This window comes from Microbispora sp. NPDC088329, from assembly GCF_040685655.1.
Taxonomy (GTDB): Bacteria; Actinomycetota; Actinomycetes; order Streptosporangiales; family Streptosporangiaceae; genus Microbispora.
In genome coordinates, this window is sequence record NZ_JBFBIP010000001.1 from 618571 (window position 1) to 673424 (window position 54854).

At 68.0% G+C, this 54854-nt stretch carries 62 protein-coding genes, 1 tRNA gene and 2 pseudogenes (2 of these 65 only partly in view); 41 read left to right on the plus strand and 24 right to left on the minus strand.

Annotated features, from left to right (window positions below; translation table 11 throughout):
- A protein-coding gene (locus AB0O28_RS03075; RefSeq protein ID WP_363635649.1) for a MerR family transcriptional regulator crosses the window boundary here: on the plus strand, window positions 1–389 show its final stretch. 538 nt of this gene lie to the left of the window's left edge; the window shows 389 of its 927 coding nt (coding positions 539–927); the start codon falls outside the window, past its left edge; it ends in the stop codon at window positions 387–389.
- 189 nt (window positions 390–578) lie between these two features.
- Here the strand turns inward: AB0O28_RS03075 and AB0O28_RS03080 are convergent, their stop codons facing one another.
- The 5 genes from AB0O28_RS03080 to AB0O28_RS03100 form a co-directional block, all read right to left on the minus strand.
- Complete coding sequence (locus AB0O28_RS03080) at window positions 579–833, minus strand: hypothetical protein (protein ID WP_363635651.1); 255 nt, start codon at window positions 831–833, stop codon at window positions 579–581.
- Between the two features lie 196 nt (window positions 834–1029).
- Complete coding sequence (locus tag AB0O28_RS03085) at window positions 1030–1590, minus strand: hypothetical protein (RefSeq protein ID WP_363635653.1); 561 nt, start codon at window positions 1588–1590, stop codon at window positions 1030–1032.
- 2 nt (window positions 1591–1592) lie between these two features.
- Window positions 1593–3467, minus strand: a complete 1875-nt coding sequence (locus AB0O28_RS03090) for a DEAD/DEAH box helicase (protein WP_363635655.1) — start codon at window positions 3465–3467, stop codon at window positions 1593–1595.
- A gap of 688 nt (window positions 3468–4155) precedes the next feature.
- Window positions 4156–4497, minus strand: coding sequence for a transcriptional regulator (locus tag AB0O28_RS03095; RefSeq protein ID WP_363635657.1), 342 nt, complete (start codon window positions 4495–4497; stop codon window positions 4156–4158).
- A complete protein-coding gene (locus tag AB0O28_RS03100) occupies window positions 4494–4916 on the minus strand; it encodes a hypothetical protein (protein WP_363635659.1) in 423 nt (140 codons plus the stop codon). Before AB0O28_RS03100 ends, AB0O28_RS03095 begins: the two co-directional genes overlap by 4 nt.
- Before the next feature lie 480 nt (window positions 4917–5396).
- On the opposite strand from AB0O28_RS03100, the gene AB0O28_RS03105 reads away from it, so the two are divergent.
- The 3 genes from AB0O28_RS03105 to AB0O28_RS03115 all read left to right on the plus strand — a co-directional run bounded on the left by AB0O28_RS03105 (window position 5397) and on the right by AB0O28_RS03115 (window position 7172).
- On the plus strand, window positions 5397–6140 hold the full coding sequence (locus AB0O28_RS03105; protein WP_363635661.1) for an N-acetyltransferase: 744 nt from the start codon (window positions 5397–5399) through the stop codon (window positions 6138–6140).
- A gap of 113 nt (window positions 6141–6253) precedes the next feature.
- Complete coding sequence (locus AB0O28_RS03110) at window positions 6254–6592, plus strand: HEAT repeat domain-containing protein (RefSeq protein ID WP_363635663.1); 339 nt, start codon at window positions 6254–6256, stop codon at window positions 6590–6592.
- Window positions 6593–6821: 229 nt separating this feature from the next.
- Window positions 6822–7172 (plus strand): hypothetical protein, encoded by a 351-nt coding sequence (locus AB0O28_RS03115; RefSeq protein ID WP_363635665.1) that lies wholly within the window; start codon window positions 6822–6824, stop codon window positions 7170–7172.
- Between the two features lie 113 nt (window positions 7173–7285).
- Here the strand turns inward: AB0O28_RS03115 and AB0O28_RS03120 are convergent, their stop codons facing one another.
- Window positions 7286–7687: a hypothetical protein gene (locus tag AB0O28_RS03120; RefSeq protein WP_363635667.1), complete on the minus strand. Its 402-nt coding sequence runs from the start codon at window positions 7685–7687 to the stop codon at window positions 7286–7288.
- Window positions 7688–7860: 173 nt separating this feature from the next.
- Here AB0O28_RS03120 and AB0O28_RS03125 point away from each other — a divergent pair, with 173 nt between their 5' ends.
- On the plus strand, window positions 7861–8301 hold the full coding sequence (locus AB0O28_RS03125; RefSeq protein WP_363635669.1) for a hypothetical protein: 441 nt from the start codon (window positions 7861–7863) through the stop codon (window positions 8299–8301).
- A 414-nt stretch (window positions 8302–8715) separates the two neighbouring features.
- Here the strand turns inward: AB0O28_RS03125 and AB0O28_RS03130 are convergent, their stop codons facing one another.
- Both AB0O28_RS03130 and AB0O28_RS03135 read right to left on the minus strand, forming a co-directional pair.
- Entirely contained in the window at window positions 8716–9639 is a 924-nt protein-coding gene (locus AB0O28_RS03130) for an NADP-dependent oxidoreductase (RefSeq protein ID WP_363635671.1), read from the minus strand.
- A 106-nt stretch (window positions 9640–9745) separates the two neighbouring features.
- Window positions 9746–9937 (minus strand): hypothetical protein, encoded by a 192-nt coding sequence (locus tag AB0O28_RS03135; protein ID WP_363635673.1) that lies wholly within the window; start codon window positions 9935–9937, stop codon window positions 9746–9748.
- Window positions 9938–10044: 107 nt separating this feature from the next.
- Here AB0O28_RS03135 and AB0O28_RS03140 point away from each other — a divergent pair, with 107 nt between their 5' ends.
- From AB0O28_RS03140 to AB0O28_RS03175, 8 genes and pseudogenes are all read left to right on the plus strand, one after another.
- On the plus strand, window positions 10045–10308 hold the full coding sequence (locus tag AB0O28_RS03140) for a tyrosine-type recombinase/integrase (RefSeq protein WP_363635675.1): 264 nt from the start codon (window positions 10045–10047) through the stop codon (window positions 10306–10308).
- Window positions 10309–10667: 359 nt separating this feature from the next.
- Window positions 10668–11273: a superoxide dismutase gene (locus AB0O28_RS03145; protein ID WP_363635677.1), complete on the plus strand. Its 606-nt coding sequence runs from the start codon at window positions 10668–10670 to the stop codon at window positions 11271–11273.
- 1054 nt (window positions 11274–12327) lie between these two features.
- Window positions 12328–12573, plus strand: a complete 246-nt coding sequence (locus AB0O28_RS03150; protein ID WP_363635679.1) for a hypothetical protein — start codon at window positions 12328–12330, stop codon at window positions 12571–12573.
- The gene (locus AB0O28_RS03155) at window positions 12570–12929 is read left to right on the plus strand and encodes an Arc family DNA-binding protein (protein WP_363635681.1); all 360 of its coding nucleotides are present in this window, start codon (window positions 12570–12572) and stop codon (window positions 12927–12929) included. The genes AB0O28_RS03150 and AB0O28_RS03155 overlap by 4 nt, the downstream gene beginning before the upstream one ends.
- Window positions 12930–13760: 831 nt before the next feature.
- Window positions 13761–14525: an ABC-three component system protein gene (locus AB0O28_RS03160; RefSeq protein WP_363635683.1), complete on the plus strand. Its 765-nt coding sequence runs from the start codon at window positions 13761–13763 to the stop codon at window positions 14523–14525.
- On the plus strand, window positions 14522–14743 hold the full coding sequence (locus tag AB0O28_RS03165) for an ABC-three component system middle component 6 (RefSeq protein WP_363635685.1): 222 nt from the start codon (window positions 14522–14524) through the stop codon (window positions 14741–14743). Before AB0O28_RS03160 ends, AB0O28_RS03165 begins: the two co-directional genes overlap by 4 nt.
- Entirely contained in the window at window positions 14731–16485 is a 1755-nt protein-coding gene (locus AB0O28_RS03170; RefSeq protein WP_363635687.1) for a DUF2326 domain-containing protein, read from the plus strand. The genes AB0O28_RS03165 and AB0O28_RS03170 overlap by 13 nt, the downstream gene beginning before the upstream one ends.
- A gap of 343 nt (window positions 16486–16828) precedes the next feature.
- Window positions 16829–17725 (plus strand): annotated as a pseudogene (locus AB0O28_RS03175) (IS481 family transposase); the annotation flags it as partial.
- 1017 nt (window positions 17726–18742) lie between these two features.
- On the opposite strand, the gene AB0O28_RS03180 reads toward AB0O28_RS03175, so the two are convergent.
- Entirely contained in the window at window positions 18743–19696 is a 954-nt protein-coding gene (locus AB0O28_RS03180) for a Shedu immune nuclease family protein (RefSeq protein WP_363635689.1), read from the minus strand.
- Between the two features lie 102 nt (window positions 19697–19798).
- Here AB0O28_RS03180 and AB0O28_RS03185 point away from each other — a divergent pair, with 102 nt between their 5' ends.
- The 5 genes from AB0O28_RS03185 (at window position 19799) to AB0O28_RS03205 (ending at window position 23257) form a co-directional block, all read left to right on the plus strand.
- Window positions 19799–20641 (plus strand): helix-turn-helix transcriptional regulator, encoded by an 843-nt coding sequence (locus tag AB0O28_RS03185; protein WP_363635691.1) that lies wholly within the window; start codon window positions 19799–19801, stop codon window positions 20639–20641.
- 96 nt (window positions 20642–20737) lie between these two features.
- Entirely contained in the window at window positions 20738–21157 is a 420-nt protein-coding gene (locus AB0O28_RS03190; RefSeq protein WP_363635693.1) for an ATP-binding protein, read from the plus strand.
- An 83-nt stretch (window positions 21158–21240) separates the two neighbouring features.
- On the plus strand, window positions 21241–21429 hold the full coding sequence (locus AB0O28_RS03195; RefSeq protein WP_363635695.1) for a hypothetical protein: 189 nt from the start codon (window positions 21241–21243) through the stop codon (window positions 21427–21429).
- A gap of 143 nt (window positions 21430–21572) precedes the next feature.
- Window positions 21573–22415: a sigma factor-like helix-turn-helix DNA-binding protein gene (locus tag AB0O28_RS03200; protein ID WP_363635697.1), complete on the plus strand. Its 843-nt coding sequence runs from the start codon at window positions 21573–21575 to the stop codon at window positions 22413–22415.
- Window positions 22415–23257, plus strand: a complete 843-nt coding sequence (locus AB0O28_RS03205; protein ID WP_363635699.1) for an integrase — start codon at window positions 22415–22417, stop codon at window positions 23255–23257. The genes AB0O28_RS03200 and AB0O28_RS03205 overlap by 1 nt, the downstream gene beginning before the upstream one ends.
- Window positions 23258–23260: 3 nt before the next feature.
- Here the strand turns inward: AB0O28_RS03205 and AB0O28_RS03210 are convergent, their stop codons facing one another.
- Window positions 23261–23887 (minus strand): hypothetical protein, encoded by a 627-nt coding sequence (locus tag AB0O28_RS03210; RefSeq protein ID WP_363635701.1) that lies wholly within the window; start codon window positions 23885–23887, stop codon window positions 23261–23263.
- A 430-nt stretch (window positions 23888–24317) separates the two neighbouring features.
- Here AB0O28_RS03210 and AB0O28_RS03215 point away from each other — a divergent pair, with 430 nt between their 5' ends.
- The 8 genes and pseudogenes from AB0O28_RS03215 (at window position 24318) to AB0O28_RS03250 (ending at window position 30004) form a co-directional block, all read left to right on the plus strand.
- Window positions 24318–24731: a plasmid replication, integration and excision activator gene (locus AB0O28_RS03215; protein ID WP_363635703.1), complete on the plus strand. Its 414-nt coding sequence runs from the start codon at window positions 24318–24320 to the stop codon at window positions 24729–24731.
- Window positions 24731–25000 (plus strand): hypothetical protein, encoded by a 270-nt coding sequence (locus AB0O28_RS03220; protein ID WP_363635705.1) that lies wholly within the window; start codon window positions 24731–24733, stop codon window positions 24998–25000. Before AB0O28_RS03215 ends, AB0O28_RS03220 begins: the two co-directional genes overlap by 1 nt.
- On the plus strand, window positions 25000–25305 hold the full coding sequence (locus tag AB0O28_RS03225) for a hypothetical protein (protein ID WP_363635707.1): 306 nt from the start codon (window positions 25000–25002) through the stop codon (window positions 25303–25305). The genes AB0O28_RS03220 and AB0O28_RS03225 overlap by 1 nt, the downstream gene beginning before the upstream one ends.
- Window positions 25306–25393: 88 nt before the next feature.
- Window positions 25394–26821, plus strand: a complete 1428-nt coding sequence (locus tag AB0O28_RS03230) for an FtsK/SpoIIIE domain-containing protein (RefSeq protein WP_363635709.1) — start codon at window positions 25394–25396, stop codon at window positions 26819–26821.
- Window positions 26818–26973 (plus strand): hypothetical protein, encoded by a 156-nt coding sequence (locus AB0O28_RS03235; RefSeq protein WP_363635711.1) that lies wholly within the window; start codon window positions 26818–26820, stop codon window positions 26971–26973. Before AB0O28_RS03230 ends, AB0O28_RS03235 begins: the two co-directional genes overlap by 4 nt.
- An 80-nt stretch (window positions 26974–27053) precedes the next feature.
- Window positions 27054–28626 (plus strand): annotated as a pseudogene (locus AB0O28_RS03240) (replication initiator).
- A complete protein-coding gene (locus AB0O28_RS03245) occupies window positions 28623–28868 on the plus strand; it encodes a helix-turn-helix domain-containing protein (RefSeq protein ID WP_363635713.1) in 246 nt (81 codons plus the stop codon). The pseudogene AB0O28_RS03240 and the gene AB0O28_RS03245 overlap by 4 nt, the downstream one beginning before the upstream one ends.
- A complete protein-coding gene (locus AB0O28_RS03250) occupies window positions 28868–30004 on the plus strand; it encodes a tyrosine-type recombinase/integrase (RefSeq protein ID WP_363636163.1) in 1137 nt (378 codons plus the stop codon). The genes AB0O28_RS03245 and AB0O28_RS03250 overlap by 1 nt, the downstream gene beginning before the upstream one ends.
- Before the next feature lie 56 nt (window positions 30005–30060).
- On the opposite strand, the gene AB0O28_RS03255 is transcribed toward AB0O28_RS03250, so the two are convergent.
- From AB0O28_RS03255 to AB0O28_RS03280, 6 genes are all read right to left on the minus strand, one after another.
- Window positions 30061–30136 (minus strand) — tRNA-Ala (locus AB0O28_RS03255).
- A 143-nt stretch (window positions 30137–30279) separates the two neighbouring features.
- Window positions 30280–30996 carry an HAD-IA family hydrolase gene (locus AB0O28_RS03260; protein WP_363635715.1) on the minus strand — a complete coding sequence of 239 codons (717 nt, stop codon included), beginning with the start codon at window positions 30994–30996 and terminating at the stop codon, window positions 30280–30282.
- A gap of 39 nt (window positions 30997–31035) precedes the next feature.
- Window positions 31036–31155, minus strand: a complete 120-nt coding sequence (locus AB0O28_RS03265; RefSeq protein WP_208802288.1) for a DLW-39 family protein — start codon at window positions 31153–31155, stop codon at window positions 31036–31038.
- A 304-nt stretch (window positions 31156–31459) separates the two neighbouring features.
- Window positions 31460–31855, minus strand: a complete 396-nt coding sequence (locus AB0O28_RS03270) for an ATP-binding protein (protein WP_363635717.1) — start codon at window positions 31853–31855, stop codon at window positions 31460–31462.
- A 142-nt stretch (window positions 31856–31997) separates the two neighbouring features.
- Window positions 31998–32888: a helix-turn-helix transcriptional regulator gene (locus tag AB0O28_RS03275; protein WP_363636166.1), complete on the minus strand. Its 891-nt coding sequence runs from the start codon at window positions 32886–32888 to the stop codon at window positions 31998–32000.
- Between the two features lie 92 nt (window positions 32889–32980).
- Window positions 32981–33220, minus strand: a complete 240-nt coding sequence (locus AB0O28_RS03280) for a DUF397 domain-containing protein (protein WP_363635719.1) — start codon at window positions 33218–33220, stop codon at window positions 32981–32983.
- Between the two features lie 300 nt (window positions 33221–33520).
- Here AB0O28_RS03280 and AB0O28_RS03285 point away from each other — a divergent pair, with 300 nt between their 5' ends.
- From AB0O28_RS03285 to AB0O28_RS03295, 3 genes are all read left to right on the plus strand, one after another.
- On the plus strand, window positions 33521–33919 hold the full coding sequence (locus AB0O28_RS03285) for an ATP-binding protein (RefSeq protein WP_363635721.1): 399 nt from the start codon (window positions 33521–33523) through the stop codon (window positions 33917–33919).
- Between the two features lie 137 nt (window positions 33920–34056).
- On the plus strand, window positions 34057–34878 hold the full coding sequence (locus AB0O28_RS03290) for an SAM-dependent methyltransferase (RefSeq protein WP_363635723.1): 822 nt from the start codon (window positions 34057–34059) through the stop codon (window positions 34876–34878).
- Between the two features lie 174 nt (window positions 34879–35052).
- Complete coding sequence (locus tag AB0O28_RS03295) at window positions 35053–35415, plus strand: STAS domain-containing protein (protein ID WP_363635725.1); 363 nt, start codon at window positions 35053–35055, stop codon at window positions 35413–35415.
- A gap of 168 nt (window positions 35416–35583) precedes the next feature.
- Here AB0O28_RS03295 and AB0O28_RS03300 read toward each other — a convergent pair whose 3' ends face one another.
- Window positions 35584–36519 carry an aldo/keto reductase gene (locus AB0O28_RS03300; protein ID WP_363635727.1) on the minus strand — a complete coding sequence of 312 codons (936 nt, stop codon included), beginning with the start codon at window positions 36517–36519 and terminating at the stop codon, window positions 35584–35586.
- A 107-nt stretch (window positions 36520–36626) separates the two neighbouring features.
- Between AB0O28_RS03300 and AB0O28_RS03305 the strand changes: the two genes are divergently transcribed.
- The 6 genes from AB0O28_RS03305 (at window position 36627) to AB0O28_RS03330 (ending at window position 43241) form a co-directional block, all read left to right on the plus strand.
- The gene (locus AB0O28_RS03305; protein ID WP_363635729.1) at window positions 36627–37919 is read left to right on the plus strand and encodes an NUDIX domain-containing protein; all 1293 of its coding nucleotides are present in this window, start codon (window positions 36627–36629) and stop codon (window positions 37917–37919) included.
- A gap of 119 nt (window positions 37920–38038) precedes the next feature.
- Complete coding sequence (locus tag AB0O28_RS03310) at window positions 38039–38476, plus strand: CBS domain-containing protein (RefSeq protein WP_363635731.1); 438 nt, start codon at window positions 38039–38041, stop codon at window positions 38474–38476.
- On the plus strand, window positions 38473–39759 hold the full coding sequence (locus AB0O28_RS03315; RefSeq protein WP_363635733.1) for an ArsB/NhaD family transporter: 1287 nt from the start codon (window positions 38473–38475) through the stop codon (window positions 39757–39759). The genes AB0O28_RS03310 and AB0O28_RS03315 overlap by 4 nt, the downstream gene beginning before the upstream one ends.
- A gap of 103 nt (window positions 39760–39862) precedes the next feature.
- Window positions 39863–40072 (plus strand): heavy-metal-associated domain-containing protein, encoded by a 210-nt coding sequence (locus tag AB0O28_RS03320; RefSeq protein ID WP_363635736.1) that lies wholly within the window; start codon window positions 39863–39865, stop codon window positions 40070–40072.
- A complete protein-coding gene (locus AB0O28_RS03325) occupies window positions 40069–40977 on the plus strand; it encodes a hypothetical protein (RefSeq protein ID WP_363635738.1) in 909 nt (302 codons plus the stop codon). The genes AB0O28_RS03320 and AB0O28_RS03325 overlap by 4 nt, the downstream gene beginning before the upstream one ends.
- Before the next feature lie 26 nt (window positions 40978–41003).
- A complete protein-coding gene (locus tag AB0O28_RS03330; protein WP_363635739.1) occupies window positions 41004–43241 on the plus strand; it encodes a heavy metal translocating P-type ATPase in 2238 nt (745 codons plus the stop codon).
- An 87-nt stretch (window positions 43242–43328) separates the two neighbouring features.
- Here AB0O28_RS03330 and AB0O28_RS03335 read toward each other — a convergent pair whose 3' ends face one another.
- Complete coding sequence (locus tag AB0O28_RS03335; RefSeq protein ID WP_363635741.1) at window positions 43329–43649, minus strand: hypothetical protein; 321 nt, start codon at window positions 43647–43649, stop codon at window positions 43329–43331.
- 171 nt (window positions 43650–43820) lie between these two features.
- Here AB0O28_RS03335 and AB0O28_RS03340 point away from each other — a divergent pair, with 171 nt between their 5' ends.
- The 4 genes from AB0O28_RS03340 to AB0O28_RS03355 all read left to right on the plus strand — a co-directional run bounded on the left by AB0O28_RS03340 (window position 43821) and on the right by AB0O28_RS03355 (window position 47260).
- Window positions 43821–44168, plus strand: a complete 348-nt coding sequence (locus AB0O28_RS03340; protein WP_363635743.1) for a hypothetical protein — start codon at window positions 43821–43823, stop codon at window positions 44166–44168.
- A 25-nt stretch (window positions 44169–44193) separates the two neighbouring features.
- A complete protein-coding gene (locus tag AB0O28_RS03345) occupies window positions 44194–44667 on the plus strand; it encodes a MarR family transcriptional regulator (protein ID WP_363635745.1) in 474 nt (157 codons plus the stop codon).
- A 195-nt stretch (window positions 44668–44862) separates the two neighbouring features.
- Window positions 44863–45696 carry an alpha/beta hydrolase gene (locus AB0O28_RS03350; RefSeq protein WP_363635747.1) on the plus strand — a complete coding sequence of 278 codons (834 nt, stop codon included), beginning with the start codon at window positions 44863–44865 and terminating at the stop codon, window positions 45694–45696.
- A gap of 130 nt (window positions 45697–45826) precedes the next feature.
- On the plus strand, window positions 45827–47260 hold the full coding sequence (locus AB0O28_RS03355; RefSeq protein ID WP_363635749.1) for an alkaline phosphatase PhoX: 1434 nt from the start codon (window positions 45827–45829) through the stop codon (window positions 47258–47260).
- A gap of 44 nt (window positions 47261–47304) precedes the next feature.
- Here the strand turns inward: AB0O28_RS03355 and crcB (AB0O28_RS03360) are convergent, their stop codons facing one another.
- Genes crcB (AB0O28_RS03360) through crcB (AB0O28_RS03370) form a run of 3 tightly spaced genes read right to left on the minus strand, consistent with a single transcriptional unit; the run spans window position 47305 to window position 48541 of the window.
- Window positions 47305–47676 (minus strand): fluoride efflux transporter CrcB, encoded by a 372-nt coding sequence (gene crcB / locus AB0O28_RS03360; protein WP_363635751.1) that lies wholly within the window; start codon window positions 47674–47676, stop codon window positions 47305–47307.
- Entirely contained in the window at window positions 47673–48014 is a 342-nt protein-coding gene (locus tag AB0O28_RS03365; protein ID WP_363635753.1) for a DUF190 domain-containing protein, read from the minus strand. The genes crcB (AB0O28_RS03360) and AB0O28_RS03365 overlap by 4 nt, the downstream gene beginning before the upstream one ends.
- On the minus strand, window positions 48011–48541 hold the full coding sequence (gene crcB, locus AB0O28_RS03370) for a fluoride efflux transporter CrcB (protein WP_363635755.1): 531 nt from the start codon (window positions 48539–48541) through the stop codon (window positions 48011–48013). The genes AB0O28_RS03365 and crcB (AB0O28_RS03370) overlap by 4 nt, the downstream gene beginning before the upstream one ends.
- A gap of 476 nt (window positions 48542–49017) precedes the next feature.
- On the opposite strand from crcB (AB0O28_RS03370), the gene AB0O28_RS03375 reads away from it, so the two are divergent.
- Complete coding sequence (locus tag AB0O28_RS03375; protein WP_363635757.1) at window positions 49018–50247, plus strand: hypothetical protein; 1230 nt, start codon at window positions 49018–49020, stop codon at window positions 50245–50247.
- 38 nt (window positions 50248–50285) lie between these two features.
- Window positions 50286–52091 carry a BTAD domain-containing putative transcriptional regulator gene (locus tag AB0O28_RS03380; protein ID WP_363635759.1) on the plus strand — a complete coding sequence of 602 codons (1806 nt, stop codon included), beginning with the start codon at window positions 50286–50288 and terminating at the stop codon, window positions 52089–52091.
- On the opposite strand, the gene AB0O28_RS03385 is transcribed toward AB0O28_RS03380, so the two are convergent.
- The 3 genes from AB0O28_RS03385 to AB0O28_RS03395 form a co-directional block, all read right to left on the minus strand.
- Window positions 52038–53405 (minus strand): MFS transporter, encoded by a 1368-nt coding sequence (locus tag AB0O28_RS03385; RefSeq protein WP_363635761.1) that lies wholly within the window; start codon window positions 53403–53405, stop codon window positions 52038–52040. The two genes, AB0O28_RS03380 and AB0O28_RS03385, sit on opposite strands and share 54 nt — an antisense overlap.
- 142 nt (window positions 53406–53547) lie before the next feature.
- On the minus strand, window positions 53548–54756 hold the full coding sequence (locus tag AB0O28_RS03390; RefSeq protein WP_363635763.1) for a cytochrome P450: 1209 nt from the start codon (window positions 54754–54756) through the stop codon (window positions 53548–53550).
- A protein-coding gene (locus AB0O28_RS03395) for a hypothetical protein (protein ID WP_363635765.1) crosses the window boundary here: on the minus strand, window positions 54753–54854 show its final stretch. The gene runs 1200 nt beyond the window's last position; 102 of the gene's 1302 nt are visible here — the last part of the coding sequence; its start codon lies off the right edge, out of view; its stop codon occupies window positions 54753–54755. Before AB0O28_RS03395 ends, AB0O28_RS03390 begins: the two co-directional genes overlap by 4 nt.

The window sequence follows — 54854 nt, forward strand, 5'->3', positions numbered from 1 at the left end:
TCGAGCTGGCCGACCTGGTCGCCGGCGAGGACTTCCGGCAACGGCTCCGCGCGATCGCGTCGACCGGCGTCTCGTCCGCGGCATCGCGCTACGGCTACGAGCTCCGGTCACTGACCCTGGAGCACGCTGATCGGGCGATAGCCGAATCAATCACACCGGAATCGACCGAAGGCCGGTCGGTTCTGAATCACATCATCAAGCCCGGCATACCGGCCGACGAGCGCAGCGAGCTACAGCGGTGGCTCGAAACCGTCGCCGACGCCCGCGTGGAGCGCTACTGGCATCTCATAGCCGTGCTCAACGGCCGTGAGCCCGCTCCGACGGCCATGCCCGCTTTCACCTGGCTGATCGCCGCTCTACGCGCCCACGGCTCGACAGCCCTCGCGTGAGCGAAGCTCACGAGTGGACCGGTCGCGAAAAATCGGGAAGGCCGATCGACGCTCAACGCCCAGGCTCAGGAACACGGTCCCTGATCTGGGCTTTCGATCGGGGCTCGGCGGGCGGGAACGCAACGGCAAGCGGTTCGGGCACGACGTCGAGATCCGATCAGGCACTGGTCGCAGGCCTCCACGTCCTGATCACGAGAGTTCGTGCGCTTTTCGCGTCTGCCACCACCGTGCAGTGGCGCCGACGAGCCGGCGCGACCCTCGAAACAGGAGCCGGGCAAGGCCGAAAAGGAACGCGACCTGGAATAACAGGGCGCACATGAGCATGGTCTCGTTGAGTAACTTTCCGCCGGCCCAATCACGTGCCCAATCTCCGACGACGGATGTTATGACCATGCCCAGCACGTACCCGGCCATCACCAACGCTTCGTTATACGCCGCCCGCATGAACTGATCGTAGGGCTGCGGCTAAGCCCCGGGCTTTCCCTGTCCTGATGGTTCGTCTGGTCATTCTCCCAAGCGGCAGCAGACGACCAGGCCGGGCTCCTCCTCGTACAGGCCGTCGACCGCGATCTCGGCGCCGAACGCCGAGGCTGGTTGCCCGGTGAGCATCACTCCAGGAGCCCCCCTCAAGCCGGCCGTGTCACTCGGCCATAGTGAAGTAGGCGGCCGGATCAAGAGCGTTGAGCGCGATCCAGCGCTGCGCCGTCGCTTCGGCGGGCGCCTGACCGCCGCCCGCCGAAGCGCGGAAGAAGCCCTGCACGTCGAGAGCGATGCGGGGATCGTCGTCGATGCGCCGCGCCATGTCGTAGTAGACGGCCAGTTCATGGGCGCACCGCGGGGTGCCGGCCGGGCAGGAGCAGTCGACGCTGTCGAGGACCGGCGCGGGCGCATGCCCCGCGTCGGCGACCGCGCGGTACAGATCGTCGGTGAGCAGGGGCTGAATGCCGCTCAGCTGACGGGAGATCTCGGCCGTCGCCCCCGCGGACATCGGCGCGACCTCGATCGTGACCACCGAGCTGCCGCGACCTCGCTGCACGACGGCGCGCACGGTCCGGCCGTCGAACGTGATCTGCACCTTGCCGTCGCGTGCCATGCGCCGCGCGCTCGGCAGCTGGGGATCGGGACGGGTCTGACGCAACGACTCGGCGAACCGGACCCAGTCCTTGCCCCACGTCGTGTAACCGTAGTCGTGGTCGGCCATGGTCAGTTGACTCGCTTCCGGCGCAGGACCTCGATGAGACGGTCGTCGTCCAGGCGGGTCAGCTCGGCGACGCTGGACATGTCGGCGATGTCCGACAGTGCGGACTTGCGGTCGTGCATGGCCGCGATGTGCTCCTCGACAGTGGTCCCGGTGGTCAGGGTGGTGACGGTGACCGTGCGGGTCTGACCGATCCGGTGGACCCGGTCGGACGCCTGGGCCTCCACGGCCGGGTTCCACCACCGGTCGAAGTGGATGACGTCGGCCGCGCGCGTGAGCGTGAGCCCGGTGCCCCCGGCCTTCAGGCTGAGGACGAGCACCTTCGGACCGTCACCGGACTGGAACCGGCGGACGATGCCGGCCCGTTGCTCCGGGTTCAGCCCGCCGTGGAAAAACGGCGTACTCACCCCGAACTGTTCGGCGAAGTGCCGGACCAGCAGCTCACCGGTCTGCCGGTACTGGGTGAAGACGAGGGTCGGAGAATCGTTCTCCAGGTTGTTGGCCACGATGTCGGTGCACAGGTCGAGCTTTCCCGACCGGCCCGACAGCTCACCGAGGTCGTCCGTGATCAGGCCCGGATGGTTGCAGACCTGCTTGAGCGAGGTCAGGACGGCGAGCACCTTGGTCTGCCGCTGGGCGCCACTGCCGAAGCCGTCGTCGATGACCTGCTCCAGCAGCCGGTCGTACAGCCTCTCCTGCTCCTCGGTGAGGTCGCAGATGAGATCGGCGTGGATCTTGGGTGGGAGCGACCCCGCGACCTGCGATTTCTTCCGCATCAGCACGATCGGCTCGATGGCCCCCCGCAGCCGGGCGGAAGCGGCCTGGGAGCCGTCCGCGATCGGCCGCACGAAACGACGGCGGAACTGCGTCCGGTTCCCGAACAGGTGCGGTGCGACCAGATTGAGCAGGGCCCACAGCTCGTCGAGGTGATTCTCGACGGGCGTCCCGGTCAGGGCGATCCGCGCGTCGGCCGTGATGGTGCGCGCGGCCTTCGACACCTGCGTACGGGGGTTCTTCAGGCTCTGTGCCTCGTCGAAGACCGCGGTGCTCCACCGGATCCCCGCCAGGGCCGGGCCGTGCGTGCGCAGCGTGGGGTAGCCGGTGAGCACCACCGTGCCGTTGTCCACCTCGGGCAGCGGCCCGCCGCGCCAGATCGTCGCCCCCAGGCCAGGTGCGAACCGCGCGATCTCGTGTGCCCAGTTCCCCACCAACGACGTGGGACAGACCACCAGTTGCGGCCCCTTCTCGGCCCGGCCGGCGACACAGCCGATGGTCTGCAGGGTCTTGCCGAGTCCCATCTCGTCGGCCAGCACCGCGCCGCCGTGCGTCTCGATGGTGTCGCGCAGCCAGCTCACCCCGCGCACCTGATACGGGCGCAGCTTGGCGGTGAGCGCCGTCCGCATCTCGGTCCCCACCGAGGTGGTGCGGCGGAAGACGCCGCTCGCGTGTTCCGCCGTCGTGACGGCGACACCCGTGGCGTCGGGAACCGCGTGCGCGGCGATAGGCAGAGCCGACTCTCCGCCCGCGATCCACGACCGCCAGACGTCCACCGACCGGCCGGGCGAGTCGAGGGGCGCGGCCACGAGCCGGTCCGGCTCGATCAGCACGCAGTCGACGTCGGACACCTTGAGCCTGCCGAGGTCCGGCGTCGGCACGACCAGGGGAACGGTCTGGACGTCACCGACCGGCGGGGGCGCCCCCACGGCGCCGTCGGCCCAGGTCCACAGGGCGAACATGTGCCGGTCGGGTAGGTAGGTGGCCTGACTGACCGACCGCGCCTCGGGGAGTTTCTGCCCGGTTCCCACGGTGTCAACAGGTGCCCACGTCGGAACGGCAAGAATCGACTGCTGCGTGGACTTCGGCAACGTGGATGTAGTCATGAATCCTTCGAATGCGATCCGGAAAAGCCGACGAGCGGACCGTAGGCGACCATCGGGCGTATGTCAATTCCCGGGCGACCGGTAATGGCCGGCGATTTTCCGGCGCCTCCGAAGGCACACCGCCAAGTGTTCTGTCAATTCTTGAAGATGTGAGCGGCCGGCGGTTCAGTGCGCGCCCGTGGGCATGCCGCCAAGCGTTTGTCAATCTCTGATCCTGCTGTTTGACTTCGTGCGAATTCCGTGCCCACCCCGTGTTCTGCCTCTGCGCCCCACCCCATCCCGTCTACCGCGTCGTGCGCCGCACCGGAAGTAGGAGGGGGGTGGGCACCGGCGCCGGTGGGCTGCTCCCGGGGCCCGTTTTGGGGCCGCCGGGAACGGCCGGGCGCCCAGACGGCTACCGCGTGCGGGCGGTCCTTTCGGCCTGCCGGTTCAGCAGGCCGAATATTCCTTCCCGCGCATTTCTGGCATAGGAGGATTGAAATTCACCCGGGTCAGTGGAACGCAAGTCGTCGAACCCCTGACTTCCTGCGTCCAAATCGGCCCGATCCTCAATAAATGAGGCTTCCACTGGGCGACATACAGTCCGCCAGTGATTGTGACTGACCTGGTTGACCGCGCCTGATGGCATGCTATTGGCACGGTCGTGGATGTGCCGATCGCGCCGTAGGACGATCTGGTTGGTCCGGCGTCAGCCGGCGAGATCGGCGATGGCTCGCAGCGCCGCGATGTGCTTCGCGTACGCCGCCTTCCCTTCGTCGGAGAGTGACAGCCACGTACGCGATCGCCGGCCGACGCGCCCCTTTTCGACGTGGACGTAACCCGCCTTCTCCAGCAGCGCCACCTGTTTGGAGAGCATCGCGTCGCTGATCTCCACACCGTCCCGCACTGCGGCGAACTCAGCGTTCGCGAGGCCGGCGAGCGCGGCGACGATCGAGAACCGGACCGCGTGGGTCAGCAGGTCGTCCAGATCATGGCGCGGGTGGCTGAGGCTCCCCGCGTGCCCGCGTTCGCTGTCTTGCCCCTGGCTCATGCGCGCCGCTCCCGGTACGCCCCGATGAGCATGGGCAGTGAGACGATCACGCTGGCGGGCAGCCAGTATGCCAGGTCTCCGATTGTCTGGCCGGCGCCTACAGCCAGCGCCACGCCGTAGAGCGCGAAGGTGCCACCCCAATAAGGGCTGATGCGCCGACGCGTTCCGGCAAGGTGGACCAGGCGACCCCGCTCCCACACCGTCATGACCACGACCATCGCCCCCCACGCGGCGAAGACGGCGGCTTTCAACAGCTTCGACTCGATCAGTCCGACGCCGGCCGTGACCAAGCCGATGCTGACACCGAATACGACAAGTTTGGTGCTAGCCCAGCGCGCCCGTGCGCGCAGCCGCTGAGACGCGTTGGCGGCGGAGCGTAGCGCGTCACGAGCCGCCTCAGGCGTAATCCCGTCATCCATGGATGCCACTCTGGCATCTACTTACCAAAATGGCAAGTAGATGTCGCTCCGGTTACTCGCCTGGTCACCACGCCCACGGCCTACCTCTGGGACGTTCACCCTGATCTGTCGTCTGCCGTCGACCCCTCGTGAAGCGACAGCGGGCCGGGGTCCGGTGGCGGGTACGAGCAGGCGCTTCCTGGCGGGACGTATTGGAGTGCTACGGCTGCCGGCAAGCGGCGTACGCCCTGTTCCGTCGCCGGCAGCGCGCCGGCGACGGGCAGAAGATCCTCACTACCCTTTCCTCTGGTTCACCCCGCCCTCTTATCGGCTGCCGACTCTGGCGAGGTCGCCGAGGTGATCGCAGGGGCGATCCGTCAAAACCGAGCGCACCGCTGTCACGCCCCGCGAAAGACCAGCATGAACGCCGACGTCGTGATCGCCACAGCAAGTGGGACAAACCCTTTGCTGGAGGCATGTCCGATTTGCGAAGATCTAGCCATGGACCTGCAGATCACCACGCTAGCGGAGCGTCCCGAACTCGAGCCGCAGCTGTGGAGCACGCCCGACAGCTGGCCGGCCTTCATGAAACAGGACCCGGCCGCCAACCTGTTCTATCCGATCGTAGGCACCCAGTATGCGGAGTTCGCGCTGGTCGCCACAGACCGAACCGAACCTGGCGCCGTCGTGGCACGCGCCTTCTCCGTCCCCTTCGTCCTCGGAGGCGACGAGCTGCCCGACGACGGCTGGGACGGCGTGCTCTGGCGCGCCACCGCGGCACGGCGACGCGGCAACTCCCCCGACGCGGTCTCGGCACTCGAGATCACGATCAGGCCCGACCTGCAGGGTAAGGGCCTTTCCGCCGTCATGCTCGACGCCCTGCGCACCCAGGCCGCCCGGCTCGGCTTCAGCGAACTACTCGCCCCCGTGCGTCCCAACAGGAAGCACCTCGAGCCTCGCACCGCGATGGCCGACTATGCCGCGCTTCGCCGGGAGGACGGCCTGCCGGTCGATCCCTGGTTGCGCGTGCACGCACGCGCCGGAGGGGTGATCGACAAGATCGCCCCGCGATCCATGGTGGTGGCGGGCACCCTCGAGGAGTGGCGAGACTGGACCGGCCTTCCGTTCCAGCAGACGGGCGACGTAGAGGTTCCGGGGGCGCTGGTGCCCGTCCACTGCAACGCCGATCACGGCTACGCGGTGTATGTCGAGCCCAACGTCTGGGTGCGCCACTCGCTCCGTTAGCCCCGCCGAGACCCGAAACTCGCCTCTGCCGTACGCGCGATCCCTCGCCTGTGAGCGATGGATATTCCCCTGGGCAGGCCCTCGTGGGGGCTTGCAGCAATACCCTTAGCCATGTGACCAACCGGTTTCGGGACGCCATGCAATTGATGCGCTCAAGCGATCCGCAGAATCAGGAAGACGGCTTTCACAGTCTTCGGCCCTACGTAGCGGATCATATTGTGGAGCCGATCGGCGAGTTCCGCGGGGAGCACGAAGACCATGGCTTACGGTGCTGGTTGCTCGAACTGATCGCCGAGGCTCGATCTCCGGAAGCGCTTTCGTTGTTGACTGAGGTGGCGCAGTACGAGGATGAGTCATTACGAGACCGCGCGCTGGAAGCCTTGAATCTTTTGGGTAGCAAGGAAGCCCGCCAAGTTTTATGGCGCATACGGGCGAATCAGCCGATCAGGTGAGCTAGAACCTCCCATCAGATGTGCTGGAACCTCTCCCTTATCAGGCAACGACGACAGGTGTTCGAGCTGGCCCTACATAATCCTCGCCTGGGGCGATCGTCTATTGCTGCGCGCCAGTGTCCGAGGTCGTCCGTCGGCGTTGTCACGCAGTTGGTCACGCATCCGGCCTTGAACAATTGCCGCCTCTGGCATGCACGCACTCTGCGGGTCGGGCTCGTGCTGGAGTGGGGTGTGGATGTTGCATCGGTCAGATCCGATTCATACGGGATGGATCTGGGAGGAAAACACGAGAGTTTTCTGTGAAGTTCTCGGGTGGCTGGTCGGCCACACGTTTGATGATCTTGACTGGACGGCGGTCGGTACCGCCCTGCCGGATACGGATGATGAGGATGGGGGACGCTGGTACAGCTACCCCCTGGTGGGCGCCAAGGCCACACTGGAACTGAGGCTGGCACAGGCGGTGGGCGGTTGTCAGTTGTCCTTCGAGGTGTTCGGATCTGCCGATGAGGTTCTCGCCGCACAGATCAAGCTTGCGGGGGACATGGCGGCTCAGTACGTGATCCAAAACCGTCTGGTCTAATGCTCTGACCGCTTTCGTCGGTTGCCGTCGTTTTCCAGTGCATTTCGGGGCTGTGTGCCCCCCAAAGTGCCCCCAGTCGCCACGCAAGCCAACACACAGGTGTGGCACAGGTGCTAAGGCCGTTCGGTGCCGTCCAGCCCCAACAAGACGATCTCTGCCGTGGGCACGGCGTCGATCTCGTAGCCGTCGTCCCGGAATGTAATCAAGGGAACATACCCGAAGGACTCCGCAAAGAGGTTGACCCGTGCGACTGCCCCCGACACGTCGTCGATGGTTGCACTCAGCTCTTGGGCTAGGACGGCGTGGTGGACAGTCTGGCAGGGTACCGAGGCAAGACGCCTGAGGATCTGCCGTGAGAGCTGTGGAAGGTTCTTTAGAAGAAGAGTGACCTCTACTTGCGCGTCAGGATGGCTATCCCATCGCCATTCGGGATTGGACGCGGGGTTGTAGCCAACCGACTCGCTTGGCGCAGGTGTCGACAACGGCTCTGACGGCGGTTCGAACGATGGCGACACACAACGGAGGATATCTTCTCTGGCCGTCTGCGGCTCGCCCATCGTCGTCCAAGGTCGTTGTCACGCAGTGATGCGCTCGCTGCCTGCGGGTTTCGCCGATCGTCGTGTGGCGCCGCACCCTCGGCTCCCGCCTCGGACCTGCCTTTGGGCGCCACCCCCACTATGATCAGCGCGTGTTCGACCTGGGACCGTTACAGCTGATCCTGTTTCTCCTATTTCTAGTGGTCCTCGGGTGGGGAATCCGTGAATGGAGATTCAGGCGTGAGGTGGTGCAGGCTCATGTCGACCTGGGGCTCATCACGCCTATTGGAGTACAGGTCCGGGCACACGACCTCCTGGAGGCGGGCAGGTATGCGGATGCCGTCAAGCTGATCCGCAAGGAAAGCCAGGTGTCCCGAAAGGAAGCGGAGGACGTAGCGAAGGCCCTGCAAGCCGGTCAAGTGCTACCCGACTTCCCGATGCCCTGGGAAGGCGACCTGAGCACACGAGTTCGCATGTTCGTCTCTTCTGGCCGTCGAAAGGAAGCTGTGTTCCTCGTGCGGAGTCAGGAGGACATGAGCCAGTCGGAAGCCGAAGCCTTCGTTGATTCTCAACTGCGGGAGCCGGGGACGTAGCTCGACAAGGGCGGGCCGGTTCAGTTGGCCGCCAGGCCCGAGGAACGGAAGCCCCGCGGCAGCAGAACACCCGCATTAGGAGAGAGGCTGGGTGATTGGGCGGCTGAGCTGCGACTTCGCCGACCGAGGACGCAGACGGGTACTCGACCGCATGGCACTGGTGTTGACCGTGACTGACCCTTGCATCTGGCACAGCTGTGGCACGAACCTCAGCCGACGAGAGTCAGCCACGACGGCAGGTGCGCCGACCAGTCAGGCGCGTGTGCGCCTCGCTGCACATTTGACTGGTGTCGGCGTACGCCTGAACGTGCTCAACCCCGTACGGGTGAACGTGCTCAATGGATGATGCACTGACCATGGGTCTCTCGTCAGTCCGCAGTGGACGGTCGACAGCGTCAGATGGCCGGGCACTTTTCATGCCACCTTGATGACAACCTTGCCCGCGGTGTGACCGTTCTCGACGGTGGCGAGGGCGGCCGGGGCGTCGGAGAGCGGATGGACCGCGGTGATTACGGGTGCGAGAAGTCCGTCGAGGGCCAGCCGGGCCGACCGCTCCAGGTTCTCGCGGTCGATGCGACGCTCGACGAAACGCCCACCGAGATCGAGCACAGACATATCACCCACAGCGATGACGTTGCGGGGATCCTGGGCCAGCGGAGCGACCGTCCGCAGCGAGGTGCCTCCGGCCAGGTCGACGATCCCGTCGAAGCCGTCCGGAACCAGCTCGCGTGCCGCGGCGGCGACGTCCTCGGCGGTGTAGTCGATGAACCGCACCCCGATGGCCTCGGCGTGCTCGCGTTTGGCGGCACTCCCGGTGCCGACCACACGCAGCTCGCACCCGATAGCCAGCCGGGCGACGGCGAGGCCGACCCCGCCCCCGACTCCGTTGACCAGGACCGTGGCACCGGCCGGGAGACTGAGTTGGTCGAGCACGTCCACCGCGGTCGTCCCGGCTACTGGCAGCGTTGCCGCCACGGTCGCTGGCAGACCCTCGGGGATGCGCGCGGTGTTCGGCGCGGACAGCACCGTCGTCTCGGCGTAGGTGCCGCCACCGGTGAGTGCGAAGCCGAAGACCGCGTCACCCACCTCGAGCCCGTTGACGTCCTCGCCCCGAGCGAGAACGGTTCCGGCTGCCTCCATGCCCAGCACGTGGGGAAACGGACGCCCACCGTCGAGCCCGTCGACCAGACCCGAGCGCAGAAGGTGGTCGAGGGGATTCACGCCGGCGACGTCGACCTGGATCAGCACCTCGCCGCGACCGGGGACAGGGTCGGGACGATCGAAGAACTCCTGCACCTCGGGCCCGCCATACCTGCCGAAACCCCATGCCTGCCCCATCTTCCGCCGCCTCTCGTCTGACCGACCCGGTGATTCCGGGCGTTGTCGCCATCCTCACCCCTGACATTGATGTGAGGGGCAACTGGCTGAGATGCAGCTCACAGCATCAGGCCGACTGCGCCACCGGTTTCGGGGCCGTGGACAGCTCCGCCCGGTGTCGGCTGTCGGCCCTGATCAGCACGTCGAGCGCATCCCGGGTCTCTATCAGGTGCGCGATGTCGGCGTCGGTCCGGTCGCGCTCGCGCATCATCGCCGTGAACGTATCCTCGGCGATGCCCAGGTCACCTGGGACGTCCACACACGGCAGCACAATCGCGATCACCCTGCTGGACATACCCGCGTCGAACAGCTGTCGGATGAGTGACACGCGTCTTTTCGGGGTGGCAACTTGCGGCGGGAGGCCAAGTGGGCGGAGCGCTCAAGGAAATGGGCGTCAAGGGCCTGCACTTCCACGACCTACGGCACACCGGCAACACGCTCGCCGCGCAGTCGGGTGCGAGCCTCGCCGACCTCAAGGCCCGGGTGGGTCACGACAGCGACCGGGCCGCGCTCATCTACCAGCACGCGACGCGCGACGCCGACCAGAGGATCGCCGACGCACTGAGCGCTCGCGTGGCGGCCGACCGGAAGGCGGCCAGCGGCAAGAAGGAGAGCAGTGCTGAGAGCTAATGGCCCGGACACCGCTTCCCAAGATCAGGAAGGCGGTGTTTTTCGAGGTGGAGCCTAGGGGATTCGAACCCCTGACTTCCTGCTTGCAAACACGTAAGCCGATCATGATTGGCCTGCGTCTCTGCTGCTGGGGCGACTGATCACGCTCTCCGTGACTCCCCGTTACTCCCCCCTGATCACCGACCCATCGGGCACGCAACGGGCACGCCGCCCGAGGGCGCTCCTCCTTTGAAAAGCTGTCCAGCGTCAGCACCTTAAGCGGGTGTGCTGCCGTCTGATCTTGCTTCTGTCCTCCCTTGTGCACCTCCATGCTCTTGCAGCAGACTCGTAGTTGCGAACAACTTGCAATAAGGGGACTGATGACTCGGTACACGCTGCCCGACATGCCCTACGACTACGCGGCACTGGAGCCGGCGATCACGGGCGAGATCCTGGAGCTGCACCACGCAAAGCACCACGCGGCCTACGTGAAGGGCGCCAACGACACCCTCGACCGGCTCGCCGAAGCCAGAGACAAGGGAGAGTTCGGCGGCCTCGTCGGGCTGGAGAAGACGTACGCCTTCAACCTGTCCGGCCACGTCCTGCACTCGATCTTCTGGCAGAACCTGTCACCGGACGGCGGGGACCGGCCCGACGGCGCGCTGGGCGACGCGATCGACGAACACTTCGGCTCCTTCGAGGCCTTCCAGAAGCAACTCACCACGGCGACGAGCACCGTGCAGGGCTCCGGCTGGGGTGTACTGGCATGGGAGCCACTCGGCCGGCGACTCGTGGTCGAGCAGGTGTACGACCACCACGGAAACGTCGGGATGAACACCACACCACTCCTGGTGTTCGACGCCTGGGAGCACGCCTACTACCTGCAATACCGCAACGTCCGGCCGGACTACGTCGAGAAGTTGTGGAGCCTGATCAACTGGAACGACGTCATCGCCCGGTTCGAGGCCGCACGCGGCGCGGCCTGACGACCGGCCCCGAGCGGGGCCATCCATGACCGCGACGGCCTGTGGGTACCCGGAAATCCTTCCGAGCACTGTTCCGACACAGGCCGTCGCTCATGAACCTTACGCCTCACCCCGAGCACCTGTAGCGCTATGGGTCGCCCTGATGGTCTTCTCTGAAGACCTCGCGCCAGCTCACCCGGCCAGGCTCGGCGAGAGCACCCCCCTCCGCCTGATCGTCCCGTCGCCGTCGTCCCACCCGCCAGGGGAGCGGGCCAGGGCCACGGGGTCAAGGTGGAGCGCCCTACTGGACGAACGACCTTGACCCCGTGGCCCTGGTCTGCTCGGCTTGTCCTGGGGCGACGGCGGCGGGACGATCAGCACCGCAACCGCCTACGGCCCTGACCTGTGCACGGGTGATCACCCCCGAGCCGGAGGCCCCCGCCGGAGGCATAATGCGGCGAGTGCTGTGTCTGAGTCCGGAACGGGGCCATCTAGCGCCTGCTGGCGGCGGTGCGGCGCTCATCAGGGGGATGCTTGGGTACGGCGGGCTGGTGTGCGGCGGGCGGCGCGAGCCGCTGCCGGCCGGGACCGGCCCCCAGGCCGCACGCCCGGACGGCGGGCGGGCGATGCGCCGCCGCCTTGACAGCCTCGCGCGAGGACAACTCAAGAGTGGATCGGGCACGCAACGGGCACGGAAGAGCGCGAAGGCCGATTAACGATCAAAGCCCAGGCGGGGAAAACGGTCCCTGGCCTGGGCTTTCGAGTGGGTGGAGCCTAGGGGATTCGAACCCCTGACTTCCTGCTTGCAAATCGGCCTGATCACCAGGGGACACGGCCCCGACCTGGGCGAGAAGCCGTCCACGAGTAACCGTGAGTGCCCCCTGTTGACCGCCCTTAATGGCCCGCTAATGGCCCGCCGCTCAGCCCGTGACCTGCCGGCGGACACGCGCCCCTGGGCCCCACCCCGTCCTCTTCGTAACCGCGAACGCCCAGGACGCAACCGCCGTCTCGATGATCAGCTCGCTGTAGACCGGAACCCCCTACCTACAGAGGTTGTGTCCGACATAATATGGGCATGAAGAAGTTGCGCTTCTACCAGTCGGCGAGGAGGCACCGCATCGGGCAGGCGCATGCCTTGCATGTTGTCCGATCTGGGCCCCCAGTGATCGTGCCGGCCAGAGACCCGACCCTGGAGGATCGATGGGTTTGGATCGGCCCCGACGATCGGGGCATAGAGCTGGAGGTGATCGGCATCCTCACCGACAAAGCTCTAGTGATTATCCACGTGATGCCGACCGCGCTACGGAGAAGGACGCCATGACTGAGCACCAGGCAGCCTGGCCACCCGAAGACATCGAACTGGCCCTGGACCACGACTCCGATATCGACAGCGACTCCGAAGAGATCCACGACACCAAAGGCAACCTGATCACGGACGAGTACGTGCGGGACGCAATCGGTGACGTTCATCGCGCGATCGATGAGGGCCGCGTACCCGTGCCGACCAGTCGTCCCGGACGTCCATCGCTCACAGGCGAGGGCACCCATTCCCCAAGGGTCTCCTTCAGACTCCCGGAGGAGTTGCGTGAACGCGCGAAGGCCCGCGCCGAGCAAGAGGGCAAGAGTGTGTCCGCGCTGGCACGGGAAGCCTTTGAACAGTTCCTCAGAGCAGGATGAACACGTGGCGGACGAGCGGCGGCACCAGGGGGCTAAGCAGCTCGACAGCCTCGCGCGAGGACAACTCAAGAGTGGATCGGGCACGCAACGGGCACGGAAGAGCGCGAAGGCCGACTAACGATCAAAGCCCAGGCGGGAAAAACGGCCCCTGGCCTGGGCTTTTGAATGGGTGGAGCCTAGGGGATTCGAACCCCTGACTTCCTGCTTGCAAATCGGCCTGATCACCAGGGGATACGGCCCCGACCTGGGCGAGAGGCAGTCCGCGAGCGACCGTGAGTGCCCCCAGTTGACCGCCCTTAATGGCACGCTAATGGCACGGCGATCACGCGACCCGACCTGCCCAGACAGGGGCCCGCGCGGCTCGTTTCCTGGTCCGCCCCCGTTCTCCTCGTAGCTGCCTGCCCCAGGCCGGGGCCGCCGTGTCAAGGGTCAGCGAAGCTGATCGCGTAGCGACGCCGTAGGCGCCCTTGACTCGGCGGTCCCGGCCGGGACACTCGGACAGCGAGGAGGACGAAGGGCCATCGGATCATGCACGGAGTAGGACATGACTGACTTGATGCCGACCCAATCCGGGACATGGCTTGTGGCGCACAAAGCGCACACCTCCCGCCCAGCAGATAACACCCGGGTCATTGCCAGTGCTGCCCTCACCGTCCAAGAAGAGCATTATATCTGGATGTCTAAAACGGACTATCAATGCACGCTTAATCCCATAAGTACCTATATGTCCGGTTTCTAGGTATCAAGAAGGGCAAGATCCAAGTCCTTCCCCTACTCGGGGATCGGTTACGCGAGTATCCTAAATAATGCAAAGGTGATGGAGGGGGGATAATGAAAAGCAGAAGTTATTCAGAGCAAACTATCAAGCAGCTCTTTGGATTAACCGCCGCAAGATGCTGTTTTCCGACTTGCCGGAAACGCGTTGTTTATCCCGCCACCGAACTTAGCGGCCCAACCGTTACGGGCGATATCGCACACATTCGAGCATTTTCTGATGGCGGCCCGAGGGCGGATTCTTCCCTAGATGGAAAAAGCCGTAACAAGTTTGAGAACCTGCTACTACTATGTGCAGCATGTCATCGTCTAGTCGACGGCCAGCCAGAGGAGTATCCCGACGAGATCCTGGCCGCGATGAAGGAAAGACATTTAGACTGGGTGAATAGCAGGCTTGAGCGCGAGATGAGCGACATCAAATTTGACGAGTTAGAGGTAGTCTGCAAAAAGATTATATCTACCTCGTTAGCCGATTCCTCGCAGATGATCGCGGTTCCTCCTGAGGAGAAGCTGACTATCAACGGCCTGAGCCCTAGGAGCGCAAAAAAGATCCAGATGGGTCTGATGCAGGCACCTCAAGTCGCGAGCTACTTAGCAAATATGGCGACTTATGTGGACGCCGATTTCCCGCGGAGACTGATCGCAGGATTTCGCGCGGAGTACGATAAGCATTGGTCCAATGGCCTGCGCGGGGATGCCTTATTTCTCCTCATAGAGCTTTTCGCGGCCGGCGGAGTACAGGATTTCGAAAGACATGCGGCTGGCCTAGCGGTGGTCTCACATCTGTTTCAGATCTGCGACCTCTTCGAGACGGTACCATGATCGCACCCAACAAGTACGTTCAGACGTCGCACTCAATCCTAGGGCAGGCGGCGGAGATTCTAACGCTTAGGCGAAGCGGAATGAGTATCTCCTCCCTCTGGGATGAAGTGAAGGCTAAAAAGCACATCTCTTATGAGCGCTTCATTTTATCCTTAGATTTTTTATACGCGGTCGGACTTGTCGACCTGCATGAGGGAACGCTACTATGGCGGCATTAAAAATACGCAAGGTTTATGCCAATCAGCCGTCCTTCCAAGAAATCACCCTCAATGACGGGCTCAACTTAATCCTCGCAGAAAGAAGCGAGGGTTCGAGCGAGCATGATTCGCGGAACGGCGTTGGAAAAAGCACCTTTATAGAAGTGCTTCATTTCTGCCTTGGCTCCTCCCTGACCGCAAAAAGCGTTATCAGCCAGCTCCGAAATAGCGACTGGCAATTCGGTCTGGAACTTGAGATAGATGGCGCCAGGATTCACGTTCGGAGATCTTTCAGCGCGCCCAATCAGGTTATTGTATCTGGCAACCTCCGACAGCTCGGACTTGAAGACGAGAACCGGATGTTCCCAGACGAAGGACAGACATTATCCGTTAAGGCATGGAAAGATTTCTTGGGGTCCGTAACCTTCGGCCTCGGGAAGGATATAGTCACACAGAAGTTTTCACCTACATTCCGGGCTCTGATTACCTATTTTGCCCGCTCAGACCGAGACGGATATATCGACCCATTCACCACCTCTCGGCAAGTTAGAACCTGGCAGAAGCAGGTTTTCAATGCGTATCTGGTAGGCCTGAACTGGAACTATGCATCACAGTGGGAGGAGCTACGAGAGGAAGAGAAAGCTATCCGTACGATCAACAAAGGCTCGGCTACCCGTAATCGCGAGCTCATGTATGAGCTTGAGAACGAGCGAGTTCGACTGATCGCAGAACAACGGCGACTCGAAGAGCAGGTTTCAAACTTCGTGGTCGTGCCGGAGTACAAGGTCATAGAGACTGAGGCCCGCGCGCTAACGCGCCAGATGCGCGATTTGGCCAACGAGTCTGCGATCCTGTCTCAAATGCTCGAGAAGTACGAAGAGCAAATGGAGTCCGAGTCGTCTGGAGACTTGGACAAGGTGCAGCAGATCTTCGAAGAGGCAGGTCTCCTGTTCCCTGAGCAGCTCAGCCGAAACTTAGACCAGGTCGTCGCTTTTCATTCACAGGTAACTCAGTATCGTCGGGACTATTTAAGTAACGAGATAATCCGGCTTCGTAAGCAGGTGCATGACAATCAGCAACGTCTTGCCGAACTGGACCAACAACGGTCCACTCGTCTACGTATGCTTAATACTGGAGGCGCAGTAGAAGAGCTTGGGGCGCTCCAAGTTAAGTTAGGGCGTACTTTAGAGCGCCTGCAGGTGGTGGATAATCGGCTGTCTAGCCTAGAGACGGTTACCGCGGATGAAGCTAACGTGGCTTCGGGTCGTCAAGCCCTGCTTAGCCGTGCCCTCCTAGATAGAGCTGAGCGAAGAGCCCGTTGGAGCGCTGTCATAGCCAATTTCGTGGCTGCCACAGAATACCTGTACGACAATCCGGGCACTTTGAATTTCGGCGTGAACGAGAACGGCTATACGTTCCAAACTAAGATGCCTCGGTCGGGCTCTGATGGCGTAGAGAACATGGCAATCTATGCTTACGACATCGCTCTAACACAAGTTTGGTCAGCGCAGCTGAACCGTCCCGGCTTCCTGGTCCACGACAGCATCCTGTACGAGGGTGTGGATGAGCGCCAAGTCGCCTTGGCTCTGAACTATGCCAAGGAGCAGGCAGAGCGGTACGACTTTCAGTACGTTGCGTTGCTCAATACTGATGACTTACCAACCGACGACCTTGCACAGCTGGGGCTCGACTGGCGCCGCTATGTCAGGAGAGAACTGGACGACTCAAACGCCAGCTCTACCTTGCTTGGCTTCCGTTTCTGATTGGTAGGTGCCTTCCGACCACAGGTACGTCTTGAAAGCCAGACGTTCCTCAGGTGAGCGTGAAATGGCATGCTCCAGAGGAGCGGCTTCGCGCTGCTGGCGGCCGGGACCGGCCCCCAGGCCGCATGCCCGGCCGCCGAGCGGGCGCAGGGCCGCGAGGCGGCGCGGAGCGCCGCCCTTGATACCTACAAGAACAATTCGGCACTACACCCGGCCCCCGTTGTGTCCTGTCCCGCGACATGCTTGACACATCAGTCCCAGGACATGTTTGACAGGTGCCGTTTTCGGTCGATCTTTCGTGCGTCGTTTGCGGATGGCGCGCGTCAGGAGGCCGGGATTGGCCCTGGTCGATTTGTCGGTTGTCGAGCAGCGTTATCGGGCGGTTTTGGCGGTCCTCGCCGGGGCGAGTGTGAGCGAGACCGCCGCCCAGGTCGGGGTGTCGCGGCAGACGATGCATTCCTGGCTGCGCCGCTATCGGGAATCCGGTTTGTCGGGGTTGGTCGACCGTTCCCGTCGTCCGAAGTCGTCGCCGTCGCAGTTATCGGCGGAGGTGGAGGCGATGGTGTGTGAGCTGCGGCGTGAGCATCCGCGGTGGGGTCCGGTCCGGCTGGTGCACGAGGCCAAGCGCCTGGGCGTGGATCCGGTGCCGTCGCGGATGGCGGTGTATCGGGCGCTGGTGCGCCATGGCCTGGTGAATCCGCGGCAGCGGCGCAAACGCCGGGAGGACTACCTGCGGTGGGAGCGGCCTGCGCCGATGCAGTTGTGGCAGATGGACATCGTCGGCGGGGTGTTCCTGGCCGACGGGAGTGAGGCAAAAGTCGTCAGCGGCGTCGACGACCATTCCCGCTACTGCGTGATAGCGCAGGTAGTGGCTCGTCCGACCGGGCGGGCGGTGTGCCTGGCCTTCGCGGCGGCGCTGCAGGCCTTCGGGGTGCCGGAAGAGGTGCTGACGGACAATGGCAAGCAGTTCACCGACCGGTTCGGCAAGGGCGGGGAGGTGCTGTTCGACCGGATCTGCCGCGACAACGGCATCACGCATCGCCTGACTCAGCCGCGTTCGCCGACCACGACAGGGAAGGTCGAGCGCTTTCACCAGACGCTGCGCCGCGAGCTGCTCGATGACGCGGTGCCGTTTGAGGACCTGGCGGCGGCGCAGGCCGCAGTCGACGCCTGGGCGGTCGAGTACAACACCCGGCGGCCGCATCAGGCGATCGGCATGGCATGCCCGGCCGAGCGATTCGCGCCCACGACCGACAGTGGGGAGGAGCTGCTGCCGCTGCGGCTGCCCGGCGCGCTCAAGGCAATCGACGGCCAGGCCGTCGATCAGCGCGCCCCGCAGCAGCCGTCCCCGTCGCCGGATCCCACTTCGCCGGCCGCTCTCGCCGAGCCCGCGGACCTGGTCGACGGCGAGGAGCCGGTCAGGGCGTGGTCGGGCGGGCCGGTGGAGTTCGACCGCGTCGTCCCGGCCAGCGGCAACATGTTCGTGGCGGGCCGGCAGTTCTGGCTCGGCCCGGACCGGGCCGGGGTGATGGTGACGTTCTGGGCCGACACCGACGTCATCCACCTGCTGGTTGCCGGAGTGCGGATCAAGAGTTTCCGCTCCCACCTGTCGAACGCCGACCTGGCCAAACTTGCCGCAGGCGGGGGACGCGCGGCCGGGCCGGCGCCGCTGCCGCCCGCCGAGCCGGGCACGGCGGTGGAGGTGGATCGGACCGTCAGCCACTCGGGCACGGTCAGCCTGGCCGGGCGCGTCGTGCTGGCCGCCGAGATTCTCAACGGCCGGCGGGTGACCGTCCGGATCGAGGAACACACGTTGATGTTCTTCGACCCCGAGACCCGCGAGCTGCTGCGCACCCGGCCCAACCCGATCGACTGGGACCGGGTACGGCACCTGCGCGACGCCCGCCCTGCTGGGCCGCCACCGAGGCCCTCGGCCGAGCCGGTCACGGTGCAGCGGGTGGCCAGCAACAGCGGCGTCATCATGGTCGTCGGGCAGAAGGTCGCCCTCGGCCGCATCCACGCCCGTGCCATCGTCACAGTGCACGTCAGCGACACCACGTTGACGATTGAGCTGCCCGACGACACCCGCGTGGTCCGCCGCGCCACCACCCAGCCCGTCCGCAGCGTCAAAGCGGCCCGGCCCCGCAAGGCCGGTCATGTTTCCTAGGGTGCCCGTCAAGCATGTGGTGGGACAGAACTGTCAATCATGTCGTGGGACTAGACAACCCGGCCCCCGTTGGCAGAGTCGCCAGTTTCTCTACGCGAGAACGTTGACCAGCATCCTCACATTCTCAAATAGCTCGTCGTACGTAATTATCTTGACATCGGGAAACCCACTTCTAAATAGTTCGAACGATCTCAACTGGGCCCCAGAGAGCCTTTCTTTTTCGGTGTTGCCAATTATCAGTACAGCTCGTGGGGCCGGTGCTCGCAAGTCACTTGCAGCTAGCGTCAGGGTTGGCAAATTGACCATCAGGCTCGACTTGTATTCGAGTAACTGCACGCAGGAGCCGACCAGGTCCCGAGACGGAGAGAACGCATTGTCGCGATACTGCGTACCCATCAGCCTCGTCGCCGGCGTTTTGATCTCTAGAACAGCGACATTATCCCGATACTGAGCTATGAAGTCCGCTATATTTCCACCAGTGTTTGCGATAGACTTACCACCCACATAGCATTTTGATTTCAGCGAATAAGCCCTACCTTCGAGCGGTACCGCAAGGACCTCTGGGTAGTTGCAAAAAAGTTGTTGCCAGAACTCCTCATCTCCGTTGCCATGCTCTTTCTCCCATATCTCCAGAGCACCTCTTAGCCTATCGGCACCTCGCGAAGTGGGCGGCAATGGTGGAGTTTCCACACGAGGAATTCCTGGAGCGCGATTAAGGCGTGAAGAAATCTCTTCCTGTATGCGGGCGACGTGATCGTCACGCATACTCGCTAGTCTTTCGGCCGTATATCTCTCTGCGTCACGATCAACCAGGACATGATGACTTGGACACAGAAGGATTAGATTGTCATACGAACGGAGTTCGACCATCGGCTTATTACTGTCATACCGAAGCCCACCCGGAATGGGAGATGATATATAGGCGACCTCCACCAATGGCGTCCCGTCATCGAGGGATCTCGGCGCCTTACAATCAGGGAAAGCACACAGCCCGCCCGATAGAGAATAAACCTTCTTCAGCTCTGCGGACGAGATCGCCCTCATGAGAAGCCTCCTCGCTATACCCCTGTCGCAGGGTAGCTTTCATGGCCCCTCGACGAATCCCTCTTCGGGAAACAGTGGCCGCTCTCGTGGTAGAACGCTTGGGTGGAGGCTCGACAGGACCGACTACGAGAGCTCGGTGAGCTGCTGCGGCGGCTGCGCAAGGATGCGGGACTGACTGGTAAGGAGCTGGCTCAGCTCGCCGGGGTGGCGCAGCCGACGATTTCGCGGATGGAGACGGGGCGGCTGTTGCCGACTCCGGAGACGGTTGAGCGGGTGGCCGGGGCTCTCCAGCTCGACCAGGACGCGCGGCGGGAGTTGGAGACGTTGCTCGTGCGGCTGCGTGATGAGGTGTCCCGGATGAAAGGTGGGTTGGCTGGCCGGGAAGCGGCGAACTCTGCGCGGGTACGCTCATCGAAGTGGATGGCGGTCTTCTCCTCGGCCATGGTCCCGGCGCTGTTACAGACGGCGGAGTATGCGCGGCTGGCGGTGGCGATCGGCCGGGATATCGATGAGGACGATGCGGCCAAGGCTGCCGCCGTACGGGTCGATGCTCAAGCCGTGCTGTTCGAGGAGAGCCGGCGGTTCGCTTTCGTGCTGACCGAGAGCGCCGTGCGTACCTGGCCGGGGACGCCGTCGTTGATGCTGGCGCAGCTCGACCGTTTGGCCCAGGTGTCGACGTTGCCGCATGTCCGGCTCGGTGTCGTGCCCTGGAGAGTGGAGGCTCCGGCCTTCCCGCTGCACGGCTTCACCATCTTCGATGGGTCCGTGAGTGTGGTGGAGAGCCTGACCGGTGACTTCACCCTGACCGAGGCGGCCGAGATCGGCGCTCATGAAGAGACCTTCGAGGCGTTCGCGGGCTCGGCCTTGTACGGGGAAGAGTTGCGGGCGCTGCTGGGCGAGATCGCGGCGGACTTCCGGGAGTTGGCGAAGCAGCTCGAGGATTGACGCATTTATGCGTCGTATTCCTTGAGATACTTCTAGTGTTGGTCATACGCTCACGTCGAAGGCATGTCTAGCCCCCTATACGACGGAGCGTGTTCCATGCCCCCATGGCGCCTGTCCCGGCACTTCCTCGGCCGTCCCACCTCGGTCACCGAAGCCCGGCGCTTCATCACCGCAACCCTCGGCGCCTGGCCGGTCGTCGAGTCGGCCGAGCTCATCGTGAGCGAACTGGCGACCAACGCCGTCCGGCACACCGCCTCGGCCCGGTTCGGTGGCAAGTTCATCGTCAGCATCCAGGCCGAACCTGATCAGGTCTGGCTCGGCGTCACCGACGAAGGCGGCCCCGAAGTTCCCCGGCTCGTCCGGCCCAGCAACGACGAGGGCGGCCGGGGCCTGCTGCTGGTCTCCAACCTGGCCGACAACTGGGGCGTGTACGGCAACCAGGCCGGCCGTACCGTCTGGGCGCTGCTCAAGGTCGACCCCATCGCAGCCGCCGCAGCAGCGGCGTGCCGGCCATGAGCTGCGTGAGCCCGCACGTCCCCGATCGGCGGCAGTCAGGATGCACGAAGCTGGCATGGTTTGAGCCCTCGGGCGGAGCGCGGGTGCGAGTGCTCGCCTGGACCTGCGACTGCCTGGCCATGGTGTATGAGCTGTGCCAGGCGGGCGGGCAGGGGTTCATCCGGCGCACCCTTCAGAAGGAGGACGCCCCCGAGATCCACGAGACCCACCGCTGGCCGCTCGCCCAGGCGCATGAGATCTGGGCGGGCTTGCTGACGGGAATGACGCGGTGAGCCCGCGAGGTGTCCCTAACCGGCGCTCAGCGATCCGGGCCGTGGACCCAACCGGCAAACCCGCCAAAAGCGTACTGTCAAGAGGGATAGACGGCATTTCGTCTAGGGCCCTAGACTCGGCTGAGCACCACCGAGGAGGAACTGTGCCACCGAGTGACCTGGATAAAATCGCCGCGATCGACGATCCCTATCTGTTGCTCCGGGTCGCCACCGAACGACTCAATGCCGCCCAGCAAGAAGTCACCGAACTGGCTCGCCTGCGCCGCCGCGTCATCCAAGAACTCCACGCCCAGGGCATGTCGTATGCGCAGATCGCCGAGAAGGCCGGCCTGTCCCGTGGGCGTATCCACCAGATCCGTCATACCGGCCCTGCACCTGAGGGCGCGTTCCTCGGCATCGGGGCGGTAACCGTGGTGACCCCGCTCCGGCACGATGCCGCGACCGGCCGCTCCATGGTCGCCCTTGACGACATGCGCGCCGGCAAGCGCCTGGAAGACCTCGCCCGGACCTTCGGCCTGACCGTCGCAACCGACAACGTCACCGTCGACGGGCAGATCGACCTCAACCGCCCAGGGCTGCTCGTCATCTGCGGCCCCCGCATGTCCGATGCCATGCGCCAGGCGTACGACGCCGACCCGGTCATTCACTGGGAGCGCGACGAGACCGGCTGGAAGCTTGTGGACACGCGTACGGGCCGCGAGTATCGATCCGGCTCCCAGCTCGACCCCGCGCAGCCGACCGACTCGGCCTTCCTCGGCCGGTTGCCGCGGCCGGACGGCAACGGTTCGTTCCTGGCCATCGCCGGTATCCACCCCAACGGCTCCCTCGGCGTCATCCACCTGCTCGCCAGCGAGATCGCCACGTTGTGGGGGCAGGTCGGCGACCGCCGCTTCTCCTGCGTGGTCGGCGTCGAATACGACCCGCAAACCGGGGAACCAGTGCGGGCGGAACTGGCCAGCCCGCTCTACCGGCACGAGGACACCTGATGCGCGTCGCTTTCGCCAGTGAACCCGCCTACCCCGGCCGGCCCAATGAAGACTTCATCGGCGCCACTGCCGACGCCGTCGTCCTGCTCGACGGCGCTAGCATCCCCCCAGGTGTCACCTCGGCCTGCTCGCACAGCGTGCGGTGGTACTCCCATACTCTCGGCTCCACCCTGCTCGCCGAGATGACCCAAAGCGCCGGCCCCCTGCCCGAACTCCTCGCCCAGGGCATCAAGCACGTCACCTCACTGCACGACTTCACCTGCGACCTGGCCCACGGCGGCTCCCCCTCCGCCACCGTCATCATGCTCCGCCAGGCCGCCGACCACCTCGACTGGCTCGTCCTCGGCGACAGCACCCTCATCCTCGACACCGGCACGCCCGAGCCGATCGTGATCTGCGACGACCGGCTAGAACAGATCGCCTCACCACACCGCACCCGGCTCGACAGCCTGCGCGGCGGCACACCCGAACACGCCGAAGCCCGCCGCGAGTACGTCGAAACCCTCGGCACCTACCGCAACCGCGACGGCGGCTTCTGGGTCGCCTCCACCGACCCCCTCGCCGCCGACCACGCCCTCATCGGCACCATCCCCGCCGACCAGGTACGCGCTGCGGCCCTGCTCACCGACGGGACTGCCGACACCGTCAGCCGCTATGGCCTAATGACCTGGCGACAGCTCCTCGACGTCCTGGCCCAAGACGGCCCGGCCGAACTTGTCCGCCGAGTCCGTGAGGCGGAGCACTCGGATCCCCACGGCGAACGTTGGCCACGCAGCAAAACGCATGATGATGCAACAGCGGCCTATCTCCAGCATCGAGCTGGGGACTTTCGATCCGTGTGACACTCAGATTTGCTGCTGGGCGAGCCGATTCACCAGACCAGCCGTAGTGGCGAGCAGTGCGAGGGCTTCGGCACGCGTGAACTGAAAATCCTTTGTGATCTCATCGTCATGTGCGGCCCCGCTGAGCAGAGAGAAAACGTCCTCAACAAGGACCGCGAAGCGCTCATTGAGGGTTCGCTCACGAGCTCGTTTCTCAGACGCTCCCTTGGCGAGACCCTGCGCTCGTACCGCTTCTAGGACTGGCTCCAGGGCCTTGCGGGCTTCGCCAAGCGCTGCATCGAGCTGGTTGTCGCGCAGCAACCGTCGTGCCTCCTGCAGACGCCGAACGGCGGCCGCATGGTCCGCGGCCTCCGGCATTGGGACCAGCACTTCAAAGAAAGAGCCTGCATCGACACGCTCGAGTTGTGAACTCCACTCCCCCGCTTCGACAGGGAAGGTGAGGTGTCCTGAGTATGAGACAAGGGTGGGTAGCTCACCATCCACCGTCCTGACGCGGAGTGCGAGAGTGAACCACAGCTCTGCACCTCTGCGTAGTTCCTCGGCGGCTCTCAACTGATCGTCACTTACGAACCCCACGAGATGGAATTCGGTCTGCCGCACTGTCGGTGCGATGAGCTGCTCGGCCTCCAATTGGCACAGCATCCTCTGGCCTTGCTGAGACCGGCTGATGTTCAGGGCCGCCGATACTGCGAACCGGCTAGCGGAGCGCGGCTCACCTGCTCGACTTGCCCTAAGTCGCAGTTCTATCTGCGCCCCTCCTATGGCGGGCATTAGACGTAGGACATTTCGGGCAGGCTCGAACTCCAGCCGTTCGTTCCCGCCCAGATCAATCGATGCCATCACTCCAAGTCACCCTCTCAAGAGGCTATGTGTGATCACTCTCCCGCGCCAACATAGGAAGCGCTACCGCATTTCGGAGTGCACTCCTTCGACTTCGGACGTCAACCCCCCTAGACAGTCGTGGAGGAGCGCTGCTATCTTCATCCGCATAGCCCCCTAGACAGTTCTCGCGCGAACCGGCCGCCACTGTCTAGGGGGGTTGACAAGGAGGTGGTGAACGATGGCGCTGCAAGGACCCATTCCGATCAGTTTCGAGCTGCTGTTCCCGCACGGTTGCTACGTCGTGGGCGAGGTGAGCGCGGCGAAGGACTTCGACGCCAAGCGGGACACCCAGGCCAAGGACAAGCTGACCGGGCTTCCGGTGTGGCAGGTCCCGGTGATGGACGCCGACCCCTCGCTCAAGGCCGCGCAGAAGACGGTGACCGTGAAGATCCTCGCCGAGGTTCAACCGGTCGTCCCGCCGTCGCTGCCCGGGGTGCCGCTGGCCCCGGCCGAGTTCGACGGGCTGGAGGTCAAGCCGTACGTGCACCAGGCGACGGGGCGGCTGGCCTACTCGATCTCGGCTCGGACGATGCGGGCTCCCCGCTCGGCATCAGCCGGCAAGACCGGCAGCGCTGCGAAGGACGCGGCGTGATGGGGCGGCGGACGGTGCGGCCTTCGGCCGTGATCAGCCTCAACACTGGGTGCGGGGCCTCGGCCAAGACCCTGCCGTACCCGGCCCGGACGCCGGTGCTGGCGCTGGACTTCGGCGCGACCTCGGTCCTCGTGACCACCTCCGACAGTGACCAGGTCAGCCCGGCCGATGTCGAGTTCGCCCGGCAGCTCGCCCGTGAGGCGGCCTCGTTCGCCCGGTCGGTCGAGCGGCGGTTTCACGGCCTGGCCAACGGGCGCGGGGTGGCCTGATGGCGCGCGGCCCGTACACCCACGTGTCGATGTCGATCGACCCCGGTCAGCGGCCCCGCATCGGGATCTCGTTCTACGCCTCGATCACTCGGGCTCGGGCTCGGGTGCTGGAGTCCGGGCGGCCGTACCTGGTCCTGGAGTCCGACGAGGCGGACGTGACGGTCTCGACCACCGGGGCCGGCCCGGTCACCGCAGAAGACCTGGAGATCGCGCGGGAGATCTTCAACGCCGCCGCGCGGTACCTGGCCGACTGCGAACGCCTGCACGCCGAACAACACGCCCAGGCCACCGACTCGGCGGCCTGACACGCAAGCGGGGCCGCTGGAAGCGGCAACTTCCGGCGGCCCCTCAGTTCTCTCCCTGACTGCGCATCACAAGAGAGGAGTTCAGCTTATGCTCAAGCGCCTTCCCGGTGGCGAGGTGCGCAACCTCGTGTCCACCACGCCGGACACGGCGGTCGTGTTCAAACCGGCCGTCGTCCAGACCCCGGCGATCCTGACCGTCCTGGTCTTCCTCGGCCGTCTGGTCGCCGGTCTCGTCCGTACCCTCGTCGTCCACCCCATCGCGGTTGCGGTGCTCGCCGTGCCCGGGGTGATCTGGGTCCGGTACGGCTGGCCCGTCGCGGTGGCCGCCGTCACCGTCCCCGGATCGCTGCTGTTCGGCTGGATGCTGGCCGACCGGGCATCATTCGCGCGATTCCTAGGCTGGCGGCTGCTGGCCTTCTGGCGCCGGGTGTGGATCTACCGGCGGCACTGGCAACCGGTGATGATCGTGTCCGGGCTCGGCCGTCACCTCCAGGGCCGCGACTACCTACCCCGGCTCGTCCGAGTCGAGTGCGACGGCTGGGCCGACCGCGTCACCGTGCGCATGCTGTCCGGGCAGGCCGTCAAGGATTGGGCCGACCGCACCGAGCACCTGGCCCACGGCTTCGGCTCCCCCTCCTGCCGGGTCGCCGTCGCCAAGGCCGGGCGGCTCGTGCTCACCTTCCCCCGCCGCGACTCACTCGCCGAACCCCTGCCCGCCATACCGATTCCCGAGTCTTCGGCCGTGGGGGCGGTGGAGATCGGCCGGTGTGAGGACGGCACGCCGTACCGGCTCAAGGTCCACGGCACGCACGTCCTGATCGCTGGGGCGACCGGGGCCGGTAAGGGCTCGTGGCTGTGGTCGACGATCCGCGGCCTGCTCCCCGCGATGCGGGCGGGCCTGGTGCAGGTCTGGGCGCTCGACCCCAAGCGGATGGAGCTGTCCTTCGGCCGCGCGCTGTTCGGCGCGAGGTATGCGGCCGATCCGAAGGAGTGCGCCGACCTGCTCGACGAGGCGGTCTCGGTGATGCAGGAGCGGGCCGACCGGTTCGCCGGCCGCCAGCGATCGCACACGCCGACCGTCGATGACCCGTTCGTCCTGGTGCTCGTCGACGAGGTCGCCTTCCTGACGGCTTACCAGTCGGACAAGGGCCTTCGTCAGCGCATCACGGCGGCCCTGGCCACGCTTACCACGCAGGGCCGGGCGGTCGGGGTCGGCGTGATGGCCGCGCTTCAGGACCCGCGCAAGGAGGTCATGAACATCCGCAACCTGTTCCCCGACAAGATCGCCCTGCGGCTGGATGAGTCCGAGCAGGTGGACATGGTCCTCGGCGACGGCGCACGCGACCGGGGAGCCCTCGCCGACCACATCTCACCGGTCCCGGAGCTGGGCGCGGGCATCGGCTATGTCCGGTTGGAGACCTCCCCCGATCCCATCCGGGTCCGTGCTACGTACGTCTCCGACACGGACATCCGGCAGATGGTCGCCGAGTACGGCGGTCGAAGCGAGGCCGCATGAACGGCCTGGCGCACTTCCTCGACGGGCTGCGTTGCTCGGTCTGCGGCGCGCTCAACGTCCTGTGGCTCGACCCCCTGCGCGGCCTGGTCGAGTGCCACGAATGCGGCCAGATCGCCCTCACCATCCCCGAGATCGCAGAGGAGGAAAGTTGATCGACACCCATCAGGCCGGGGGAGACCAGCCGACCTCCCCCGCTCGGCTCAACGACCGGTCCACGCCTCGGGCCGTCCGCATGGCTCAACCGCTGGCGCGGGACGTGGTCGAGGAGATCGCCAAGCAGTACGGGGTGTGCATTCGCCCGGTTCCGCTGCGGCGGCAGGACATCCTCACCGGGCAGGTTGAGGTCATCGACGTGCCGTGCGGGGCCACGCTGGAGAGCAAGTGCCCGCCGTGTGCTAAGCGCAATCGGCAGCTTCGGCGGGCGCAGTGCCGGGAGGGCTGGCACCTCGACCACGAACCGGACAACCTCCCCGACAACGCCGACGAGTATCAGCGTCACCTCGTCGAGCTGCGGGCCGACGCCCAAGCCTGGCGAGACGAGGTCGAGAAGGCCGGCGGCGACACCACCGACCTGGACGCCGCCATCGAGGACCTGAACGAGGAGATCAACCGGGCCGGGATGCGCGGCAACGTCCTCGGCCGAACCTCCGGCAAGCGCTCCCGGTCCACGAAGCGGCGGCAGGACGCACCGGACCTGCCCAAACGGCAGATGACCAAAACCACCCTCGGGCGAACCTTCACCGGCTCGGACGGCAAGACCTACCGGCCCTCGATGTTCGTCACACTCACCCTCCCCTCCTACGGGCGGGTGCTGGAGGGCGCGCCCCTCGACCCCGACCGGTACGACTACGCGCGGGCGGCCCGCGACGCCCTGCACTTCTCCAAGCTCATCGACCGCTTCGTGCAGAACCTCCGCCGAGTCGCCGGATACGACGTGCAGTACTTCGCCACCGTCGAACCACAAAAGCGGCTCGCCCCGCACCTGCACATGGATCCGCGGCACCCTGCCCCGCGCGGAACTGCGGCAGATCATCGCCGCGACCTACCACCAGGTCTGGTGGCCCTCGACTGACCACGTGCGGTTCGACGGTGACCACCTGCCGGTCTGGGAGGACGGGGCCAGCTACCTCGACCCAACCACGGGGGAAGTCCTGCCGACCTGGGAACAGGCCCTCGACCAGCTCGACGCCGACGAGGACGCCGAACCCTTGCACGTGCTCCGCTTCGGCGACCAGCTCGACATACAAAGCGTGCTCGCCGGAACCCCGGACGCCGACCAGCTCATCCAGTACCTCTCCAAGTACCTCACCAAGTCCCTCGGCGACGCCCTTGGCACCGATGACCCTCGTCGGAAGGCTCATGCCGAACGGCTGCTGGAGGCGTTGCGGTTCGAGCCGTGCTCCCCCACGTGTCCGAACTGGCTGCGGTACGGGGTGCAGCCCAAGGGCGCCAAGCCCGGAATGGCTCCGGGCCGGTGCAAGGGCAAGGCGCACAAGCCCGATCACCTCGGCTACGCGGGCCGTCGCGTCCTGGTCTCCCGCAAGTGGTCCAACAAGACGTTGACCGAGCACAAGCAGGACCGGCGCACCTGGGTCCTGGAAGCCCTCGGCGTCCAAGACGAGCCGGTCGACCCACACCGCTACATCTGGCGGCCGGTCAAGCCCGGAGATCCTGAACTCGTCCCGATCGGCGTGCGCCTCCTCCGGTCGGTCCATGAACGCCAGCGCTGGCGCAACCACCTCGACCGGCTCGAAGCCGAGGCGGACGGCCAAGGTTTTTCGGCAACTGAAGGGAGGGCAGCATGACGAACGCTTTTTCACCGACCACGCCACTCCCGCCAGAGGCCCAAGGTCGTCTTCTCCGTGTCGAAGAGGCGGCCGAACGGCTGAACACCTCTGTTCGCTTTCCTCGTCGGCTGATCGCCGAACGCCGTATCTTCTTCGTCCGCGTCGGCCGGAGCGTTCGCATTCCCGAAGCCGCTCTCGAAGCGTTCATCGCGGCCGGGCTCGTCGAGCCGGTCAAAGCGCCGAAGGGACGGGCGGCGTGATGGCGAACAGAGATGGTCACCGGCGTTTCGGCAATATCCGCAAGCTTCCGTCCGGCCGCTTTCAGATTCGCTATCCCGGCCCCGATGGGCGGATCCACACGGGCTCCACGACCTACGCAACCAAGACGGACGCCGACCGTGCGCTCACGCTGATCGAAGCGCAGATGATCTCAGGGGAGTGGACGGACCCCGATCGCGGCAAAGTCCTGCTCGGCGACTATGCCCGGACCTGGATCAAAGAGCGGCCGGGCCTGCGGCCCAAGACGGTCGAGCTCTACACCTGGCTCCTTGAACGGCACATCGTTCCCGGCCTCGGCGAGGTGCCGGTCGGCAAACTCACGACAGCGCTTGTCCGCTCCTGGCGAGCCGCCCTCATAGATAAAGGTGTGTCCGTGTCCACCGCTGCCAAGGCGTATCGCCTGCTGCGGGCCGTTCTCATGACGGCGGTCGAAGAGGACAAGCTGATCAGCCAGAACCCATGCCGGATCAAGGGCGCGGACAACGAGCAGACGCCGGAGCGGCCCATTCTCACCGTCGCCCAGGTCTTCGAGCTGGCAGACCAGATGGCGGACCGGCGATTCCGCGCGTTGATCCTGCTGTCCACCTTCGCAAGCCTGCGTTGGGGCGAGGTGATCGCGCTGCGGCGCTCGGACATCGACCTCAAGGCGCGGACAGTACGCGTGCGGGAACAGCTCATCGAGCTGGACGGGGGAGACATGGTGCTCGCTCCGCCCAAGTCGCGGGCCGGCAGGCGCACCGTCAGCATCCCCTCAGCTATCGTTCCGGCGCTCGTCGACCACCTCGACCAGTTCACCGGCACAGGCGAGGACGCGTTCGTCTTTCTCGGCAAGCGCGGTGCGTTCCTCCGCGGCGGCAACTTCCGGCGGGAGGCCAAGTGGGCGGAAGCGCTCAAGGAGATGGGTGTCAAGGGCCTGCACTTCCACGACCTGCGGCACACGGGCAACACGCTCGCCGCGCAGTCGGGCGCGAGCCTCGCCGATCTCAAGGCGCGGATGGGCCACGACAGCGACCGGGCCGCGCTGATCTACCAGCACGCCACGCGTGACGCCGACCGGAAGATCGCCGACGCCCTCAGCGCGCGAGTCGAGGCGGAGCGCAATGCCAGCAAGAGCTAATGGCACGTTAATGGCACGAACGCCGCTTCCCATGATCGGAGAAGCGGCGTTTTGGCTGGTGGAGCCTAGGGGATTCGAACCCCTGACTTCCTGCTTGCAAAGCAGGCGCTCTGCCAGCTGAGCTAAGGCCCCGTGGCGGGTGCGGACTACGCGAACACGCAGATCCATAGGCCGCCGGTGCGTACACCGTAGCAACAGCCCGCACCCGAGCGCCACTCGATACCGCGCCGTGCCGCCCGCCAGGCTCCTCCGCGCAGGAAAACGATGAGGAACGATCAGGAGGCCGCGGCGGCCACCGGCGAGGCGGCGGCCTCGTTGCCGAGGACGAGCGCGGGGAAGTCGGCGACGGAGTCGATGATGTGGGTGGCCCCACCACCGAGCAGGCGCTCCTTGCTGTGGACGCCGGTGAGCACCCCGGCGACGATCGAGGCGCCCGCGCGCCGGCCGCACAGCATGTCGCTTTCGGAGTCGCCCGCCACGGCCACCTGTCGTACGTCGTCGATGCCCGACCGCAGGACGGCGGTGAGCACCATGTCCGGGTACGGACGGCCGCGTCCGGCGTCCTCGGGGCACAGTGCGAGATCCAGCATGTCGATCCAGGTGAGGGTGCTCAGCACCCGCCCCAGGGTCGCGCGGCTGAATCCCGTGATCAGAACAATCTTGAGGCCCGCGTCGCGCAGTTTCCCGATGGCCTCGACGGCACCGGGGATCGGCACGAGACCGGTCCGCTCGATGGCTCCCTCGTAGGAGCGCTCGAAGGTCAGGTTCGCGGCCTGCGCCCGAGCCTCGTTTCCGGGGAAGAGACCCCGGAACACCTCGATCTTGGGACATCCCCGGGACCTGTGCACATGCACCATGGCACGGGCATAGGCGCTGGTCCCGGGGACGATGCCCTGCGTGGCGATCGCCTCGGCGAACGCCCGTTCCACCATCTCGATGTCACCGATCGTGGTCCCGGCCAAATCAAGGCAGGCCAGCTTCACGGGGGTCATTCCCGCACCCTTGCCACGATCAAGCACCATCCCTGGTGGTCAGTTCTCGCTGCCGGTGGCCTCGGTCCACAGATCGAGCTCGGCGCGGTCGGCCTGCACCTTGCGCCAGACCAGAAGCCCGCCGACGGCGACCAGAGCGAGAACAAGCAGCTTCTTCACGGTGTGACCCCACTTCTCGACGGTCTCACCTGCCGGGTGAGACAACGCCCGGTTCTACGGTTCCCTGCAGCCTAGCAAGGCTTCGGCGTCCGACCCGGATTGCCCGAAATTTCGGGGAACCAAAATCGAGATTACGGCTCGCCCGCCTGGTGCGCCGTCCGGCCCTGGCGGCCAGGCGACGAGATCAGAAGTGCCCAGCTCATAGCGGCGCTAACCCTGACGGCAGCCGGGGTTCGGGGAGTCGGAGACGTCTGGTTTCGGTCAGGCGACCCAGGCTCCGCTCTGAGCGGAAGTCCAATGACGATCAGGGAAGCGTCACGCAGAGGCGGATCGTCGTCCCCTCGGCCCCCGTACGCACGACGAGGTCGGCCAGGCGGTTCATGAGCCACAGGCCGCGTCCCCCGAAGTCGAAGCGCGTCGCCGGCTCCTCGCGTTCGAGCACCTCGTCGGGAATACCGGGGCCTTTGTCGGTGATCTCGGCCACCAGCACCCCCGCCTCTCGCCACATGGCGATCCCCCGTGGCGGCGAGCCGTATCGGACGGCGTTGGTGACCGCCTCGTGCACGGCGAGGACGAAGTCCTCCAGCGCCACGCCTTCAAGCCCGGCCTCCTGCGCCGACACCATGACGAGATGCCGCACCCTGGTGACCGAACTTCGGTCGAACTCCAGGCTGAGCAGGCTGCCCGCCAAGGTTCTCACCGCCCTCCTGCTTGCCCCACAGCGTGGTAGTACTCCACTTACCGCCCCTGCGCACCTGACACGTATTTTCGGGTACGGCTTGCGCCACCGTCTCCTGTGGGCGTATCGCAACGGAGGTCGCGCTCGCGACGCTAGCGCATCGTCACAGCTCCGTCATGAGCTGCAGCAGCATACGCTTGGTGTCCGCCGCAGGCCTCGCCTGGATGCACAGTCGTTCCATGACTGCGAGATAGCGGTCGATATCCTCCCGTTTCTCCAGGTAGATGGCGCTGGTGAGCTGTTCGAGGTAGACGACGTCCGGCAGGCCGACCCCTGCGAAGCGCAGAATGCTGAACGGCCCGCCCGCGGCGGCGTGCCCTCCGGCGGTGAACGGGATGATTTGGAGCGTTACACGGGGCAGGGCGATCATTTCGAGCAGATGCTCGATCTGGGCCCGCATCACCTCGGGACCGCCCACCGGGCGGCGCAGCACGGCCTCGTCGATCACTGCCCAAAGACTGGGAGCATCCGGGCGGGTCAGCACCTCCTGGCGGTCCATCCGCAGCCGGACGCGGCGCTCGACCTCCCCGGCCGAGGCGTCCGGATGGCCGAGTCGCACGACCGCTTCGGCGTACGCCGGGGCCTGCAGCAGCCCGGGCACGAACTGCACCTCATAACAGCGGATCGTGCTCGCCGCCTGCTCCAGGCCGACGTAGGCCTCGAACCAGGAGGGCAGGACGTCGTCGTACTTGTGCCACCAGCCGGGAGCGTTGGCCTGGGCGACGAGGGAGAGCAGCGCCTCCCGCTCGCTCTCGTCGGTGACGCCGTACAGAGTGAGGAGGTCGGCGACGTCGCGGCGACGGAACCCGACGCGTCCGAGCTCCATTCTGCTGATCTTCGAGTGGGAGGCGCGGATGGCGTGGCCGGCCTCCTCCAGGCGGATGTGCCTGCTCTCACGCAGCCGGCGCAGCTGGGTGCCGAGGAGGATACGCAGGACGGTGGGGCTGCGGCGTGATCGTGCCGCCAGATCGAGCGGGTGAGGCACACCCTCCATAGGGGCCGCAGTCATATGGGGTCCTTTGAGGTGCGCCGGTGTTTACGCCACGTTCACGATACTCGCCCTGCCGTCCCACGCAAGTGCCGAGATCATTTGTCCAAGAGGTCGTCGAATTCGCCCTCCTTGGCCGATCGGAGGAATGCGGCCATGTCCTGGCGGGGCACTACCAGCGCCGGACCTGCCGGGTGCCGGGAGTTGCGCAGAGCCACCCGGCCGTCGGGCAGCTCGGCGATCTCGACGCAGTTGCCACTCGGGTTGCTGTGCCGACTCTTGCGCCAGGCCTGCTGCCCCAGGTGAGATGAGGGCATTCCGTTGTAGAACACGGACATGGGGCGCCTCTTTCGGAATCCGAGCCCAACCGATGCCTTTCGTGCGTTTGCACGTGCATCTGTACTTGCACACGAGCATCAATGGGAGCAGTATGACTTACTGAGTCATCCCGCCACATGGTCGACATCAACCTCATAAGGCTCTCAATGACTGGTTATCGGACAGACCGCGCTTCCCTCGCAGAAGCCGATAGCGGCGCCCGGGATCCTTGGCTGGGCACGCTTGAGCAGGTCTTTCCGGATGGCAAGCGCTGGCCCTGGACCTACGGAGAGGAGCCGTGCGGCGTCCCCCAGGTGGCGGTGCACGAGTTCCATCGGGAGAGCCTCGCCGCGCGCACCGCGCGGCACTTCACCACCGGCGTGCTGCGGACCTGGTCGATGGAGGACGTCGCCGACGACGCCGCGCTCGCGGTCTGCGAACTGGTCACCAACGCGCTGCGCCACGGCCTGCGGCATCAGGCCATCCATCCCCTGCCGGTGCGGCTGTTGATGTTCCGATCGTCGCGCGCGCTGCTGTGCATGGTGACCGACCCCAGCAACGACGCGCCGGTGTTGCGCGAGCCCGACTACGTGTCCGAAACCGGACGCGGCCTGCAGGTGGTGGCCGGAGTCAGCCGCATGTGGGGCTGGACACGGCTGCGTCCCGTGGGCAAGGCCGTGTGGGCCGGCTTCACCGCGGAGGCCGACGGCTACCGCTGATCCTCCCCGGTTCACAAGGCCCGTCCGTCCCATCGCCCCGGCCGCCGTGACGGGCTCGCAACGCGACACACGTACGAATCCTCAATTTGGCCCGTCTCGCACCGGTACTATCGGTCATCAGGGCTGAACGGAGGATCATGCCGGGTTTCTCCCCGGTCGAGCCTGTGGGTTTCGACCCGTCCGTCCCGAACGAGGCCCGGGTCTACGACTACTGGCTCGGCGGGAAGGACAATTTCGCCGCGGACCGAGAGGCCGCGGAGGCGGCGCTGCTCATCGCGCCCGAGCTTCCCCTGATGTGCCGTGAGGGGCGGAAGTTCCTCCGCAGGAGCGTACGGTTCCTGGCCGGCATCGGGATCCGCCAGTTCATCGACATCGGCTGCGGCCTGCCGACGCAGGGCAACGTGCACGAGATCGCACGGGGATGCGCCCCCGACGCCCGCGTGGTCTACGTGGACAAGGATCCCGTCGTGGTCAACCACGGCCAGGCGCTGGTGGAGGAGGACGAGCGCGTCGCGGTGATCCAGGGCGACGTGCGCGATCCCGACTCGATCCTCACGCATCCGCGGCTGCGGGAGCTCGTGGACCTCGACGAGCCCGTGGGCGTCCTGCTCGTCTCGGTCCTGGCCGCGATCAACGACGACGACCTCACGAGGGCCATCACGGCACGCCTGCGCGAGGCGATCGCGCCCGGCAGCTACATGGTCATCAGCCACGCGATCTCCGACCTCCGGCCGGAGGTGACCGGCAAACTGGCCCTGCTGTTCGCCAACGAATGGGCGGCCAAGGACGACGGCCGCCTGCGACTGCCCACCCAGGCCGAGATCCTGCCGTTGTTCGGCGACCTGGAGATGGTGGAGCCCGGCCTCGTCCAGGTGCCCGAATGGCGGCCGGAGCCGGACGAACTGCGCCCGCCGAAGAACACGGTCTGGGCGGTCGGCGGCGTCGGCCGCAAGCGTTGACAGAAGCGCCGCGGCGGGACGACGCCGACAGTGGTCGTTGGTTGAATATTAATTGGCCAACCATTGACAGATGCGCGGTCAGACGGCCACGCTCAGTGAGTATTTCCGCTTCCAGCTAGGAGGTGGGACCGTGACGTCGTTCACCATGTCCTACTCCGCAATCCTTCACCCAGGATGGGCGCGCATCGCGCCGTGCACCGGTTCGCCGTACCGGTGCGTCTCGTGAGGTCGTCCGGCGGCCATCAGGGCGTTCTCTACATCGACACCTACCTCAGCGTCAGATGGTCCCCCGCGGACTCGTCGGTGATCCTCGATGGCGAGGTCGACGTGTCCAACAGCGCCGCCCTGGCGACCGCGCTCGCCGAGGCGAGAAGCAGACGTGGCGAGATCACCGTCGACGCCGGCGCTCTGCGGTTCATCGACCTTGCGGGGCTGCGGGCCCTGCTCGCTCCGGCGTCCCCCGCGGCGGGCGACGCCGTACGGCTGCGCAACGTGCCGCCCTACCTGCGCCGTCTCCTGGAGATGCTCGACGACTGACCCGCCCGCCCGCCGGGGGCTCGCACGGCCGCGCACGTCCCCGCGGCGGGACGCGCCGACCGGCGGGCTCGATGGGTACGCCGAGGGTGCGGGCAGGCCGATCGGCTGTGCGGCGAGTACGCCGAGGGTGCGGGCAATGCCGAACACCTGTGCGGCGACCGCCTCCGCTCAGCCGGCGATCTCGTTCAGCTCCTTGAGCGCCGCCTCGTCCGGCCGCCACGCCGCGGCGGCGACGTTGGACTTGATCTGCTCGGGCCGGGTCGCCCCCGCGATCACCGAGGAAACGGCCGGCTGCGCGAGCAGGCCGCCGATCGCGATGTCCAGCAGGGTCACCCCCTGCCGTTCGGCGAACTCCCGCAGCCGCTCCACCACCTCGAACCGCGCGTCGGTCAGGTACTGCGGCCGGTCCGCGAGGCGGGTGCCCGACGGCGGCTCCTCCCCGCGCCGGTACTTGCCGGTGAGCAGGCCGTTGGCGAGCGGGAAGTAGGGCAGCAGCCCGATGCCGTGGTGCAACAGCGCGGGCACCAGCTCCCCCTCCACCCGCCGGTCGAGCAGGCTGTATTCGTTCTGCGCGCTCACGAAACGCTCGAAGCCTCCGGTGCGGGCGATCCAGTCCGCGTCGGTGACCTGCCAGGACGCGAAGTTGGACGAGCCCACGTAGCGGACCTTGCCCTCCCGCACCACGTCCGTCAGGACCGACAGAGTCTCCTCGATCGGGGTGGACGGGTCGGGGAAGTGCAACTGGTAGAGGTCGATCCAGTCGGTCTTGAGGCGGCGCAGCGACCGCTCGACCGCCAGGCGGACGTACCGCCGCGAGGCCCGCGCGCCCCAGTCGGGCCCGTTGGCGCCGTGCACGTCCCCGCCGAACTTGGTGGCGAGGACGACCTGGTCACGCCGCCCCTTCAGCGCCTCGCCGAGCAGCGCCTCCGACTCGCCGTAGATGTCGGCGGTGTCGATCAACGTGACACCGGCGTCGAGCGCCGCGTCGACCACGGCACGCGTGGCGTCGAGGTCGAGCCTGCGGCCGAAGTTGTTGCCGCCCAGGCCGAGAGCCGAGACGACGAGCCCCGAGTCGCCCAACCGCCGGTAGGTCATTTCGGTCATGTCCTGCATCCCTTCTCCACGAAGCCGCTCCCCAGGGAGAGCTCTCCTCACCGTATTTCGGCCCCCTTCGGCAGCGGACGCCGGACCGTACGCGAGAGGATGCCGGCATGACCTCCGTGCGGCACGGCGTCCGGGCCATCCTGTTCGACGGCGACGACATCGTCCTGTTCCGGCGCGTACGGCCGGAGCGTGAGCCGTACTGGGTCACGCCGGGCGGCGGCGTGGAGCCCGCCGACGCCACTTTGGAGGCGGCGCTGCGCCGCGAGCTCGACGAGGAGCTCGGAGCGACGGCGGGGCCGGCGCTGCACGTGTTCACCCTCGCCGAGCCCGGCCGCCTGAGCAGCGTCTTCGCCTGCCGGCTGATGTCACTCGACCTGTCGCGCCGCAGCGGCCCGGAGTTCCTCGAACCGGACATCGGCCTGCACCAGGTGCGGCGCGTACGCCCGGAGGAGGTCCGCGCGCTGAACATGGTCCCGGCCGAGCTGGGGGAGTTCATCGCCGCGAACGCCGCGACCCTGCCCGCGCTGCTCGACGCCGCGACGTACGCCCCCGGACGGTATCGGCCGGTCGTCGACGTGCATCTGGTGCTCACGGACGGCGGGAAGGTGCTGCTCGGCCGCCGCCGGGGCACCGGCTACGCCGACGGGGAGTGGCAGATCATGCCGTCCGGGCACCTGGAGGAGGGGGAGTCGGTGGTGGACGCCGCCGTACGGGAGGCCCGCGAGGAGCTCGGCGTCGAGGTGGACGGCTGCGAGGTGGTGCACGTCATGCATCACCGCAACGCTGGTGGAACGGCCCGCATCGGGATGTTCCTCGTGGCGCGCTCGATCACCGGCACGCCGGTCAACGCCGAGCCGCACAAGTGCGCCGAACTGGGCTGGTTTCCACTTGACCGGCTGCCCGAGCGGACCGTGCCGTACGCACGGGCGGGCGTCGAGGCCGTGCGGCGGGCACTCGCCGTGCCGCTCGCTCCCGGGTCGCCGGTCTTCTCCCTGCACGGGTGGGACGTCCCCGGTTCCGCCGACCTTGCGGCCGAGGCCGTACGCGCCGGGTTCGAGGAGGTCACGGTCTGCCTGGCCGGTTGGCTCGACGGCGCGGTGCTCGTCCACTGCGACGACGAGACGGACCGCCTGCCCGCCACCGTCGTAGGGCCGGGTGAGGCAGTGGAGGCGGCGTTGGCACGGCTCGCCCCGGTGGGGAAGGTGACCTTCGCCGGCGCGGACGACTACGTCTCGGCCCGGGGACGCCCCGGCCGCCGTCTGGCCTTCTCCGCCCGGCTGACGGAGGCGCCCGAGGGCATGGTCCCGCTGCCGGCCGGGTCGCTCGGACGCCTGCCGTACTCCGAGGGGGTATTTGTCCGCGCCTCTTCGGGGCTTTTGTGCGGGTTGCCGGGCCGATAGCCTGGGCCGGGGCGTGCCGGGAAGTCTGGTCGGCGAAGGGGTCCCCCATACCCGGGGGCCGGACCGGCGACCGGAAGGCAGGATGTGAGCACAGCCACTCGCGGCGGGCAGGTGAGAGCATGCGTGCCCGCGATCTCGTAGTGCCGTTTCCCACCGTGGAACTCGACTCCCCCGTGGCCGACGCCGCGCGCCTCATGGCCGAGCGCGAACTGCCCGGCCTGATCGTGCTGGACGAGCGCGGGGCTCCGGTGTCGATCCTGCCCGGCACGCAGGTGCTGCGCCTGGCCGTGCCGAGGTACTGCCAGGACGACCCCGCGCTGGCCCGGGTGATCGACGAGGCGCACGCCGACGCGTTCGTCCGCGCGCTGGGCGAGCGCACGGTCCGCCAGGCGATGCCGGAACGGCCGCGCGAGCTCCCGGTGACCGATCCCGACGCCACGCTCCTGGAGGTCGCCGCGCTGATGGCGCGCACCCGCAGCCCCCTGGTCGCCGTGCTCGACGGCGACCGCCTGCTGGGCGCGGTCACGCTCTCCGCACTGCTCAAGCGGCTCACATGACGGTGACCGCAAGGGTGGCGGCGATCGTCTTCGTCGCCACGTACGTCCTCATCGCCAGCGAGAAGGTCCACCGGGTCAAGGCCGCCCTGGGCGGCGCCGCGATCATGCTGGTGGTCCACGCGACCGCGGCGGACTCGGCGTTCTTCTCGCAGGAGTCCGGCGTGGACTGGAACGTCGTCTTCCTGCTGCTGGGCATGATGATCATCGTCGGGGTGCTGCGGCAGACCGGCGTGTTCGAATACCTCGCCATCTGGGCCGCCAAGCGCGCCAGGGGCCGGCCGTTCCGGCTCATGGTGCTGCTTCTGGTGATCACGGCCCTGGCGTCGGCGCTGCTGGACAACGTCACGACCGTGCTGCTGATCGCGCCGGTCACGTTCCTCGTCTGCGAACGCCTCGCGCTGCCGGTCGCGCCGTTCCTGATCGCCGAGGCGATGGCGTCGAACATCGGCGGCACGGCGACCCTCGTCGGCGACCCGCCGAACATCATCATCGCCTCCCGCGCCGGGCTGACCTTCAACGACTTCCTCGTCCACCTCGCGCCGCTGGTGATCGTGCTGACGGCGGTCTTCATCGGGCTGTGCCGGCTGCTGTTCCGCAAGGCGTTCCGGTACGACCCCGAGCGAGCGGCCGAGATCATGCAGCTGGACGAGCGGGCGGCCATCCAGGACAAGGTCATGCTGGTGCAGAGCCTGTCCGTGCTCGGTGTGGTCATCGCGGCGTTCGTGCTGCATCCGGTGCTGCACTACGAGCCGTCGGTCGTGGCGCTGCTCGGCGCGGGGCTGCTCGTCCTGGTCACCAAGATCACCACCGACGACGCGCTGCGCGAGGTGGAGTGGCCGACGCTGGTGTTCTTCGCCGGGCTGTTCGTGATGGTCGGCGCGCTCGTGGAGACCGGTGTCATCACCCAGGTGTCGCAGGCCGCGGCGGAGGCGACGGCCGGGCGGCCCGGGGTGACCGCGATGGTCCTGCTCTGGGCGTCGGCCGGGCTGTCCGCGATCGTCGACAACATCCCCTACGTCGCCACCATGAGCCCCATCGTGGCCGATCTCGCGCAGCACGTGCCCGGCGACCCCAACGTCCTGTGGTGGGCGCTCGCGCTCGGCGCGGACCTCGGCGGCAACGCCACCGCCGTGGGCGCCTCCGCCAACGTCGTCATCCTCGGCATCGCCGAGCGCAACGGCACCCGGATCAGTTTCTGGCAGTTCACGAAGTATGGCCTGGTGGTCACCGTCGTCACGGTGGCCCTGTGCGTGCCGTACCTCTGGCTGCGCTATCTCCTGTAGACCGTCGGGCCCCCTCTCGAAGGGGGCCCTGTCTTGACGCGGAAATACCATAGGGGGGTATGGTGTTGTCGTCGATGAGGAACGAGTTACAGGAGTGATCGCCATGACCGCCACCTACACCGTCACCGGTATGACCTGCGGCCACTGCGTCAGCTCGGTCAGCGAGGAGGTGGGCGCGGTCGCCGGCGTGACCGACGTGCGTGTGGACCTCGCCTCCGGCCTGTTGACGGTCGAGACCGACGACGGCGTCGACGACGCGGCCATCGTGGCGGCCGTCCGGGAGGCCGGATATGACGTGGCGGGCGTCTCGTGAACACCTCCGCCCGGCTCGGCGCGTACGCCGCGGGCCTCGGGGTGATCTTCATTGCGGCCCTGGGGGCGGGGACCGCGCTCGGCGCCGGCGAGCCCCCGCGCACGCAGCCGCGGCCCGTCCACGGTCACCCCGAGCCGGCGGCCGGCCACGCCCACACGGGCGCCGAGGAGGCCGAGGAGGCCGCCACCACGGTGCCGGCGGGTCTGCAGATCAGCCAGGACGGCTACACGCTGGTCCCGCTGACCACGACGCTCCTGCCGGGCAAGGCCACCGATTTCCGCTTCACCGTCACCGGGCCCGACGGCGCGCCGGTGACCCGCTACCAGGTGAAGCACGAAAAGAAGCTGCACTTCATCGTGGTCTCCCGGGACCTCGGCGGCTTCTGGCACCTGCACCCGGAGGAGGCCGGCGACGGGTTTTGGACGGTCCGGCTCACTCTGCCGGCCGCCGGGACCTACCGCGCGTACGCCGACTTCGCCCCCGAGGGCGGGCCGGATCTGACGCTCGGCACCGATCTGAACGCCCCGGGCCCTTACGAGCCCCGGCCGCTGCCGGCACCGGATCGTACGGCGCGGGTGGACGGATACACGGTCACGCTGGCGGGCGACCTCGCGCCCGGCCGGGTGAGTAAGCTCGTGTTCACGGTGAGCAAGGACGGCGAGCCGGTCGGCGACCTCGAACCCTATCTGGGCGCCTACGGCCACCTCGTCGCGATCCGCGCGGGCGACCTGGCCTATTTGCACGTGCACCCCGAGGAGGGCACGACCCCGGCGGCCGGGGTGACCTTCGCCGCGTCGGCGCCGAGCGGCGGCGACTACCGCCTGTTCCTCGACTTCAAACACGAGGGAACCGTCCGCACGGCCGCCTTCACGGTTCACGCGGAGACGGCCGGGCACAGCCGTTGACAGCATGACGCGAGAAAGGAGTGGTGATGCCGGCGACAACCGGTGACCGGCCTACTGGCGCGGTCGAGCTTTCGATAGGCGGCATGACCTGCGCGTCGTGCGCCAACAGGATCGAGCGCAAGCTCAACAAGCTGGAGGGCGTGACCGCCAGCGTCAACTACGCCACCGAGAAGGCCAAGGTGTCCTTCCCGGTGGACCTGGACCCGCAGGCGCTGGTGGCGGAGGTGGAGAAGGCCGGCTACACGGCCACGCTGCCCGCGCCGCCCACGCCGGAGCAGACCCCCGAGGAGCCCGCCGACGAGCTCGCCTCCCTGCGCACCCGGCTGTTCGTCTCCGTCGCGCTCGCCGTACCGGTGATCGCGCTGGCGATGGTCCCCGCCCTGCAGTTCACGTACTGGCAGTGGCTGTCGCTCACGCTCGCGGCCCCGGTCGTCGTGTACGGCGGCCTGCCGTTCCACCGGGCGGCCTGGACCAACCTGCGCCATGGCGCGGCCACGATGGACACGCTCGTGTCGCTGGGCACGATCGCGGCGCTGGGCTGGTCGCTGTGGGCGCTGTTCCTGGGCGACGCGGGCATGCCGGGCATGACCCACGGGTTCGATCTGACCATCTCCCGCGGCGACGGCTCCGGCGACATCTACCTCGAGGCCGCGGCCGGGGTCACGGCGTTCATCCTGGCCGGGCGCTATTTCGAGGCCCGATCCAAGCGGCGGGCGGGCGCGGCCCTGCGGGCGCTGCTCGAACTCGGCGCCAAGGACGTCGCCGTCCTGCGCGACGGCGGGGAGGTCCGCGTCCCGGTGGGCGAGCTGGCGGTGGGCGACCGCTTCGTCGTACGGCCGGGGGAGAAGATCGCGACCGACGGCGTGATCGAGGAGGGGACCTCGGCGGTCGACGCCTCGATGCTCACCGGCGAGTCGGTCCCGGTGGAGGTGCGGGCCGGTGACGCGGTCACCGGCGCGACGGTGAACGCGGGCGGCCGGCTGGTCGTGCGCGCCACCCGGGTCGGGTCGGACACCCAGCTCGCGCAGATGGCGCGGCTGGTGGAGGAGGCCCAGACCGGCAAGGCCGAGGTGCAGCGCCTGGCCGACCGCATCTCCGGGGTCTTCGTACCGATCGTCATCGCGCTGTCGGCCGCCACGCTCGGCTACTGGCTCGGCACGGGCGAGGGCGCCCAGGCGGCCTTCACCGCCGCGGTGGCGGTGCTGATCATCGCCTGCCCCTGCGCGCTGGGACTGGCCACGCCGACCGCGCTGCTGGTCGGCACCGGCCGCGGCGCCCAGCTCGGCATCCTGATCAAGGGTCCCGAGGTGCTGGAGTCGACCCGCGCGATCGACACGGTCGTGCTCGACAAGACCGGCACCGTCACCGAGGGGAAGATGACGCTGGCCGGCGTCGTGGCCGCCGAGGGGGAGGACCCCGAGGAGGTGCTGCGGCTGGCCGGGGCTTTGGAGCACGCCTCCGAGCACCCGATCGCGCAGGCGATCGCCCGGGGGGCCGCCGGGCGGGTGGGCGTCCTGCCCGCGCCGGAGGACTTCGCCAACGTCGAGGGCCTCGGCGTCCAGGGGATCGTGGACGGCCACGCCGTCCTGGTGGGACGGCCCGCGCTGCTGGCCGAGTGGTCCCAGCACCTGCCCGCCGACCTGACGCGGGCTCTGCGGGAGGCGCAGGCCGCCGGCCGTACGGCGGTGGCGGTGGGCTGGGACGGCTCGGCCCGCGCGGTGCTGGTGGTGGCCGACGTCGTCAAGCCCACCAGCGCCGAGGCGATCGGGGACCTGCGTGCGCTCGGGCTCACGCCGGTGCTGCTGACCGGCGACAACGATGCGGTCGCGCGCGCCGTCGCCGCCGAGGTGGGCATCGACGAGGTGATCGCGGAGGTGCTGCCGGCCGACAAGGTCGACGTGGTGAAGCGGCTGCAGGCCGAGGGCAGGACCGTGGCGATGGTCGGCGACGGGGTCAACGACGCCGCCGCGCTCGCCCAGGCCGACCTCGGGCTCGCCATGGGCACCGGCACCGACGCGGCCATCGAGGCCGCCGACCTGACCCTGGTCAGGGGTGATCTGCGGGTGGCGGCCGACGCGATCCGGCTGTCGCGGCGGACACTGCGCACGATCAAGGGCAACCTGTTCTGGGCCTTCGCCTACAACGTCGCGGCCCTGCCGCTGGCCGCCGCCGGGCTGCTCAACCCCATGATCGCCGGGGCGGCGATGGCGTTCTCCAGCGTCTTCGTCGTCAGCAACAGTCTCAGGCTCCGGCGCTTCCGCTGAGGGTTACGGGGCCGGGTCGTCCACAGCCTGTGGACGACCCGGCCTCCGTCGTGTGCGGCACTGACGTGTCCGGCGGGCGGCGGATGGTCAGCGGGGCAGGCGGCGGCCGGTCTCCTCGATCACCTGCCGCAGGACCGGGGCGATCTCCGGACACTCCGTCAGGACGTCCTCGATCCGGGCCCGCCAGGCGGCGACCTCGGCGGACAGCGCGTCCTCGTGCGCCCGGCCGGCACGCGAGGCGTCTTCCCGTTGCAGGCGCCGGCGGGTGCCGGTCAGGTCGAGCGCGTATCTCTGCCCGAGATGGCGCCCGAGCGCTTCACCGAGCCACCAATAGACGTCGTCCGTGGCGGCCGCGACGAACACCCTCGCGCTGTCCCACGCCACGCGCTCCTTGTGGATAACGGCCACGTGTTCGACGGTACGCCCCGGCTCTCCGGGGGGCAATGGCCGCTTCGCCGGTCGTTCTCACACGGGATTTTGGTGTCCGGCCGGGAGTGCCCTGAGTTTGCCGCTACCGATCTTCGGATACGAAGAGTGACGATCGAGCACTTTGAGTGACATCTGAGATGAGGAATCTGCATGCACCGCCCTATCCGCCTTCTGCCCCTGGCCGCTCTGACCTGCGTGGGCCTGCTCACCGCCGCGCCCGCGTTCGCCGACTGCGGCTGTGACACGCCGAGGGCCGCCACCCCCGCCACTCTGGATCTCGACGCGAGGGCCGACGTGGGCCTCGGCCTGGGCCTGGGCCTCGCCGTGGACCTCGACCTCGACCTCGGCCTCGACGCGCGGGCCGGCGCGGAGACCACGGACTGCGCCACCCCCCCGGGTGCTGCACCGGTGCCGTTGACGGGCCGGCGTGACCCGGCAGGCGCCGGGTCACGCCTCCGGAACACCTCGTGCCCGATTGGACCGTCCACGTGCGGATAGCGGGCCAGGCTCCTACAGTGGAAGGATGACCAGCACACAGAGTGAGCAGCGGGTCCCCCGTGTCCTCGACGACAAGATGTGCTTCGCGCTCTACGCGGCCTCCCGTGCCGTCACCGGCCTCTACCGGCCCCTACTCGACGAGATGGGCCTCACCTATCCGCAGTTTCTGGTCCTGCTGGTCCTGTGGGACGGTCCCGAGGAGGGCGTCACGGTCAAGGAACTCGGCGCCGCGCTGCACCTCGACTACGGCACGATGACGCCACTGCTCAAGCGCCTGGAGGCCAACGGCCTGCTGCGCCGGGAGCGCCGCGCCGACGACGAGCGCACGGTGCAGATCACGCTGACCGAGGAGGGCGCGGACCTCCGGGGCCGCAGTGACGGCGTCTTCGCCGCGGTCGGCGACGCGATGGCGCTCGATCCCGAGGAGTTCACCCGCACGCTCGCCACACTGCGCCGCCTGACCGAGAACGTCACCGCGTACGCGAGCCGGCGGGGCTGAGGGCCGGCACCGCCCTTCTCCACGTGCCGCGACGTCATCGGCACCTTCGTGGTCTTACCGGCCCGCTCATCCCGTGGTTCATCGCAGAGTTCATCGTAGACAATTACCTTGCGCACAAGTTAATCGTGGTCTAGTCTCTAGCGCGTACCACGAAACCGGTTGCGGAATCGCAGCGAAGATCAGAAGGAGCACGCCGTGGCGTACGTCACCGTCGGCCAGGAGAACAGCACCGACATCGACCTGTACTACGAGGACCACGGCAGCGGGCAGCCGGTCGTGCTCATCCACGGCTACCCGCTGGACGGTCACTCGTGGGAGAAGCAGATCCCGGCCCTGCTCGACGCCGGCTACCGCGTCATCGCCTACGACCGCCGCGGCTTCGGCCGGTCGAGCCAGCCCACCGTCGGCTACGACTACGACACCTTCGCCGCCGACCTGAACACCCTGCTGGAGACTCTCGACCTGCGTGACGTGATCCTCGTCGGCTTCTCCATGGGCACCGGCGAGGTGGGCCGCTACCTCGGCACGTACGGCTCGGGCCGGGTGGCCAAGGCGGCGTTCCTGGCCTCCCTCGAACCGTTCCTGCTCAAGACGGAGGACAACCCGGAGGGCGTCGACGGCAGCGTGTTCGAGGGCATCCTCGAGGCCGTGACCAAGGACCGGTACGCCTACTTCACCGACTTCTACAACGCCTTCTACAACACCGACGAGAACCTCGGCACCCGTCTGAGCGAGGAGGTCGTCCGGGCCAACTGGAACACCGCCGCGGGCGCCTCGTGGTACGCCTCGGCGGCGTGCGTGCCCACATGGACGACCGACTTCCGGGCCGACGTCCAGAAGATCGACGTGCCCGCGCTCATCGTGCACGGCACCGCCGACCGCATCCTGCCCATCGACTCCACCGGCCGCCCGTTCCACCGGGCGCTTCCCCAGGCCGAGTACGTCGAGATCGAGGGCGCCCCGCACGGCCTGTTGTGGACCCACGCGCAGGAGGTCACCGACGCGCTCATCGCCTTCCTGGCGAAGTGACGCCCGGGCGGGATATGCCTTTCTGAGATCGTCGCGACGTGTTCACCCTCGCGTCCGTTTTCAGGAAGGAGGGGTTCACAGCGGAGGAATGGGATCACAGGGCCTGCCGAAAGCACCGAAAGGTACGCCTGTGAGTTCCTCCCTCTCCCGCCGCGATCTCATCCGCTCGGCCGCCGCCGGCGGTCTCGGCATCGCCATCGCCGGCAGCATCGAGGCGATCGCCGGTCCCGCCGCCGCCCGAGCGGCCCAGGCGGGGGCCGGAAAGACGATCGGGTACGGCCCGGTCGTCGCCGACCCCGCCGGTCTGCTGGCCCTGCCGAAGGGCTTCTCCTACACGATCGTCGCCCAGGCCGGGAAGACCGTGCTGGAGTCGGGCGAGCCGACCCCCAGCGACGCCGACGGCACCGGCTGTTTCCGCGGCCGCGACGGCTGGGTGCTGGTGAACAACCACGAGATCGGCGGCGGCGAGCCGTACGGCGTGCCCGCCCTGCCGGGCCTCACCTACGACCCCGGCGCGAGGGGCGGCACGACGACCATCGAGGTCGACAGGAACGGCAACCGCGTCCGCGAATACGTCAGCGTGGCCGGCACGCACAACAACTGCGCTGGCGGCATCACGCCGTGGGACACCTGGCTGACCTGCGAGGAGACCGAGCAGCGGGCCGGCGGCGCGTACCAGAAGGACCACGGGTACGTCTTCGAGGTGGACCCGTTCGACCGCGAGGCCAACAAGGACCCGGTGCCGCTGAAGTTCCTCGGCCGCTACTCGCACGAGGCCGTCGCGGTCAACCCGCGCAACTCGGAGATCTACCTGACCGAGGACGCGAGCGGCCCGAACGGCCTGTACTTCCGCTGGACCCCGCCCCACGGCTTCCGCGGCCGCAAGGGCGCGCTGCGCGCGCTGGCCCTCGGCCCCGGCGGCGACACCGCGGGGAAGCTGCAGGCCATGCGGTGCCGCAAGGGCAACAGGCACATCGCCGACCTGTCCGAGGCGACCCAGCCGGGCACCCGCTACAAGGTCGAGTGGGTCGACGTGCCGGACCGGGACGCCAAGACCACCTCGGTGCGCAAGCAGTTCGCCGACGACCAGGTCACCCGCAGCCGCAAGCTCGAGGGCGCCTGGTGGGGCGACGGCGGCGCGTACTTCGTCGCCAGCTTCGCGCGGCACGACGACGGCAGCGTAAACGAGCACGACGGCCAGGTCTGGTTCTACGACCCCGAGTCGGAGACCGTCACGCTGAAGACCATCTTCGGCGTCAACCCCGACCCGGAGCAGGACACGAACTACGACGGGCCGGACAACATCACCGTCTCGCCGTACGGCGGCGTCATCCTGGCCGAGGACGGCGAGGGACTGTCGCATTTGGTCGGCGTGACCGACAAGGGCGCTCCCTACCCGATGGCGCGCAACGAGCTCAACGACAGCGAGTTCACCGGCCCGACGTTCAGCGACGACGGCCGCATCCTGTTCGCCAACATCCAGAGCCCCGGCTACGTCTTCGCGATCACTGGCCCCTGGACCCAGAAGCACGACGACCACGGCCACGGGCACGGGCACCACTGACCCCGCCGCGCCACCGGCGAGCCCTCCGGCTCGCCGGTGGCGCCTCAGGCGAGGAGGGCGGCCAGGGCGAATCCGGCGGCGGCGGCGAGAACGCCGAGGACCAGGCTGCCGAGCGCGTTGAGGCAGGCCTCCAGGACCGAGCCCTCCTCCAGCAGCCGTACGGTCTCGAAACCGAACGTGCTGAACGTCGTGAGCGCGCCGCAGAAGCCGGTGCCGAGCAGGGTGAGCGTCTCGGCGGGCAGCCCGAGGCCGTCCCGCGCGCCGAGCAGCAGCCCGAGCACGAGCGACCCGGCCAGGTTGACCGACAGCGTGCCCCAGGGGAACACGCTGTCGTGCAGGCGCTGGACCAGCCGGTCGGCCAGGTAGCGGGCGGGCGCGCCGACCACGCCGCCGAGGAACACCAGCAGGAGGATCACCGCTCCTCACGCCCCACATAGCGGTGGACCTCCACGGGATCGACGATCACCAGGCCCTCGGTCACCAGTTCGTCCAGCTCCGCCAGGAACGCGCTGATCTTCTCCGGGACGTCCACGATGACGACGGCGACGGGCAGGTCCTCGCTGAGCGACAGCAGGCGGCTCGTGTGAATGCGGGAGGAGGCGCCGAAGCCCTCGATGCCCCGGAACACGCTCGCCCCGGCCAGGCCCATCGTGCGCGCCCGGTGCACGATCTCGGTGTACAGAGGCCGGTGCCGATACTGGTCGCTCTCCCCTATCAGGATCGTCAGTCGTTGCGCCGGGCTGTGCGGTCTCATGCGTCCCTCCTCCCGCGACGCCGTACGGGGAGGCCCGCCAGGGCGCGGGCGAGGACGATGCCGCACCAGACCGCGACCAGCCCGGCGGCCAGGCTGACCGCGGCGTACACGCCGGCCATCGGCCACGCGCCGCGCGACGCCCTGTCCACGATCTCCGCCGCGAAAGTGGAGAACGTCGTGTAACCGCCGAGGAAGCCGACCCCGAGGAACGGGCGCACGTAGCGGCGCGGCGGCCAGACGTCGAGGACGAAGACCATGAGGGCCCCCAGCGCGAGGCAGCCGGTGACGTTGGCGAGGAACGTCCCCCAGGGAAATCCGGTGGGGGTCGCGGGGAACGCCCGGCCGACGAGATATCGGGCGACGCTCCCGGCCCCGCCGCCGAGGGCGATCATCGCGAGCACGTCCCACGTGCGCCGGCGGGCAGGAGTCGCCGGACGGCGGGAGGCGTCTCGTTCGTAACGGAGGTCCGTGTCCGGGTCGACCGGCAGGTCCGCCTCTTCCTGTTCGCCGCGTACGCGCCGGCTCACGCCGTCCTCCTCACCACGCATCCGGCCCTGTCTCCCGGTCTTGTCTCCCGGCCTGTCCCGCAGGGCCGGGCGACGGTCGAGGGGAGCGGCTTCCGCACGAGCGCATCCCAGTTTACGTACGGGCTCGAAACGGCCGCCGGCCACGGTGGTCACAGCGGCCGGTGATTCATGAAGGGCGGTGGCGCGCCCCAATTCGGGAATTGCTGCCGACCGCAAATTGGGCGTCTTCACGCAACAGCAGACAGGGCTTCCGACACCTCTCGCTTTCCGGACACGAATCGCGTTGACCTGGACAAATATCGGTTCATACATATCCCCATAAACCTAGCGATTGCGTATATCTGGCTCTATTGACAACAAACCGGGGCCGCCGTTGACTGATGCATTATGTGCATGGTCGCGATGAAGATACCGGCGGAGGCATCGCCGGGGCGAAATGTCGGATTCGGACCGCGCACAACCGCGGTCACGCCTTGGTGAGCGCCATCGGCGTCCCGGGACCGGCCCGGCCCGGCCGATCGCGCCGCTCGCACCTCACCGTCGACCTACGCGGATCGCCGGGCTCGGTGTCGTGGCGGCTCCCGGAGACCGGGCCGGCCGCGGACGCCACGCCCTGCGTCGTGCTGGCCGACCGCGCGGGCTGCGCCGAGTTCGCCGTTCTCCAGGACACCCTGCACCGGCTCGGCGTGCCGAGCGTACGGATCGACGCCGAGAGCGTGGCCTCGCTGCGGCTGTCCACCACGACGGTCCCCGGCTTCACGGCGGACAGCACCGCGGCGGAGCACGGCGGGGCCCTCGGAGGCGGGGCCCTCGGAGGCAGGGTCCTCGGAGGCAGGGTCCTCGGAGGCGGGGCGTGCGGTGTGCTCGACCTGGACGGGCGCCGCATCGTTCCGACCGTCGTCTGGGCCCGTCACTTCTCCCCCCGGACCATGCCCGCGGCGGCGGCTCCCGCGCGGACCCTCCTGCGGGCCGAGTCCTGGCACGCGTTCGTCAGCCAGCTCTGCTCGCTCGCGCCGGCGAGCCTGCCCGGCGGCCGGCCGGGCCGCCTGGAGCAGCTCGCGGACGCGGCGGCGGCCGGGATCAGCGTCCCCAGAACGGTGGTCACCACCGACCCGGCGGCGGCCGCCGCCGAAATACCGGGCGGCAGGGTCGTGATCAAGGTCGTCGGGGAGCACTTCGTCGAGACCGCGCCCGGGCTCCTGACCGGGGTGCTCCCCGAGATCGCGTCCCGTGCGGAGGCCCTGCGCCGGCCCGTCCTCGACTACCCGGTCATCGTGCAGGAATACGTCGAGCACGACGCCGAGCTGCGGGTCTACCACGTCGCCGGCGCCGTCCACGCCTACGCCGTCGGCAAGCGCGCCCCCGATTCGCCCTGGCGGGAGGAGGCAGAGGTGACGGTCACGCCGGTCGCCACCCCACCCGCGGCCGCCGACGCCGTACGCATGCTCGCGAGCCTGTGGGGGCTGACCTACGGCGCCTTCGACCTGCTGCTCAGCGACGGCGAGGTGGTGTTCCTGGAGGTCAACGCCGACGGCGACTGGCGCTGGTTCGAGGCCAAGGCCGGAGGTCTCGCGGTCTCCACGGCCGCGGCTCTCGCGACAAGGACGCTCCACCTGGAGGCCATCGGGAACGCCGGGCCGCCATCGCCGCTCGAACTCGTCGATTTCCTCCTGTTGGGCACTCGCGCACGCGGCTCCTGCCGGTGACCGAGGCCGCAACGGAGACCCGGACCAAGGGAAGCGCCATGGGTGACGTGATCTCGCCGCGACTGCACTGTTCGATACTCGGCCCGCTGGAGGTCCGCGTGGCGGGCGGCAGGGCCGTCATCGGCGCACCGAAACAGCGGCTCCTCCTGGCGATACTGCTGTGCCACGCGAACGCGGTCATCCCGTCGGACCAGTTGATCGACTCGCTTTGGGGCGAGACCCCGCCGCGTACGGCACGAAAGAACCTGCAGGTCTACATGTCGGCGCTCCGCAAGATCGTGGGCGACCGGATCAGCTTCCAGGGATGGGGCTACCGCATGCGCGCCGACCGCGAGGAGCTCGACCTGCTGCGCTTCCTGGAACTGGGCAGGTCGGGACGCGCCGCCGTCCGGAGCGGAGACCTCGCCGCCGCTGCCGCCTCGCTGAGCGACGCCGTCCACCTGTGGCGGGATCGGCCACTGGAGGAGTTCTGCCATGTCCCGCTCGTGTCCGCGGAGGTGCGCCGCTTCACCGAGCTCTTCCTGTCGACCTTCGAGGACTGGGTCGAGCTGGAGATCGAGCTGGGCCACCACGTCGAGGCCCTGGGCCCCCTCGACCTCGTGGCCGGACGGTATCCCGCCCGCGAGCGCGTCGCCGCGGCCAGGATGATCGCACTGTCGCGATGCGGCCGCGCCGCCGAGGCGTTGGCTCACTTCGAGAGCCTGCGCCGCCATCTCGCCGCCGAGATGGGAATCGATCCCAGCCCCGTGATCAGGCAGCTCTACCAGACCATCCTCCGCGGTGACGGGCCTTCGCCGGCGCGGCCTCCCGCCCCGGCCGGCGGCGCCCGCCCCCGGCCCGTACGCGCCCTGGCGAACCGGCTGCCCCGCGACATCGACGATTTCGTGGGCCGCGAGGCGGAGGTGCGGCGCGTCCTGGACGAGCCCGTGCCCGTCACCGTGATCACGGGCGGGCTCGGCACCGGCAAGACCGCCCTCGCCGTGCACGTCGCGCACATGCTGGCCTCCCGCTACCCGGACGGCGCCGTGGTGATCCCGCTGCGGCGCCACGGCGCCCCCAGGCCGGCCGCGGACATCCAGCGGGAGATCCTTCAGGCCGTGGGGCTGGAGGTCCCGGGGGTGTGCGAGGACGACGTGCTGGCCTCCGTCTGGCGGTCCTGGCTCGCCGACCGGAAGGTGCTGCTGGTCCTTGACGACGCGCCCGACGAGTCGAACGTACGCCTGCTGCTGCCCGGCACCTCGGCGAGCAGAGTCCTGGTGACGAGCCGGAGCAGGCTCAGCGGTCTGGAGTCGGTGGCGCGCGTCGGGCTGGAGGACCTGTCCACGAGTGAGGGCGTCGAGTTCCTGAGCCTGCTGATCGGCCGTGACCGGGTGTCGGGTGACCTGCCCACGGTGATGCGGGTCTTCCGGCGGTACGGGCTGTCGCCCCTGGCCCTGCGCCTGCTCGGCGGAAGGCTGGCCGGCCTGTGGCACCTGCCGCTCGGCCTGCTGGCCGAACGGCTGGAACGGGCCCAGAGCGTGCTGGACGAGTTCGTCGCCGGGGACGTGTCGCTGCGCGGGCGCTTCGAGGAGTTCTACGCCCACCCCTCGTGGCCGCATCGCACCGCGTTCCGCGCCCTCGGCGCGCTCGACGGGCCGGTCTTCGGCCACGACGAGCTCGTCGCGGCGCTGGACGGCACCGAAGGGCCGGGCGAGCGGGTCATCGAGCTTCTGCTGGAGGCGGGCGTCCTGTCGATCGCGCCGGTCGGGACCGATGCCGAGGTGGTCGCCCACTCCTTGACGTACACGATGTCACCGCTCGCCCACCGGTTCGCGACCGAGCTCCGGGGAGACCGGCGCCGCTGAGGGCGCGGAACCGTCCGCCCCGCGCTCGCCCGCATCGGTACGCGTGACGCCCGACTCCGCGGCCGTGGAGTCGGGCACGTCGAGGCCGCGCAGCGCCGGGCTGATCGAGGCCAGCGCGCACCCCACCGCGAGCGCGCCGCCCACGGCCACCAGCGCGTCCGCGCCACCGACGTACTCCGCCAGCAGGCCGCCGAGCAGCGGCCCGACCGGGGTCAGGCCCATGCTGGCCACGGTGAACAGGGAGACCAACCGGCCCATCATCGCGTCCGGCACGAGCCTGGCGACCAGGACGCGCAGGACCACGTTGAGCGCCGGCACCGCGACCATCGCGAGGAAGAGCGGGACCACCGGCCAGTAAGGCCCGAACGGCAGGGCGGTCGCGCAGACGGCCAGCGCGAAGAACCCGACCACGGCCAGCATGAGCTTCCCCGGCGGCAGCAGGCGCCCGATCCTGGCCGACAGGGCCGCGCCCAGCAGGCCGCCGAGGCCCAGCCCGGCCAGCACGACGCCGGTCGCGGCGGGGTCGCCGCCGCGTGCCTCCACCATGACGATGACGGGCAGCAGCAGCGCGTTCGCGACGAGGTTGGCCACGAGGGAGAACGCCAGCCCGGCACGCAGGGCGCGCTGCCGCCACAGCCAGCCCGCCGCCTCCATGACGTCCGCCCGTATCCCGGTCTCGCGCCGTTCCGCCGCCTCCGCCGGGCGCCGCGGCACCCGCGCGAGCACCACGCAGACCAGCGAGATCAGGTAGCTGAGCGCGTCGACGGCGAAGGGGAAGGCCCGGCCCAGGCCGAACAGGAAACCGCCGAGCGGCGGCCCGGCGAGGGAGGCCGCGTGCCCGCGCGCCTCCTCCTGGGCGTACGCCTGGGGAAGCTGCTCGGGAGCCACGACGGCGCGGATCGCGGCGGCCCTGGCGGGGCTGAAGAAGGAGTCGGCCGCGCCGTTCACCACCGCGACCGCCACGATCTCCCACAGCGCCACCCGGCCGGCCAGGATGGCGATGGTGAGCGCGGCCAGGGTGAGGAACCGCACCGCCTCCGCGGCGATCACGATCCGGCGCCGGTCCCACCGGTCCACCCACGCCCCGGCGGGCAGGGAGATCAGCAGGTTCGTGGTGATCCGGCAGGCGCTGACCAGCCCGGCCAGCGCGGCCGAGCCGGTGACGGCCAGGATCAGCAGAGGGAAGGCCACCCAGGTGAGCGTCGTCCCCAGCTCCGATGCCGACGCGCCGATCCAGAGCATCTGGAACCGGAAGTTACGGCGCAGCGGCGGCAGCTCGCCACGCCTGCTGATTGGCTCGCTCCGCTCGCTCATGCCACCCCCTCGTCTGAGCGAAACGCACCGCACCTACTGATTCGCTCGCTCATGTGCCACCTTCGGTCGATCAGGTGCTCCGAGCGTCCCAACCGGCGGTTGTCGTGCAGTAGGGACGCGGTATGGGCCCGGTATGCGGCCCTCAGCGCTTCGGGCGTACGGGCAGCTCGGCCAGACCCCTGTTGAGGTGGTTGCCGCGCCAGTCCAGCCGATCGAGCGGCACCGCGGGGGTGATGCGGGGGAAGCGGGTCAGGATCGCGTGCAGCGCCACGGTGAGCTCCAGCCGGGCCAGCGCGGACCCCAGGCAGAAGTGCGTCCCCAGGCCGAACGTCAGGTGCCGCGCGGCCGAGGCGCGGCCGAGGTCGAGCGCGTCCGGATCGGCGTGCCGTACGGGGTCCCGGTTGGCCGCGGCGATCGACAGCAGGACCCGGCCGCCCGCGGGGATGACCGTGCCGCCGACGGGCACGTCCCGCGAGGCCGTCCGCATCGTGCCGAAGGGCCCCGGGGTCTGGAAGCGCAGCAGTTCCTCCACGGCCCGCGGCAACGCGCCCGGGTCCGCCCGCAGAGCGGCGAGCGCCTCGGGGCGGGCGAGCAGCGCGGCCATCGACATGCCGATCATCTGGGCGGTGCTCTCGTAACCGGCGAGCAGCAGCGTCGCGCAGAGCGAGACCACCTCGTCCCGGCTGACAGGACCGCCGGGCTCCCACGCCGAGACGATGGCGGAGACCACGTCGTCACCATGGTCGCCGCCGTGGTCGCCGCCGGGGCTCGCCCGCCGCCGCTCCACCCGCTCGTGGAAGTAGGCGTCGAGCCGGTCGAGGTTCGACCTGGCCGTGGCCCGGTCGCGCACCGGCCGGGCGAAGACCGACTCGGCACACGCGTACAGCCACGGCCGGTCGGCCTGGGGAACGCCGAGAAGCGCGCACATCGCCCGGAAGGAGAAGGCGTGCGCGAACCGCATGAGGTCGGCCGGGTCGTCCCGCGCGACGGCGTCGAGCAGCCCGGCGGCGGCCGCCTCGACGACCGGCCGGTACCGCTCGACGCGCACCGGTGTGAGCCACGGCGCGGCCAGGCGGCGCAGCCGGGTGTGGTGCGGCGGGTCGTGCCCCACCAGCGTGACGTCCAGCGCCCGGCGCGTCGGCGGGTAGGGGCCGGTCCGCCCGCCCCGCATCGACAGGCGGGGATCCAGGAACGCCTCCCGGACGTCCTCGTCACGGGTGACCAGCCACACCGGTCTGCCCGCGGGCGTCGTCACCCGGGCCACCGGGCAGCTCTCGCGGAACGGCGCGAGACGCGAGTAGGGATCTGCGGGGAATCCGGGGCCGAACGGCGTCGGCGGGACCGTCGTCACGTGTGCGCCTCCATCCGCTCCGCGTCGCGGAACCTCTCGCCGTGCGTCCCATGTCCGATTCCCTGCCGGGTCCGCTGTCCGGTCTCGGTGCCGATCTC

Coding starts and splice junctions, on each gene's coding strand:
- AB0O28_RS03080 (WP_363635651.1), bottom strand. CDS start 833: ATGCGGGCGGCGTATAACGAAGCGTTGGTGATGGCCGGGTACGTGCTG.
- AB0O28_RS03085 (WP_363635653.1), bottom strand. CDS start 1,590: ATGGCCGACCACGACTACGGTTACACGACGTGGGGCAAGGACTGGGTC.
- AB0O28_RS03090 (WP_363635655.1), bottom strand. CDS start 3,467: ATGACTACATCCACGTTGCCGAAGTCCACGCAGCAGTCGATTCTTGCC.
- AB0O28_RS03095 (WP_363635657.1), bottom strand. CDS start 4,497: ATGAGCCAGGGGCAAGACAGCGAACGCGGGCACGCGGGGAGCCTCAGC.
- AB0O28_RS03100 (WP_363635659.1), bottom strand. CDS start 4,916: ATGGATGACGGGATTACGCCTGAGGCGGCTCGTGACGCGCTACGCTCC.
- AB0O28_RS03105 (WP_363635661.1), top strand. CDS start 5,397: ATGGACCTGCAGATCACCACGCTAGCGGAGCGTCCCGAACTCGAGCCG.
- AB0O28_RS03130 (WP_363635671.1), bottom strand. CDS start 9,639: ATGGGGCAGGCATGGGGTTTCGGCAGGTATGGCGGGCCCGAGGTGCAG.
- AB0O28_RS03145 (WP_363635677.1), top strand. CDS start 10,668: ATGACTCGGTACACGCTGCCCGACATGCCCTACGACTACGCGGCACTG.
- AB0O28_RS03150 (WP_363635679.1), top strand. CDS start 12,328: ATGAAGAAGTTGCGCTTCTACCAGTCGGCGAGGAGGCACCGCATCGGG.
- AB0O28_RS03155 (WP_363635681.1), top strand. CDS start 12,570: ATGACTGAGCACCAGGCAGCCTGGCCACCCGAAGACATCGAACTGGCC.
- AB0O28_RS03160 (WP_363635683.1), top strand. CDS start 13,761: ATGAAAAGCAGAAGTTATTCAGAGCAAACTATCAAGCAGCTCTTTGGA.
- AB0O28_RS03165 (WP_363635685.1), top strand. CDS start 14,522: ATGATCGCACCCAACAAGTACGTTCAGACGTCGCACTCAATCCTAGGG.
- AB0O28_RS03170 (WP_363635687.1), top strand. CDS start 14,731: ATGGCGGCATTAAAAATACGCAAGGTTTATGCCAATCAGCCGTCCTTC.
- AB0O28_RS03180 (WP_363635689.1), bottom strand. CDS start 19,696: ATGAGGGCGATCTCGTCCGCAGAGCTGAAGAAGGTTTATTCTCTATCG.
- AB0O28_RS03190 (WP_363635693.1), top strand. CDS start 20,738: ATGCCCCCATGGCGCCTGTCCCGGCACTTCCTCGGCCGTCCCACCTCG.
- AB0O28_RS03205 (WP_363635699.1), top strand. CDS start 22,415: ATGCGCGTCGCTTTCGCCAGTGAACCCGCCTACCCCGGCCGGCCCAAT.
- AB0O28_RS03215 (WP_363635703.1), top strand. CDS start 24,318: ATGGCGCTGCAAGGACCCATTCCGATCAGTTTCGAGCTGCTGTTCCCG.
- AB0O28_RS03220 (WP_363635705.1), top strand. CDS start 24,731: ATGGGGCGGCGGACGGTGCGGCCTTCGGCCGTGATCAGCCTCAACACT.
- AB0O28_RS03225 (WP_363635707.1), top strand. CDS start 25,000: ATGGCGCGCGGCCCGTACACCCACGTGTCGATGTCGATCGACCCCGGT.
- AB0O28_RS03230 (WP_363635709.1), top strand. CDS start 25,394: ATGCTCAAGCGCCTTCCCGGTGGCGAGGTGCGCAACCTCGTGTCCACC.
- AB0O28_RS03235 (WP_363635711.1), top strand. CDS start 26,818: ATGAACGGCCTGGCGCACTTCCTCGACGGGCTGCGTTGCTCGGTCTGC.
- AB0O28_RS03245 (WP_363635713.1), top strand. CDS start 28,623: ATGACGAACGCTTTTTCACCGACCACGCCACTCCCGCCAGAGGCCCAA.
- AB0O28_RS03250 (WP_363636163.1), top strand. CDS start 28,868: ATGGCGAACAGAGATGGTCACCGGCGTTTCGGCAATATCCGCAAGCTT.
- AB0O28_RS03260 (WP_363635715.1), bottom strand. CDS start 30,996: ATGACCCCCGTGAAGCTGGCCTGCCTTGATTTGGCCGGGACCACGATC.
- AB0O28_RS03275 (WP_363636166.1), bottom strand. CDS start 32,888: ATGGAGGGTGTGCCTCACCCGCTCGATCTGGCGGCACGATCACGCCGC.
- AB0O28_RS03280 (WP_363635719.1), bottom strand. CDS start 33,220: ATGTCCGTGTTCTACAACGGAATGCCCTCATCTCACCTGGGGCAGCAG.
- AB0O28_RS03290 (WP_363635723.1), top strand. CDS start 34,057: ATGCCGGGTTTCTCCCCGGTCGAGCCTGTGGGTTTCGACCCGTCCGTC.
- AB0O28_RS03295 (WP_363635725.1), top strand. CDS start 35,053: ATGGGCGCGCATCGCGCCGTGCACCGGTTCGCCGTACCGGTGCGTCTC.
- AB0O28_RS03300 (WP_363635727.1), bottom strand. CDS start 36,519: ATGACCGAAATGACCTACCGGCGGTTGGGCGACTCGGGGCTCGTCGTC.
- AB0O28_RS03305 (WP_363635729.1), top strand. CDS start 36,627: ATGACCTCCGTGCGGCACGGCGTCCGGGCCATCCTGTTCGACGGCGAC.
- AB0O28_RS03310 (WP_363635731.1), top strand. CDS start 38,039: ATGCGTGCCCGCGATCTCGTAGTGCCGTTTCCCACCGTGGAACTCGAC.
- AB0O28_RS03315 (WP_363635733.1), top strand. CDS start 38,473: ATGACGGTGACCGCAAGGGTGGCGGCGATCGTCTTCGTCGCCACGTAC.
- AB0O28_RS03320 (WP_363635736.1), top strand. CDS start 39,863: ATGACCGCCACCTACACCGTCACCGGTATGACCTGCGGCCACTGCGTC.
- AB0O28_RS03330 (WP_363635739.1), top strand. CDS start 41,004: ATGCCGGCGACAACCGGTGACCGGCCTACTGGCGCGGTCGAGCTTTCG.
- AB0O28_RS03340 (WP_363635743.1), top strand. CDS start 43,821: ATGCACCGCCCTATCCGCCTTCTGCCCCTGGCCGCTCTGACCTGCGTG.
- AB0O28_RS03345 (WP_363635745.1), top strand. CDS start 44,194: ATGACCAGCACACAGAGTGAGCAGCGGGTCCCCCGTGTCCTCGACGAC.
- AB0O28_RS03365 (WP_363635753.1), bottom strand. CDS start 48,014: ATGAGACCGCACAGCCCGGCGCAACGACTGACGATCCTGATAGGGGAG.
- AB0O28_RS03380 (WP_363635759.1), top strand. CDS start 50,286: ATGGGTGACGTGATCTCGCCGCGACTGCACTGTTCGATACTCGGCCCG.
- AB0O28_RS03385 (WP_363635761.1), bottom strand. CDS start 53,405: ATGAGCGAGCGGAGCGAGCCAATCAGCAGGCGTGGCGAGCTGCCGCCG.